Origin of the sequence: Kitasatospora sp. NPDC004745 (genome assembly GCF_042873275.1) — a bacterium.
Lineage (GTDB): Bacteria > Actinomycetota > Actinomycetes > Streptomycetales > Streptomycetaceae > Kitasatospora.
The window spans coordinates 138,003-193,830 of sequence record NZ_JBIALK010000009.1; the positions used below are offsets into that span (position 1 = coordinate 138,003).

Sequence of the window (55,828 nt, forward strand, 5' to 3'; positions counted from 1 at the left end):
GGCCAACACTTTTATCATCCCGGCCCCCCCACACAAATCCCGCAAGGGGAACCCTTTTTCCCCCCCCCGGGGGGATCACCCCCGGCCCCCCCCCCCCCGGGCCGGGGCGGGTCGGCGGGCCGGGCCCAGGGGGGTGCCGGTCAGGCCGGGTGGGCCTCGACGACCTGGACGTCTTCCTCCGTGATCTCGCCGTCCACGATGCGGAACGAGCGGAACTGGTAGGGGTCGTCCTCGCCGTTGCCCTCGGCGGTGGAGACCAGGACGTAGTGGGCGAACGGTTCGGAGGCGTAGCTCACGTCGGTGCGCGACGGGTAGGCCTCGGTGGCGGTGTGCGAGTGGTAGACGATCACCGGCTCCTCGTCGAGGTCGTCCATCTCGCGGTAGAGCTTGAGCAGGTCGCCCGAGTCGAACTCGTAGAAGGTGGGCGAGCGGGCGGCGTTGAGCATCGGGATGAAGCGCTCGGGGCGCCCGGTGCCGGCCGGCCCGGCGACCACGCCGCAGGCCTCGTCCGGGTGGTCGGCGCGGGCGTGGGCCACGATCCGGTCGCGGATTTCTCGGGTGATGGTCAGCATGCGGTCAGGATAGCCACGCCCCGGCCGGTGTCCGCCGGGATGTCCGGAGCGCGGGCACCGGGTGTCCGCCACCCGGTCGCGGGGCCCCGGAGGCGCCCCGCGACCGGGCCCCGGGACCGGGCCCGGGAGGGGCGTCAGCCGGCGTCGCGCGCGAGCTCCCGGTCCTCGGTGGCGCCCTGCGCGGCCTGCGGGTCGCGGCGCTTGAGCAGCTGGTAGCCGACCACCAGGACCAGGGCCCAGGCGGGGAAGACGTACAGCGAGATCCGGTTGTCCTCGTCGAGGCCGATCAGCACCACGACCAGGGCGAGGAAGCCGAGCGCGGCCCAGCTGATCCAGGCGCCGCCGGGCGCCTTGAAGGTGGGCGCCGGAAGGCGTCCGCCCTGCCAGGCCTTGCGGTAGCGGATCTGGGCGATGAGGATCATCGCCCAGGTCCACAGGCCGCAGACGGTGGCGACCGAGGTGATGTACTCGAACGCCCGCGCCGGGACGAGGTAGTTGAGCACCACGCCGGCGCCCATCAGCAGGGACGAGACGGTGATCGCGAAGGCCGGGGTGCGGCGGCTGTTGAGCTTGGTCAGCCGCCCGGGCGCCTGACCGCGCAGCGCGAGGTCGCGCAGCATCCGGCCGGTGGAGTACATGCCGGAGTTGCAGGAGGAGAGCGCGGCGGTGAGCACCACGAAGTTGATGATCCCGGCCGCGGCCGGGATGCCGATCTTGCCGAAGGCCGCGACGAACGGGCTGACGCCGGGCTGGAACTCGGTCCACGGCACCAGCGAGAGGATGACCACCAGGGCGCCGATGTAGAACAGCGCGATGCGCCAGGGCAGCGTGTTGATGGCGCGCGGCAGGGTCTTCTCGGGGTTCTCGCTCTCCCCGGCGGTCACGCCGACGAGTTCGACGCCCAGGTAGGCGAACATGACGATCTGCAGGGTCATCACGGTGGCGCCGATGCCCTTGGGGAAGAACCCGCCGTTCTGCCACAGGTGGGTGACCGACGCGGTGTCACCGGCCTTGCTGAAGCCGAGGGTGAGCACCCCGACGCCGATCAGGATCATGCCGATGATGGCGGTGACCTTGACCATGGAGAACCAGAACTCGATCTCGCCGAACAGCTTCACCGAGATCAGGTTGGCGGCGTAGAGGATCACCAGGAAGGTCAGCGCGCTGAGCCACTGCGGGAAGCCGGGCGCCCAGAACTTCACGTACACGGCGGCGGCGGTGGTCTCCGCCATGCCGGTGACCACCCAGAACAGCCAGTACGTCCAGCCGGTCACGTAGCCGGCGAAGGGGCCGAGGAACTCCCGCGCGTACTCGGCGAAGCTGCCGGAGACCGGGCGGTAGGTGAGGAGTTCGCCCAGGGCGCGCATGATCACGAAGATCACCAGGCCGGCGACGGCGTAGGAGAGGATCAGGCTGGGGCCGGACTTGGAGATCGCGGTGCCGGCGCCGAGGAACAGGCCCGTGCCGATCGCACCGCCGATCGCGATCATCTGGATCTGGCGGCTGCCGAGCCCCCGCTCGTAGCCCTCCTCGTCCGGTTTCGCGACGACCGCGTCGTCGTTCGGCTTCTCGGCCATGGTGCACCGTCCTGGTGGGTCTCGTGGGGTGGAGAAGTCGTACCACGCAGGGTTCGGTGAGCGGGCTCCATCTGAGCGTTATTTGAGCATGCCCTGGGAGGGTTTCGCCCGGTTCGGACGGAAATGCCCCGACCAATCGTCCACATACTGGACGAAGCGGTCGGGGCCTGCCCGGATCCGGGCACGATCAGTCCACGATCGCCTCCAGCAACGTCTCCTGGAGCGCGCCCAGCCACAGGTACGCCATCACCAGCGGCTTGCGGTCGTCCTCGTCCGGCAGCTCGTAGAGCTCGTCGTCGTCCTCGCCGACCTCCAGCTGGACACCGAGCGTCAGCCGCAGGTCGTTGAGGGCGCCCAGCCAGCGCTGACAGTCGGCCGGGTCCAGCTTGAGCACCCCGCCGCCGCTCAGGCGGTCCAGGGTCCGCACCACGTGCAGCGCGTCCTCGCGCTTGCGGGCCCGCAGGTCCAGCTCGGTGTAGCGGCGGAACTCGCCGGCGGCGGCCCGGCTCTCCTCGTCGGCCGGCTCGGCCGGATCCCCGTAGGCGTCCGGGAACAGCCGGGCGAGCACCGGGTTGGCCGGCGTCTCGCTCGGCCCCTCGGCGAACAGCGCGGCCAGCGGATCGCCGCCGTCCCCGCCCGGGCCGGGCCCGATCAGCTGCAGGATCCCCACCTCCAGGGAGCGGAGGATGGAGACCTCCAGCTCCTCCAGCGCGATCGCCGCACCGCCGCCGCCGGCACTCTCGAACAACCCAGCCATCTGTATCGGTCAGCCCGTCTTCGTCGTCTCGGGTGGGGTACTGGGGCCGCGGGCCCCGGTCAGTCGTGCTGGAGCGTCGCCCAGAGCCCGTAGCCGTGCATCGCCTGCACGTCGCGCTCCATCTCCTCGCGGGAGCCGCTGGAGACCACGGCCCGGCCCTTGGTGTGGACCTCCATCATCAGCTTCCTGGCCTTGTCCTTCGGGTACCCGAAGTAGGCCTGGAAGACGTACTGGACGTAGCTCATCAGATTGACGGGGTCGTTGTGGACGATCGTCACCCAGGGGGTGTCCGGTTCCGTCACCGGCAGTCCCTCGACCTCCGGGCGCTCGATCTCCACGGGCGCGACACTCACCTGCGGGTCCTCCTCGCTGCGCAGTCCGTCCACGCCTCTTCAGCCCCATGCTGCCATCCGGGGGACCCCCGGGCGATTCCGGCCCGGGTCGCGTCGCGAGAAATCGTCACTTTGACGCTAAGTGGTAGTAGCATCATCCGCATGGACGCCACTTCCGTGCGCGCGGCCGGCTCGACCGCGCTTCTCACCGACCGCTACGAGCTCACCATGCTGCAGGCCGCCCTGCGCAGCGGGGCCGCGCACCGCCACTCCGTCTTCGAGGTGTTCACCCGCCGCCTGCCCGGCGGCCGCCGCTACGGCGTCATGGCCGGCACCGGCCGGGTGCTCGACGCGGTCGAGGACTTCCGCTTCACCACCGCACAGCTCGACTGGCTCGCCGGCCAGGGCGTGGTCGACGAGGACACCCTGCGCTACCTCGCCGACTACCGCTTCAGCGGCGACATCCACGGCTACCCCGAGGGCGAGGTCTACTTCCCCGGATCGCCGCTGCTGACCGTCGAGGGCACCTTCGCCGAGGCGGTGATCCTGGAGACGGTGATCCTCTCGATCCTCAACCACGACTCCGCGATCGCGGCCGCCGCCTCCCGGATGACCGCCGCCGCCGGCGGCCGCCCCGTCATCGAGATGGGCGCCCGCCGCGCCCACGAGCGGGCCGCCGTCTCCGCCGCCCGCGCCGCGTACGTGGCCGGCTTCGCCGCCACCTCCGACCTGGAGGCCGGCTTCGCCCACGGCATCCCCACCACCGGCACCGCCGCCCACGCCTTCACCCTCGTCCACGACAGCGAGCGGGACGCCTTCCGCGCGCAGATCGCCAGCATGGGGCGGGGCACCACGCTGCTGGTCGACACCTTCGACCTGCGCGAGGCCGTCCGCACCGCGGTCGAGGTGGCCGGCCCCGAGCTGGGCGCCGTGCGCATCGACTCCGGCGACCTCACCCTGCTGGCCCACCGGGTCCGCCGCCAGCTGGACGAGCTCGGCGCCGAGAAGACCCGCATCATCGTCACCTCCGACCTCGACGAGTACGCGATCGCCGCGCTCGCCGCCGCCCCCGTCGACGGCTACGGCGTCGGCACCAGCCTGGTCACCGGCAGCGGCCACCCGACCTGCGCCATGGTCTACAAGCTGGTCGCCCGCGCCGAGACCGAGGGCGGACCGCTGATCCCGGTGGCCAAGCGCGCCGCCGGCGGCAAGACCAGCGTCGGCGGCCGCAAGTGGGCCGCCCGGCGGCCCGACGCGGACGGCGTGGCCGAGGCCGAGGTGGTCGGCACCGGGCCCGTCCCGGCCGAACTGGAGCCGCACCTGGTACAGGTGCCCCTGGTGCGGGGCGGCGAGACCGTCGGCCGCGAGCCGCTGACGGCCGCCCGCGAACGGCACGTCCGGGCCCGGGCCGCGCTGCCGCTGTCGGCCACCCAGCTCTCCAAGGGCGACCCGGTCCTGCCGACCGAACTGATCGTCTGACCGGCACCCGCCGCCCGCGCGGGGGCGGAGGCCTTCCGCCCCCGCGCGCCACTCCCTAGAGTCAGCCGTAGAGTTCCCCCGGAGCCCCCCGAGACCCCGAGCCCGCCACCGGGCCGAGCGCTCCCGCGGGCTCCCCCACCGGGACGCCGCCACCCCGCGGACGCCCCCCACACCCGAGGACGCGAACCATGCACCGGGCCCTGATCGTCGTCGACGTGCAGAACGACTTCTGCGAGGGCGGCAGCCTGGCCGTCGCCGGCGGCGCCGAGGTGGCCGCCGCCATCACCGACCTGATCGCCGAATCCGCCGCCGGCTACCAGCACATCCTCGCCACCCGCGACCACCACATCGACCCGGGCCCCCACTTCTCCGCCGAGCCCGACTACGTCGACAGCTGGCCGGTGCACTGCGTGGCCGGTACCGAGGGCGTCGGCTTCCACCCCAACTTCGCCCCCGCCGTGATCTCCGGCGCGGTCGAGGCGGTCTTCGACAAGGGCGCCTACGCGGCGGCGTACAGCGGCTTCGAGGGGTTGGACGAGAACGACCGCGGCCCGCTGGAGTGGCTGCGCGAACGGCAGGTCGACGAGATCGACGTGGTCGGCATCGCCACCGACCACTGCGTCCGGGCCACCGCCCTGGACGCCGCCCGGGCCGGCTTCACCACCCGCGTCCTGCTCGACCTCACCGCCGGGGTCGCACCGGAGACCACCACCGCCGCGCTCGCCGAACTGCGCGCCGCGGGCGTCGAGTTGGTCGGCACCCCGGTGGTGCAGGGCTAGGGTCCGCCCGGCCGCCCCGGCCGCCGGTCTCCGGCTCCCGGTCTCCGCGTTCCGGGGCCGGCTTCCGGCCGGGGCCTCGGCCGGGAGCCGGCCGCCGCTCCCGCCCCGGCTCCGACCGCTACTCCTGCCCCGGCTCCGGGACCGGCTCCGGGACGACCATGAGCTCGACCACGTCGGTGCCGCCCGCCCGGAACGCCTCCCGCAGTTCGGCACCCACCGCGTCCCGGTCCGCCGCGAGCCGGGCGCCGCAGACGTAGACCACCCGGATCCCCAGGTACTCCATCCGGTGCTGGCCGCCCCGCACCCAGGCGGCCTCGCCCTCGCTCACGCAGCGCAGGTCCGAGTCCACCTCGACCGCGACGCCGCGCTCCGGCCAGTAGAGGTCCGGGACGGCGATGAAGGTGCCGCCGCGCATCCGCAGCTCGGGGCCGACCAGCGGGACCGGCAGCAGCCCCTCGTCCACCAGTTCGCCGACCCGCTCCAGCACGAAGTCCCGCTCGGCGGCGAGCAGTTCGTCCAGCGCGGCACGCACCCGCGGCTCGGCGGTCAGCCCCGACTCGGTCAGCTCGGTCGCCAACTCCCGTACGGTGCAACGACTGTCGGGCCGGGAGACGGCCTCCCGCAGCACCTCGCGCACCGGCACCGGGGCGCCGGCGCCCGCCGCCGTCCACTCGCACAGCGCGTCCGCGACCGCCCGGGCGACCGGCGCACAGGCCAGGCCGTGCACCGAGCGGGCCACCAACTCCCTTTCGGTGCGCCGGATCCGCACGTCTCCGGCGTCCTTCAGCCGGCGCTGGCGGGGCACCAGGACGTCCACCCCAGTCACCGCCGGCAGCCGGGGCACCGCGGCGAAGCCGTACAGCGCGAGCGCGGCCGCACCCGTGATCACCGCCCCCTCGCGGCGGCCCTCCTCGCGGCCGTTCTGCGCGGCGTACAGCAGCGCGGCCCACATCCGCTGCTCCGGCGTCGGGCCGTCCGACTGCAGCAGGTAGACCCTGGGCAGCAGGCGCTGCCAGGGCCCGCCGCGCCGGCAGTGCTCGGTGATGAGGCGGGCCGGCACGCTCCGGGCGCGCAGCTGGCTCGCGGTGACGACGTTCTGCTGACGCTTCGCCAACTCCTCGAGGGACGGCGGCGGCGTGGGAATCCGGTAGCTCATACGAACACCATCCCCAACCGGTCCGACCCGGCACCGGCCGCCTGACGCACTGTTACGCAACCGTCGCGAAACCGGGATCAGCCCGCACTAAAGTCCCCATACCCTCACTCATTCGGAGTAATTGCTGGTCGCGAGGTTGTCAGATGCGATCGAAAGTGATCGCCGACCTGGTCGCCTGACCGACAGTGACCAAAGGCATACTCCAAGAGACCCTCCAGACGTCAATCCCACCCCGGGGATTGCCTAGGCTTACGTCATGTCACGTGACGAGACCGCCGGCCTCCGCGCGGCCCAGCTCCGCCTCGGCCGTCTGCCCGGATACGTCCGCCGCCCGGACCCGGCGCGCCGCAGCGGCGAACAGGGCCATACGTACAAGAAGGGCTGGGAGGTCCGCTTCACCGCCCGCAGCGAGGCCGAGATAGCCGAGATCCGCGACCTGGTGGTCGCCGCCGGGTTCGCCCCGGCCAGACCGTTCTTCAAGGGCCACCAGCTCATCCAGCCGGTCTACGGCATGGCCGCCGTCCAGGCCTACCTGGCCGCGAGACAGGCGGCCGAGGAACACGCCGCCCGCGCGGAACTCGGCCGACGACGACGCTCGACGGACGAGCACCAGCCGGCCGCCCACCCCACCGGCGGGCACACCGCCGCCGGACACGGCACCGGGCACGGCGCCGGACACGCCACGGCCGGACACGCCGCCGGGCACCCCTCCGCCGGGGTGGCGGCGCACCGGTGCGAGCGCGAGGAGGCCGCCGCCGGGGCAGCCGCGGCGGCTGCGGCCGCGGCTGCCGCAGCCGCCCAACTCGCCCGGCGCCGGGCCGTCGAGGCCTTCCCCACCCAGGCCGAACGGACCAGCGCCGTCGACGACCGGATCGCCCCGACGGAGGCCCGACCCACCTCCTGACCACCGGGTGCGCCGCCGGCCCGGCGGACGCGCCCCGCCACCACGTCCGTCCGGCGCGCAGCGTGTGCCAGCTCCACCGCATCCGCAGCGCGCCCACCCCGCGCACGCCGCCCACCCCGCGCGGCGCGCGCCGCCGGCACCCCGGGCGCGACCCGCCCGGACACGCCCCTCCGCGCGCACTCCCGCCGGGCGCCGTCCACCCGACCCGGAGCGCCGCACGAGCACGGGCACCGAGGATGCGCCAGGCGGCGCCGCGGGGCGGCCGCACCGGAACGACCCACCCACGGGACCCGAGGGGGGCGGCCACGGTGGCGGGCGCGGTTGCGCAGGCGGTTGTGCGGGCGCGGCTTCGCGCCGTGGGCGTGGACGTCAGCCGCCGAAAGCCCTACGGTGGCACATCAACCGCCGCGCGGCCACCGCCGCCCCACCCCCTCTGACCAGCCGCGACACGCTCGCACCTACGCCCCCCGCAGGACTGCGCACCACTCCCCCGCCGATCCACCGCCCGGCCGCCCCACCACCGCTCCGCACCGGTCGCCACCGGAACCGGCCGAGCGGCGACGGGTTCCGGGCATTCCATCAGATTGGTCACCCAGCGCACCTAGGGCCTACCGTAGAGTGAGCACAGATGATCGACCGTCAGAAATCCATCTCCCTTGCCGAGAAGACGAGATGACCAATCGTCACGCGAGCGCAGCCGAGCCGCCCCCGAGGCCCGGCGAACCGGAGGACGTACCACTGGAGTTCGCCGCCTTCTGCGAACTCCACCGCCCCCGGTACCTCAGCTACGCCCGGGTCTGGCTCACCGAACACAGCACCGCGGCCACCGCCGTCCAACAGGCCTTCGCCGAAATCGCCGTCCACTGGCGCGAACTGCTGGGCAGCTCCAACCCGACCGCACACGCCTGGCAGATCCTGCGCAGCACCGTCGCCGAACACACCCGGCACGTGCCCGCCACCCCGGACCGGCACCCCGCCGACGACGACCTCGCCATCCTGCACTACGTCGTCGGCCTCGCCGCCCCCGAGATCGCCGACGTCATCGGCACCGACACCGCCAGCGTGGCCGGCCGCCTCCGGCGCACCATGCTGCGCGAGGCCTCCGGCTGGTGAGCCCGCGCCCCCGCCCGCACCGCCGCCGGCGGCCGAGGCCGCACGCAGGGCTCAGACCCGCACACCCGTCACGTCGAACAGGTGGTGCACCGGGTCGTGGATCAGATAGCGGGCGAACGACTCCACGGTGAACCGCGCGCCGTCACTGCGGTCCCCGGTCCGCAGCCACTGCCCGCCCGCCACCCCCTCGAACGCCACCGCCAGCACCTCCGCGGCCTCCGCCAGCTCGCCGGTCACCACCTCCGGCCGCTGCTCCCCGTAGCGCTCCGCGACCGCCGTGGCGTCCTGGTCCCAGTTCGCGAACGACGGGCCGTCCTCGGCCAGCATCAGCCCCAGCCGCACGCGGAACAGCCGGAACACGTCCCGGACGTGGCACGCGTACTCCAGCGCCGACCACACCCCCGGAGCCGGCCGCCGCGCCACCTCACCCGCATCCCCCGACAGCACCGCCCGCCAGGCCGCCGCATTCGCCCGGACCATCCCCGCGACGTCCTCCCGCACCACCGCCGGAGTGTCCAACCCGCAGTCCGGACACGGGCGTTCCAACACCCACGTCCAGTCCTTGCCGTCCGGGACGATACCGCCCGGCACGACCCCGCCCGACACGATCCCGTCCGCCCCGCCCGCAGCGCGCTCAGAAGTGCTCATGCCCCCAGCATCGCCGCCCCGCCCCCCGCCCCACCAGCGGCAATGACGCCACCCACCACCAAGATGCTGCCAGCCCCCGCCTCGTCAGCCCAGGCCCCCGGCCCTCACCGCACCCCGGACGAACCCCCCGCCGACCGCCTCCGCCGCCGCGCCCGCACCACCAGCAGCACCACCGACACCACCCCGCCGAGCAACACCCCCCACAACGCCACCCCGACCGCCACGCCCGCCCCGAACCAGCCGCCACCCCCGCCACCGGCCTCCGCGGCCGGAACCACCGCCTCGTCACCCGACGGCCCCGCAGCCGCCTCCGGCGCAGCACCCTGCGACTCCCGCCGCCCCACCAGCGGATTCTCCCGCGCGCCCCCGTCGACCGCCGGATCCACCGCCAACGCCCTCGCCGGCGACACCACCCCGTACCCGTACCGGTCGTTCGGCACCGCCGACCCGTCCACCGGCGGCGAGGCGGACTTGATCATCCGATTGATCACCTGCCCGGCGGACAGGCCCGGGAACCTCGCCCGGATCAACGCGGCGGTGGCGGAGACGTAGGCGGTCGCGTCGGAGGTGCCGTTCCCGACCCCGTAGCTCGCGGTCGACTTGGCCGTGGCCTGGTAGATGTCCACGCCCGGCGCGGCGAGCGTGGTCTCGGAGCCCCGCGTCGAGCGGTCCCAGACGGCGCCCGCGGAGTCCACGGCCGCCACCGCCACCACTCCGGGGAAGGCGGCCGGGTACTGCACACCCTGCCGGTCGTCGCCGCTGTTCCCCGCGGCGGCGACCAGCACGACGTCCTTCGAGATCGCGTACTCGACGGCGGCGCGGCTCTGGGAGTCGAACCGTGACGCTCCCCCGACCGACATGTTGACGACCTTCGCGCCGTGGTCGACGGCGAACCGGATCCCCTGCGCAAGACCGTTCTGCTGAACATCGGACCGTCCGCTGCTGGTGTCCACCTTCACCGGAAGGATCTTCGCCTTCGGAGCCAGTCCCAGCACCCCGGCCTGCGCCCCGTGTCCGTGCCCGGCGATCAGGCTCGCCATGGCGGTGCCGTGGCCGTCACTGTCGACCCGGCCGTCCGTGTTCCCGCCGGAGAAGTCGACGCCCGGCAGCACCTGCCCGGTCAGGTCCTGGTGGTCCTGGTCGACACCGCTGTCGACCAGCCCGACCAGGACGCCCTCACCCTGGCTGATCGTCCAGACCTTCGCCTCGGCCTCGAAGGTCCTCAACGCCCACTGCTCGTCCCTGATCTGGTCCGCGGACGCCGCCGGCACTCCCCAGGTCAGCGCCCCAACAGCCAGGGCCGCAACAGCACGAGTCAACCGGCGGCTCGTCAAACCAGGTCACCCCACTCGGCAAGGCGTCCCGCGGATCACCGATCTGCGGGACGCTGTCAGATCACCCGCCCGTTCGGGCCGGACTCATTCCACCACGTTCGGGTTGGCGGGCCTTGCCGACGCCCACGTCTCCTCGTCCTCGACGAGGTAGACCGGCCGACGGCCGCGCTTCTCCCCGTCCTTGGTTCTCCGATGCGTGCCGGCGACCGGCACTCCGGGGGCCACGGCACCCGGGCCGCCAACACCGGTCACACCTCTCGGCCCGCTCCGGGCCCCCAGGCCGGAACCTCCTTCCGTGAACGCTCCCGTGCCGCGCCCGCCCTCGACCGGCCGCGTCGTCCCGCCGACGACCCCGCCGGACCGGGCCGAGGCCCCCTGCGGGGACCGTTCACCCGGAACGGCACGCCCTCCGGCCGCCGCGCCGGGAACGGCACCACTCCCGGCCGCCCAACCACCACGTGCCCCGAATCCGCCCACCGGCCCCACACCCTCCGGGAGCCCCTCGGCGACGGGGCCTCGCCCGCCCGGGCCGACGCCGGGACCGGAGGGGCCGCTTGCGGACGGACCAGCGGTACTGGTGCCCGCAAGGCCCGTGCCGCCCAGCGGAGTTCCTCCGTACCCGTTCCTGGGGACACCGGGCGGCACCGCCCCGGCATCCGTCCGGATCCCGGTGACGGCTGGAGCCGGCACACCCATGCCGGATCCGGTCGGCCCCTGCGGCCTCGCCTTACCTCCCTTGATCCCCGGGTCGGTGACGACCGGCGCACCGACCGGTGCGGGGCGTGCCACCCGCTGTGGTTCCGGTGACGCGGGCCCCTGCGGTACGGGACCGCTCGGCACACGGGCCGAGGTTCCCGCCATTCCGAGGGAGGTGCCCGACACCATCGCGCTCGCCATCGCCGCTACGCCGCTCGGATCGTCCTGCGGGACGACGTCGCGTGATTCGCCGAGACCCCCCAGTGCCGGAGGAAGGCTCTGCGGCGGCTTCAGGGCCGGGGTGGCGATGCGGTAGTGCATGGCGAGGGTCTGCATGACGGTGGCGGCTTCGGTCTTGCGGCGGTCGGCGAGGGGGAGGTGTTCGTCGTCGCCGCCGAAGACGGAGGAGATGCCGTCGCCGAGGGTGTCCTTGGCCTGTTCCCAGGTGCTGGGTTCCTCGGGCATGTCGCGTTTGGCCTTGGCGATGGCCTCGGACATGGCGTGCAGGGTGTTGGCGGCGTCGTTGGCGTAGGAGGCCGCGTTGTTGATGCCGTCGGCGAGGTGGAGCATGCGGGTGTGGAAGGCGTCGCTGGTGGCGCCCTCCCAGGTGACGGCGGCTTCGGTGCTGGCACGGGTGAGGGTGGCGCGGATGGCCTTGAGGGTGTCGGCGGCGCGGCGCCAGGGGTCTCCGGCGGCCATGACGGCGCCGGGGTCGAGGGCTTCGGCCATGGTGCGGAGCTGGGCGTGGCTGTACTTGGTGAAGTCGGTGTAGGCCATGGCCGGTTCGTCTCCGTCCGGTGGGCGCTAGCGGGCGGACTTGCCGCCGTCGCGGGTGGGCGGGGCGATGGTCTGTTCGTAGGCGGCCCGGCTGGTGGCGGAGGGGTTGGCGACGGACCAGCCGTCGTCGCCGAGCCTGAGCTTCCGGGCGGTGCTCCGGTCGCGTTCCTCGTAGCCGGTGGCGGTGAGTTCGGCGTTCTTCTGGGCGTCGTCGACGGCTTGTCGGAGTTGGTTGAGGATGTCGCGCAGGCCGTCGCGCATGGTGTCGTAGCGGCCGTGGAGTTCGGTGGCCTCGGCGAAGGTGCCGAAGGCGCCCTTGCCGAGGCCGCTGCGGCCGTGGGTGTCGGTGCCGTCGGCGTGGTGCTGGAACTCGGCGAGGAGGAGGCGGACCTGGGCGGCGAAGGCGCGGAGTTGTGCGATCTCGACGCGGTATCCCCGGCCGGCTCCGCCGGTGGTGCCGGTTCCTGTGGCCACTGCGGCGCTCCCCGTGCGTCCGTCGGTCGCTGCCGGGCCCGGGTCCCGGTGTGTCATGTCTAACACACCGGGGCCCTAATTCGGCCTGGGACATGGTCAGTTCGTCGGCGTCCGGGTGCGGAGGGCCTCGGCGAGGGCTCGGCGGCAGAGGGAGTCGGCGTGCCGGGTGGTCTCGGGGAGCCGGTACTGGCGGGCGAGGTCGAGGGTGGTGCGGACGGCGGTGTCGAGGCCGATGCGGTGGCCGACGGAGACGTAGACGGGTTTGACGCCGGGCCGGGTGCGCAGGGCGCGGCCGACCTCCTCACCGGTGGCCGGGTCGGTGAGGGGGGTGGTGGAGCCGCGGGGGGCGTCGGGTTGGCGGTGGTCGAAGGTGAAGGGGGTCTTGGCGACGCCGAGGGTCCGCAGGCCGGTGAGGACGCCGAGGTGGCTGGCGAGGCCGAGGCGGCGGGGGTGGGCGAGGCCGTAGCCGTCGCAGACGACGGTGTCGGGCGTGCGGGTGAGGGCGGCGAGGGCGTCGAGGACGGCGGGGAGTTCGCGGAAGGCGAGCAGTCCGGGGACGTAGGGGAAGGCGATCCGGCCGACGGCGGTGGCCTGTTCGACGACGGTGAGCGTGTCGCGGTCGAGGAGGACGGCCGCGGCGACGACGAGGTCGTGGTCGTCGTCGTAGGCGACGTCGACGCCGGCGACGAGGTGGCCGGCGGCGGGGTCGGTCGGGTCGTCCTGGGAGGTGCCGTCCCGGGAGAGATCGCCCCGGGAGGGCTCGTCCCGGGCGGGGTCGTCGTGGGCCTGGACGAGGGGCCGCAGTCGTTCCTGTTCGGCGAGCGCCTCGGCCTCGGTGGTGGGCCAGTCGGCGGGGATGGGCACGGGCGGTTCCCCCGGATCGGTGGTGCGGGCGTGGTCGGCTTCACCGTACCGAGGGGGCGCACGACCCTCGGGTGAGCCTGTGCGCCCCCCTGTGCCCCCCGGGTCGGCGGGTTAGCCTGGACTTACCGAACTCCCTTGCCGGGTAGGACTCCTGGAGCCGGCAGTGTTCCGCCCGTTCCCCCCGACGTGCGAAGGAGCCCCCGTCATGCCGCGTCCGTCCGCCGCCCAGTACTGCCTTGGTTCGTTCACCGTCGTCGCCGCCACGGTGGCGCTGCTGGCCGTCTCGGGCGCCACCGGCGCCCTGGAGGTCGCGGTGCTGGTGGGTTTCGCGCTGGCGCTCGGCACCGTGGTGACGGTGTTGGCGGTGGCCGTGTCCGGACGCTCCGACCGGTCTGCGGGGGCGGCGCACGCGGCGCCTCCGGCCGCTGCCGGGCGCGAGTACGCCCGGCAGCGCTGATCCGCCGCCGGGCGTCGCGGGTCGGGCCGGTCGGGCCGGTCGGGCCGGACCGGTCAGGGCCGGCCCGGGCCGGTCAGAGGGTGGTGACGACCACGGTCTTCGCGGCCTTGTCGTGGATGCACTGCCGGTAGGGCTTGTCGAAGACGCCGAACAGGCCGTCGATGACCCACCAGAGGGCGGCGCAGCAGAGCACGGCGGGGAGGATGAAGACCGCGGAGCGGGTCCAGGCGGCCGACTGGGTGGGGACGTTCCCGTCGATCAGCATGGCGACGCGGATGTGCATCGCCTTCTTCCCGAGGCTCTGGCCGTCGCGGCCGACCATCAGGGCGTCGTAGACCAGCCAGATGGCGCAGGCCAGCCAGAAGGAGCCCGCCGAGCCCGAGCGGTCACCGAGGCTGGCGAAGGGCGCGACGATGATCACGGCGACGGCCTGGACCAGCAGGTAGTCGATGAACCGGGCGAGGATCCGCTTGGGCCAGGTGCCGAGCGGCGGCATGCCGGGGACGGGTCCGGCGCCGGGGGTCCCGTAGCCGGCGGGGCCGTAGCCGGGCGGGGGCTGGTCGTAGGGCGACTGCGCGTAGGGGTTCTGGCCGTACGTCGGGCCGCCGTAGGTGCCGCCGTACGCGCCGGGGCCGTCGGCCGGGCCCCCGCCGGACGGGCCGCCGGCGGGGGGTGGGGCCGACGACGGGTCGGGGTCCGACGGGCGGCCTTCCGGCGTGCCGCCGCCCGGCTGCGGGGGCTGCTTGTCGGAGGAGGGCTGACCGCCCCCCTCCGGCTGGGGGCCTGAGGGGTCGTGGGTGCTCATCCCCCGAGTAGAACATCACGAATTCTCGCCCTTTGGCACATTCTGTCCGTTTTGTCGGCAGCGGCCGGAATGGGCCCACCCGGCCCGCCACCGGCGGCGCTCAGCCGCGGACCACCCGGGTACGGGCCGCGAGGTCCTGCCAGCCGCGCCGGGCCACACGGTCGAACACCGGCCAGACCAGCCCGAGCAGCAGCACGAGTCCGAGCAGCCGGACGGCCCACCGCAGCAGCGAGCGGCCGAGGCCGAGACCGGTCCGGCCACCGGTGGCGGCGGCGTCCACCACCCGGATCCCGGTCAGTCGCTTGCCGAAGGTCTGGCCGGTCCGCGCGGTCGGCAGCACCTCGTAGAGCAGGCCGACGAAGAGCAGGATGCCGAGCAGGACGGCGATCTTGCCCACCACCACGTCGTCCACCAGCCAGACCTGGACCTGGCGGCGGGTGAGGGCACTGGCCATCCGGGCCTGGTCGAGCTTCTGCCTGATGTGCTCGGAGACCGAACCGCCGAGCGGGATGCCGGCGGCGACGGCGACCACCAGCAGGACGGCGGTGTCCACCGCCCGCGCGGCCAGCCGGCGCCCGAGCCCGGCCGGGCCGGCCGGGGCCTGGCGGCGGCGGGCGGCGGCCGTCCTGGCCGGGCGCGCGGCGGACCGCGAGACGGCGGGGGTCGGCGCGACCGCGGCCTTCGGTACGGCGACGGACTTCGCGGCGGCCGCGGAATGCGCAGCGGCTGCCGACTTCGCGGCGGTGACGGACTTCGCGGCGGTGACGGACTTCGGGGCGGTCACGGGTTCGGCGACGGTGACGGCCACGGGCTCGGGCGCAGGCTCGGCCCGGGTGGCGCGCTCCGCGTCGCGGGCCGCGGGTACGGGCGGAACGACGGACCCGACGACGGCCGGTGGCGCCGACACCTCCACGGCCGGGCGGCGGCCGCCCGCCGGGACGGCAGCAACCGGAGCACGCTCACCCTCCGCGCGCCCCTCCTCCCCCTCGGACGCCCCCGGAAGCACCCCCCAGGAGACCCAGCGCGCCGACCCGCCGGTCTCCATCAGCCCGGGCTGCGCCCGCGGGTCGACCTGCCAGCCGGGCACCGCCGGCTCCGCCTCCGCCGACGCCCCCGCCGCCCGCAGCTCCGCCGGGAACGCCCCGACCGGCGGCACACCCGCCGACGGCACGCCCACCGAGAGACCTCCCCCCGAGGGACCTCCCACCGACGGCACGCCCCCAGGCACCGGCCCGGCCGGCGGCCCGGCCGCGACCGGCTGCTCGCCGGGCCCGGCCCCGCCCCCCGCCGGACCGACCGTGCGGAACACCGGCCCGCCGATCACCTCCGCCACCCTCGGCCCGAGGACGAACGACGCCCCGCCCGTGGTCTGGTCCAGGTAGACCGGCCCGGTGTCCTCGCCCTGGGCCCTGGCGGGCCCTCCGCCGGGCGGCTCCGGCGCGACCGCCGCCGGGACCACCGGAGGTGGCACCACCCGGGCCCCCGCGGGTGCGGCCCGCCGGGCCGCGTACCGGGGCGGTTCCAGCACCTCGCCCGGCGCCGGGGCGGGCCGGCTGGTGCCCGGCACCCACGCGGCACCGCCCCAGTAGCGGACGAAACCGGGGATGGAGGGGTCGGGGTAGTAGCCGGGCTCGGGTCCGACGGCCGGGTCGCCGGCGGCGGCGAAGGGGCGGTCCGTCATGGCGGGTCTTCTTTCCTGGCGGGTCCTGGCCGGCGCCGGCGGGTCCTGGCGGACGGCGGCTCGGCCCTGGTGGGTTCCTTGCGGGTTTCCTCGCGGGTCGTCTGGCGGGTTTCCTGGCGCTCTTCCGGTGGTTCCTGGTGGTCCCCAGTGGCTACTGGTGGTTCGTGCTGGGCCCGGGCGGCTCCGGGCGGCTCCTGGTGCCCTCCGGCCCGGCCGGCCTTCCGCGGGGCCGGGACGGCACGCCCGCCCGGCGCCCCGCCCGGTACGCCCGGGAGCCTCCCGGCGCGCGCGGGCACCACCGATGGGCGGACAGTCGCCGGGCAGTCACAAAGGGTAGTGCCTCGTCGGGGCGGCGACGGGAAGTTGGCGAATACCCGGACAGCGGTGGGCCGTCCGGGGTAAGGGCGGCCGTACGGTCCCGGCGCGCGAGGGTGGTCGTGCGCCGTGCGGTCGGCCGTTCACCACCTCGCGCTGAACTTTCCGGGGAAAACCCGGTAACCCGTGTAAGAACCGCGGCGGAGCGGCCTCTCCCAATCGGCGGGCCCGGAACCGGGCAGCCGACGACAGAGAGGAAGACGATCATGGAGCGCCCCACCGGCGTCGTCGAGCACGAGCTGGAACTCAACCTGGTGCTCTCCCCCGAGCACAGCGTCCCCGTCCCGGCCCGGCTGTCCTACGGCAGCCACGACCCGTACGCGGTGCACATCACCTTCCACCTGGACACCGGCTCGCCGGTGACCTGGGTGTTCGCCCGCGAGCTGCTGGTCGAGGGCACCTTCCGGCCCTGCGGCCAGGGCGACGTGCGGATCTGGCCCACCGCCCCGCAGCCCTCGGCCGGGGGCACTGCCAAGGGCCGGCGCAGCGTGCTCTGCCTGGCGCTGAGCTCCCCCGCCGGGGACGCGCTGCTGGAGGCGCCGCTGCCGGTCGTCGCGGCCTGGCTGGAGCGGGCGCACCGGCTGGTCCCGCCGGGCAGCGAGATGGCCGCGCTGGACATGGACGGCTCGCTCGCCGACCTGCTCGCCTGAGCGTGCGCGCACCGACCGCACCCGCGCCGGACGCAGTCAGGACGGCTGCAGCACGGACGAGTGCAACACGGACGGCCACGACCGAGCCGCGCGATCCGGACGACGGCACCCCGGACGACGACGGCCCCGGCCGCCCCGGCGGCCCGGACCGCGACGGCGGCGCGGACCACGACGGGAGCGGCGCCCCCGCCGGCTCAGCGGGCCGCGGGGGCCTGCTGACGGCCGCGGGCGGCGTCCGGTCCGCCACCGCCGCGCTGGCCGGGCAGCCGGACCAGCGGGGCACCGGCGGAGCGCCGCCGTGCCCTTATCCGGATGGCGGCGGCGAGCAGGAAGCAGAGCCCGACCCACGGGTAGACCGAGGTGGGCAGCTGGCGCAGCGGCCCCATGTGCAGCACGGCCACCCCGAACGGTTTGGCCGCCCACATGGCGAAGGAGAGGAAGGCGACCAGCGTCGCCCAGAAGGCGGCGCGCCAGCGCAGTCGGCGGACGGCGGCCGGACGGGCGTGCTCGACGGACGCCTCGGCGGCCAGCAGGACGAGCACCGGCACGCACCAGACCCAGTGGTGGGTCCAGCTGATCGGCGAGATCAGCACGGCGGTGACGGCGGCGCAGCAGACGCCCCAGGCCTCGGACCGGGGCAGCCAGCGGGCGCTGCGGGCGGCCCAGGCGGCGACGGCGAGGCCGGCCACCGCGACGAGCCCGCCGGCCAGGGTGGCCAGGGTGCCGGGCTCGGCGGCGTGCAGCAGTCGGGCCAGGGCGCCGCGCAGGGACTGGTTGTCGACGATGTACGTCTTGCCGACGCGGGACGAGTCGTAGAGGTACTCGGTCCAGAAGCCCCAGGTGGCGTCGGGGAGGACGAGGGCGCCGATCAGGAAGGTGCCGAGGAAGGTGAAGCCGGCCACGAAGGCCGCCCGGATCCGGCCGGTGACCAGCAGGTAGACGGCGAACAGTCCGGGAGTGAGCTTGATGCCGGCGGCGATGCCGATCGCCACGCCCTTGCTGCGGCGGCCGTCCGGGCGGGTGAGGTCCCAGAGGATCAGGCAGGCGAGCGCGAGGTTGATCTGGCCGTACCGGAGCGTGGTGAAGACGGGTTCGAGCCAGACTCCGCAGCCGGTCACCAGGATCACGCCGATCGGCCGCAGTTCGCGGCGCGGCCAGCCGACCAGCTTGAAGGACAGGTGGGTCAGCAGCGCCAACAGCCCGAGGTTGCCGAGAGTGATCGCGACCCGGAGGAACGGGACCGGGAACCAGGTGGTCGGCACGAACAGCATCGCCGCGAACGGCGGGTAGGTCGCGGGGAGGTTCCACTCGGTGACGCGCAGCGCGTACAGGTCGGTGCCGTTGGCGACGGCGGCGCCCTCGGCCCGGTAGACGATCATGTCCACCATCGAGGTGTGGACGAAGTGACGGACCACTGCGTACACGACCAGGGACAACAGGGCCAGGCCCGAGGCGGCCAGCAGCGGTCGGCGGGGGGCCTCGCGCAGGGCGCGGACGGGGGTGCCGAGCGCGTCTCGCAGACGGTCCGACAGGGGGGCGGGCGCGGAGTCGGGTGCGGTCCGCACCGGGCTGCGCTCGTCTTGTACCGCTGTCACCTGTCCACTCCGTCCACCGTCCGACCAACCGCCGACGATACCGGATGCGGGGCGGCCCGGCCTGGGCAGGATCGGTGACTCAGCGTGACGAAGCGACCCGGCCGGCCGCGCTCCGTTGCGGGCGGAGCACGGACGGCCGGGTCCGGGAGGGGAGGTCGGTCACGCCGGTCCGGGGCCCGGGCGGGGCCCCGGACGGCGCCGGGGGTGCGGTCAGCCCGTGTAGGCGCCCAGGGCCCGGGTGAAGTCCAGCGGCTGCTGGACGATGCTGCTGCAGGTGGCGTCGGCGTAGGCCTTGGCGCCGCCCTCGCAGGCCTTGTCCCGGGTGCCGGACCACATGGCCAGCCAGGCGAGGTGCTTGCTGCCGGCGAACTCGGCGAGCTGCTTGGCGTCGGCGACGGTGAAGACCTCGCTGGCGACGTCGTTGACGCCGATCATCGGGGTCACCGCGACCTTGCGCCAGGCGGCCGCGTCGTCCAGCCCGAGCACGCTCTTGACCTGGGCCTGGGTGGCGGTGGCCGCGGCGATCGCGTACTTGCCCATCTGGCCCTGCGGGTTCGGGGCGACGCCGTCGCCGAAGTCCATGGCCATGATGTTGACCGCGCCGACCGCGACACCGTTCTTCTTGGCGTCGGCGATCAGGTTGACGCCCTCCTGGGTCAGGCCGGAGGGCAGCGCGGGCAGGGTGAAGGAGACGTCGAGGGCCTTGCCCTTGGCGGCCGCGTTCTTCTGCAGCTGGGCGACGGCCTGGGCCCGGCGGGTGTTGGCGGCGGTGTCGGCGATCGCGCCGCCCTCGACGTCGAAGTCGACCTTGGTCAGGCCGTAGGCGTCGACGGTCTTCTGGTAGGCGGCGGTCAGGTCGGCGGTGGAGCCGCAGGCGAGGGCCAGCTCGCTGCCGTTGGCGCCGCCGAAGGAGACCCGGACGTCGCCGCCGATCGCCCGCAGCGCGCCGATCTGGGCGGCCACCGCGTCGGCGGACAGGTCGCTGACCCCGCCCCACTTGGGCACGCAGCCGCCGCCGGAGACCACGAAGGCCAGGTTGACGTTCCTGACGCCGGTCGCCTTGGCGGTGGCGACCAGGTCGTACGGCGGGTAGAGCGAGGTGTCGACGTACGGGGCGAAGCCGGCCCCGGCGGCCGGGGGTACGGGCACACCGGTCGCCGTGGGGGTGGCGGTCGGGGTGGGGGTCGGCGCCGGGGTGGTCGGCTTCGCCGTGGCGGTCGGGCTGGGCCTTCCGGTCGGGCCGGCCGTCGCCGTGGGGGTGGCGGTGGCCGTGCGGGTGGCGGTCGCGGTCGGCGCGGGGGTGGGCGTCGAGGTCGCGGTGGGACGGCCGGAGGGCGTGGGTGCCGGGCCGTCCCCGCCCTTGCAGGAGGTGTTGTTGATGAGGCAGTTCGCCGGCTCTGTCTGTGCGGCGCCGGCGCCCTGGGCGACGAAGCCGACCACCACGCTCCTGCCGGGCTCCAGCCGCTTGCTCCACGCCTCCGGCCTGACGGTGACGTGCTGGCCGGCGGCGGTGAAGGTGGCGTTCCAGAGCGAGTCGATCTTCGCGCCGGCCGGGAGGTCGAAGCTGAGCGTCCAGTCCTCGATCGGGTGGCTGTCCGGGTTGGTGACCAGGTACTGGCCGGTGTAGCCGGCGTCCCAGCTGCTGGTGCGGCTGTAGACGGCGCCGAGCGAGGCGGCGCTGGCCGAGGAGGCGAGGACCACCACGCCGCCGGCGACCAGTGCGGCGGCGACCGCCGAGGCCCCGATGATCGTGCCCTTGCGGCTGCGCCGGCGGCGGCCTCGGCGGCTGTCGGGCTGGGTCGTCATGGCGCGTTACCTCCGCGGGTGCCTTGCGGTCGGCCGCCGTCCGGACGCGGGTGCGTACGGACTTCCGGGCGGCCGGCCCGGCTCGGTCGGGCGACCGGCGGGACCGACGCTAGCGGCGGGCCGGGGCCCGAACCGGCGGGCTGAGCGAGGGGTAGTGCTCCCTTAGGGCGGGCTTAAGGAAGATCCGTCCGCGGGCCGCCCGCGCGGGCCGGTCCACACACCGCCCCCGCGGCGGGTGCGCAGCATCCCCACGGCAGCTCCCCGGCTGCCGCACCGTCACCGCTGGAACAGCGCCCCCCGGTTGCGCCGCCGGACGGGCCGCGCCTGCGCCGTGTGGTCCGGGCGGCTCAGCAGCCGCAGCCGGATCTCCGCGCCCCCGAGCACGGCCGAGCGGCCGAGCGCCAGGTCGCCGCCGGTGGACTCGGTGAGCTTGCGGACGATGTCCAGGCCGAGGCCGGTGGAGCCGTCGCCGCCGTGGCCCGCGCCGCGCTCGAGGGCGGCGGCCGGGTCACTGAACCCGGGGCCGGCGTCGCCGACCAGCACGATGACCGAGCTGTCGGTGGCGAGCACGTCGACGGAGAAGGCGGTGCCGACGGCGGTGTGCCGGAACACGTTGCCGAGCAGCGCGTCGACGGCGGCGGCGAGGTCGGCGCGCTGGATCGGGACGGGTGCCGCCCGGTCGGCGCCGGCGAGTTGCCAGCGGCGTCCCTCGTCCTCGGCCAGGGCGGACCAGAACCCGACCCGCTCGCGGATCACCTCGGCGACGTCGCAGCCGACGGCCACGGCGGGCGCGTCCTCGGGGGCGCGGCGGGCCGAGCGGATGATCTGGTCGACCTCGCGCTCCAGTTGGGAGACCGCGTGCCGGGTGGCGTCGGCGGCGTCGCCCTCGCCGAGGGAGGCGGCGTTGAGCCGCAGCACGGTCAGCGGGGTGCGCAGCCGGTGGGACAGGTCGGCGGCCAGTTCCCTTTCGGCGGCGAGGAGTTGGACGACCCGGTCGGCCATCGTGTTGAACGCGTGGGCGGCCTCGCGCAGTTCCTCGGGGCTGCCGGCCGCCTGCCGGCCGTCCACCGGGACGCGGACGGCGAGGTTGCCCGCGCCGAGCGAGCGGGCGGCGCCGGCCAGCCGGCGGGCGGAGGCGACGATCCGGGTGCCCATCCGGTCGGCGACCAGGACGGCGATGGCGACGAGGGCGAGCGCGACCCCGGAGAGCACCAGCCAGGCGGTGGAGACGCCCCGGGTGAGGTCGCCGTCGGCGACGAACACCTCGACCACGGCGGTGCGCCCGGTGTCCACCGCGACCGGCTGGAGCAGCGCGTACCCGCCGGGCACCTCGACGGTGAAGGAGCGGCCCTGCCCGCCGGCGGTGGACACGTCGCCGGCGGCGGCCCGGGCCTCGCCGATGGTGGGGCCGCCGGGGCCGCCCACCCCGGGCGGTGCGGCGGCGGCCGTCGGGGCGGGCAGGTGGACGGCCATCCGGCCCTGCCCGCCGGCGTCGGTGCTGGCCAGGGCGCGGTTGATGGCGTCCTGGTCGGTGGTGATGGCGAGGGCCGGGCCGAGTGCGGCGGCCTGCCGCTCGGCGGCGGTGAACGCCCGGTCCCGGGCGGTCTGCTGGACCATCAGGCCGAGCGGGATGAGGAAGGCCAGCGCGACCATGGTGGTCCCGGCGACGGCGGCCTTGATCAGGGCCCAGCGCAGCGAGCGTCCGAACCGCCTCATGTCCGGTGCTCCGCGGGGCCCCCGGAGGGCTCCAGCCGGACGCCGACGCCCCGGACGGTGTGCAGGTAGCGGGGGTTGGAGGCGGTCTCGCCGAGTTTGCGGCGCAGCCAGGAGAGGTGGACGTCGATGGTCTGGTCGCCGCCGTAGGTCTGCTGCCAGACCTCGGCGAGGATCTCCTTGCGCGGCACGACCACGCCGGGCCGCCCGGCGAGGAAGGCCAGCAGGTCGAACTCACGGCGGGTCAGGTCGAGCGCCCGCCCGTCCAGCGCGGCCTCCCGCCGCTGCAGGTCGATGGCGAGTCCGCCGACCCGCAGCACCTGGGCGGCGGGGGCGGCGCCGCCGCCGAGCCTGCGCAGCACGGCGGCCATCCGGGCGCTGAGGTGTTCTCCGGAGAAAGGTTTCACCAGGTAGTCGTCGGCGCCGTCGTTGAGCAGCCGGACGATCTCCGCCTCGTCGTCCCGGGCGGTGCAGATGATCACCGGCACGTTGGTCAGGCCCCGGATCATCTTGAGCGCCTCGCTGCCGTCCAGATCCGGCAGGCCCAGATCGAGGATCACCAGGTCGCAGCCGACCTGGGCGACCTCCCGCAGCGCCTCGAGTGCCGTGCCCACACTGCGGACCGCATGACCGGTGTCGGTCAGGTGCCGGATGAGGGCGGAACGTACGAAGGGGTCGTCCTCGACCACGAGCACTGTTGCCATGGCCCTGCACGGTACGCCATCGGCGGTCAGTGGTCTGTACCTCGGGGTGGCCCCGGACACCGGGCAACTCCCCCGGGGGACACCAGGGGTGCCCGCCCGCACCGGCCCGGAGTACGGCAGGATGAGCGGACGATGCGGAACGGACTGGTACAGCTCGGCGCCTGGGCGGCGGCCACCGGGGCGGCGGTGGCGCTGTCCTGGTTCGGCGTGCACGCGGTGCTGACCGGCGCCGCGTTCGAGCAGCCGACGGCGCTGCCGCTGCCCTCGCCGACAGCAGACGGCACGCCGTTCACCGCGACCGTCACCCCGGACCCGGGCCACCCGGGCACCCCGACCGGGACGCCCGCCCCGCCGGCCTCCCCGACCGCCGCCGGCACCGGCCCGACGCACGGCCCGGCCCCCGTCGCCACCACGGCGGCCACCCCCGCCGGGGCCCCGTCGGCCACCCGCCGGCCCACGCCCGCCACGACCCCCACGTCGTCGGTGAAGAGCTACCCGGTGCCGGGCGGCAAGGTCGCCCTGGACATCCGCCCGGACAAGGCCTCGCTGGTCTCCGCCACCCCGGATCCGGGCTGGCAGATGCAGGTCTGGAACGGCGACCAGTGGATGCGGATCGACTTCACCAAGGGCGAGCAGGCCAACTCGGTCTTCGTCTACTGGAACGGGCACCCGCCCGTGGTGGAGACGGCGGTCCGCTGAACCCGCCGCACCGGGCCCCGTCGGACCCGCCGGGCCCCGTCCGGGCTCACCGGGCCCTCACCAGGCCTCGAACGGAAGGTAACCGGGCAGGTACGGCCCGCCGTAGCGGGACCGGTCGACCAGCGTGTGCCTCGTCCCGCCGGGCACCCCGATGGTCGCCAGCACCACCGTGCCGAAGCGGTCCCGCGCCTCGTACGGCTCGGCGAGCGACAGCGCGCCCCGGTCCACCGCGTAGTCGTAGGCGTAGTACACGTCGGGCACGCTCACCGAGAGGTCCAGCACGCCGTCCCCGTGCCGGGCCAGGTACCCGGCCAGCTCCCGCCCGCGCGGGCCGATCACCTGGACCAGCGAGGTGAGCACGATCCGCGTCCCGGGTGCGCTCAGCACGTAGGAGACCGTCTCCGGCTCCCCGGTCTCCGGCCCGGCGTAGGCGGTACATCGCAGTCCGAGTGCGGCGGCGTAGCGGTGGGCGGCCCGCTCGGCGTCGCCGACCGCGAAGACCACCGCGTCGGCGCGGCCCGTCGGGAGGGGGTCGGTCTCCCCCGGGCCGGCGGTGAGCAGGACGGGTTCGGCGGCGGTCTCGGTCATGTCGGCCCTCCCGGTAGGCGTACGGGACCACGTGGACCACGTGGGGCCCGCGCGCCGGGGTGGGGCCCGGCGCACGGGGTCGTGGCTGGAGGGTGGCGCCGAGCCGACCTGCGCGCAACTGTTCCGTTTCCTCCTGGTCAAGCTGTGCGCCGGGGCGGGAGAATCGGCGGCGCCGCTGTACAGAATGCCCATCGGAGGACGGAGCCGCGATGCCCCCCGCCCACTCCCCGAGCTCCTCAGGCTCGCCCAACTCCCCCGCCCCGCAAGGCGCTTCGGCCGGCGCCGGCCCCGGAGCGGGGCCGGGTGGCGGGAACGACGCGATCGACGCGCTGGACGGCCGGCTGATCCGGCTGCTGGCGGAGGAGCCCCGGATCGGGGTGCTGGAGTGCTCTCGCCGGCTCCAGGTCGCCCGCGGCACCGTGCAGGCCAGGCTCGACCGGCTGCAGGCCAAGGGGGTGATCGGCGGGTTCGGCCCGGAGGTGGACCCGGCCGCCCTCGGCTACCCGGTGACGGCCTTCGCGACCCTGGAGATCTCGCAGGGCCAGGGCGCCGACGTGCGCGCCCACCTGGCGAGCGTGCCGGAGGTGCTGGAGCTGCACACGATCACCGGGGCCGGGGACATGATGGTGCGGATCGTGGCCCGCTCCAACGCCGACCTGCAGCGGGTGATCGACCGCGTGGTGGGCTTCGACGGGATCGTCCGCTCGTCCACCGCGATCGCCCTGGAGAACCCGGTGCCGTACCGCATCCTGCCGCTGGTGGACCAGGCCGCGGCCGAGTAGGCCGGCCCGGGGCGCCTCCGGAGCCCCGCCGCGTCAGCAGCCGGGGACGCTCCCCCCGCTCTTCAGCGCCTCCAGCGCCGAGACCGCCTCGCCGAGCGTGCCGACCGGCACCAGCCGCAGCCCCGCCGGGGTGTTCACCTTGGCGTCCGCGCACTCGTCCTTGGGCAGCAGGAACACGGTCGCGCCGTCCCGGGCGGCCGCCTGCGTCTTCAGCGGGACGCCGCCGACCGCGCCGACGACGCCCTGGTCGTCGATGGTCCCGGTGCCCGCGATCTTGAGCCCGCCGGTGAGGTCGCCGCCCTTGCCGTCGCCGGCGAGCTTGTCGACGATGCCCAGGGCCAGCATCTGGCCGGCGCTCGGGCCGCCCACGTCACCCAGGTCGATCTTGACCTTCACCTGGTCCGGCGAGAGGTGGAGGTAGTCCAGCGCCGCAGTGGTGGCGCTGTCCTGCGACTCGGCCATCTGCTGGGCGGTCACCTGCTCGGCCTTGGCCGGGTCGCCCTGCGGGTAGACGGTGTCGGTCGGGCGCACCGCCTCGTCCCGGTCGAACCAGGCCTGCAGGGCGCGCCGGAACGTCGTCTCCTCGCCCGGGTTGGTGGCCGAGATGGTGACCATCCGCAGCTCGCCCTCGGTGGTGCGCAGCGGCGCCCCGGTGATGGTGATGACGGGCTTGCCCTGGTAGGTGCCGAGGGTGTCCGCGGTCAGCCCGGGCCAGGTGAGCGTGTACGGCAGCGGGACGAAGGCCGCCACGCCGAACAGCGCGGTGACCAGCAGGCCGCAGAGCGCGAGCGCGCGGGTGCGCGGGGAGGTCAGGGCCTTGGGGAGCTTGGTGTCGGACACAAGGGGAATCCAAACACACCTCGGCCGCTACCTCAGCGCGTCGGCCACCTCGGTCGCGGCCTCGACGACCCGGGGGCCGACCCGTTCGGGCACCAGCCCGTTGAGCATCACCACGCCGACGCTGCCCTCGATCCCGCTCAGCCCGAGCAGCGCGGCGGCCGCGCCGCACGCCCCCGACTGCTCCTCCGCGCGGGTGATGACGAAGCCCTGCTCCGGCCGTCGCTGGCTGGGGAAGGTGCGCGCCTCCAGGATCGCCCGGCCGGCGGCGCTCTCGCCGAGCGGGTGGCGCAGCCCGGTGCGGTAGGCGACGTGGAAGTCCGTCCAGCTCGGTTCGACCACGGCCACGGCCAGCGCCTCACTGCCGTCCACCAGGGTCAGGTGGGCGGTGGCACCGAGGTCCTCGGCCAGGCTGCGCAGGGCCGGCAGCGCGGCCTCGCGCAGCAGCGGGTGCACCCGGTGGGCCAGCCGCAGCACCCCGAGGCCGACCCGGGCGCGGCCGCCGATGTCCCGGCGGACCAGGCCGTGCTGTTCCAGGGTGGCCAGCAGCCGGTAGACGACGGTGCGGTTGACGGCCAGCCGCGCCGCCAGCTCGGTGACGGTGAGGCCGCGCTCGGAGTCGGCGAGCAGTTTGAGGACCCGGACGCCACGGTCCAGGGTCTGGGAGGTCTCGGCAGTCACGACGGGCATCCTTTCCGCGACGCTCGCGGGGCGGGCGACGCCGGTACGGGTTCGGTGTCGCGCGCAGGTGGGGGTGGCCGCGCTGGGACCGTACGTCGTCGCCCTTGACGTGCGTACGGTCCTGCGGCGCCCGTCCCGTGGGGGGTTGCCCGGCGGTAGAGCGTGGGGGAAAGGTAGTGAAGGAAATGTCGCGGCGGAAGTGGTTGTCCAAAATTCGGGCGTGATCGACATCAACGGCGCCGCCAAATCAGGACAGAACCCACCATTTCGCAGCCCCCGTCAGGGCATGTGTTCGACCCCGGTCCGAAGTCCGGACAGTTCGGGACAGAGGGGACCGCGGGCCCGCCGCGGCGGCCCGCCCCCGGACGGCCGCCGCGGCACCGGCTGCGCGACGGCCGCCCGGCCGGCTACTTCGCCCACTCACGGATCTTGGCGATCCGCGCCTTCAGCTGGTTGGCGGTGGCCTGGGCGGTGAGCGGCCCGCCGCACTGGCGCCGCAGCTCGTTGTGGACGGTGCCGTGCGGCTGGCTGGTGCGGTGGTGCCAGGCGGCGACCAGCGCGTTCAGCTCCTTGCGCAGCTCCCGCAGCTCCTGGTGGGTGACCACCGGCCGCTGCTCGGCCGGCAGCTCCAGCAGGTCGGCCTCCTCGGCCGGCTTGCCCTTGCTGCGCTGGATCTGGCGGTGCTGGCGCTTCTGCAGCAGCATCTGCACCTGGTCCGGCTCCAGCAGGCCCGGGATGCCGAGGTAGTCGTCCTCCTCCTCGCTCCCCGGGTGGGCCTGCATGCCGAACTCCATGGCGTTGTACAGCACCCGGTCGAAGACCGCGTCGGAGCCGATCGCCTCGTAGGAGAACTCCTCGCCGCCCGCGCCGTCCGGCCCGTCGTTGGCCCGCTCGGCCTCGGCGAGCAGCCGGTCCTCCTCGTCGAAGAGGCCGTCGCCCTCCTTCTTCGGCCGGTCCAGGACGTGGTCGCGCTGCAGCTCCATCTCGTTGGCGAAGCCCAGCAGCATCGGGATCGTCGGCAGGAAGACCGAGGCCGTCTCGCCGCGCTTGCGGGCGCGCACGAAGCGGCCGACGGCCTGGGCGAAGAACAGCGGGGTGGAGATCGAGGTGGCGTACACCCCGACGCACAGCCGCGGCACGTCGACGCCCTCGGACACCATGCGGACCGCGACCATCCAGCGGGACGTCCCGGCCGAGTAGTCGGAGATCCGCTTGGACGCCTCGGCCTCGTCGGACAGGACCAGGGTGACCTTCTCGCCGCTGATCTCGCGCAGCAGCTTGGCGTACGCCCTGGCCACGGTCTGGTCGGTGGCGATCACCAGGCCGCCGGCGTCCGGGATCGCCTTGCGGACCTCGGTGAGGCGGCGGTCGGCGGCCTGCAGCACGCTCGGGATCCACTCGCCCTGCGGAGCCAGCGCGGTGCGCCAGGCCTGGGCGATCAGATCCTTGGTCATCGGCTCGCCGAGCCGGGCCTCCAGCTCGTCGCCCGACTTGGTGCGCCAGCGCATGTTGCCGCTGTAACTGAGGAAGATCACCGGCCGGACGACGTGGTCGGCGAGCGCGTGCCCGTAGCCGTAGGTGTAGTCGGCGACGGACTTGCGCAGGCCGTCGGCGCCCGCCTCGTACTGGACGAAGGGGATCGGGTTGGTGTCCGAGCGGAACGGCGTCCCGGTCAGCGCCAGCCGGCGGGTGGCCGGCTCGAAGGCCTCGAAGCAGGCCTCGCCCCAGGACTTGGAGTCACCGGCGTGGTGGATCTCGTCCATGATCACGAGGGTCTTGCGCGCCTCGGTCCGGTTGCGGTGCAGCATCGGGTTCACGCCGACGCCCGCGTACGTCACCACGATGCCCTGGTAGTCCCGGGAGAGCGGGCCGGAGGAGTAGGCCGGGTCGAGCCGGATGCCTATCCGTGCGGCGGCCTCGGCCCACTGCTTCTTGAGGTGCTCGGTCGGCGCGACGACCGTCACCTGCTGCACCAGGTGGTTGTGCAGGAGGTACGAGGCGAGGGTGAGCGCGAAGGTGGTCTTACCGGCGCCCGGGGTGGCGACCGCGAGGAAGTCGCGCGGCTGCGTCTCGATGTAGCGGTCCAGCGCGCCCTGCTGCCAGGCCCGCAGCTTGCCCGCGGTGCCCCAGGGGGCGCGGCCGGGGAAGGCCGGGGAGAGGTGGTGCGAGGCGGCGGTGGCGGCGTGGCCGCCGGTCCGGGCGGGGGCCTGCGGCTCCGGGGCGTCGGAGAACAGCGGCATCGAGGAGGCGGCGGCAGTACTCACGGTCTCCGAGGGGGATCATCGCAGGTCAGAGGCGGTTCTACGGCCCCGTCCCGCGGTCGGGCGGCGATCGGACAACCGGTCCAGCGTACCGGTTGGGCGCTGTTCGAGCGTTCAGCCGGGGCCTCGCGCCGGGCCCTGGCGGCCGGAAATCGACGTGACACGGATCACACCGTCGCGGCGCCCGAACCGGGTAATCACCGCCCGTCCCGGGACTCCCACCAGTGCGAGGCCGCCCCAACCCTCCCCGTGCCGACCGGCCTCGCACCGACCCGAAGGGACCTGCCGTGCACACCGCCGCCGAAGAGACCGTCCAAGCCCGTCTGATCCTCTCCGCCCACCGCTCGGTGCGGCTGCGGGTGGTCCTGACCTACCTGCCGGCGGACCCGTTCGCGGTCCGGATGGCCTTCCCCGCCGAGTTCTCCCTGGACGACCCGGCGGCCGACGGCGCCGGCCCGGGCGAACCCGGCGGGGAGGACGTCGTCTGGGTCTTCGCCCGGCAGCTGCTCTCGGCCGGCCTGGAGCTGCCGGCGGGCGTCGGCGACGTCCACGTCCGCCCCGCGTCCGGCCAGCGCACCATGGTCGAGCTGCGGGCGCCGGAGGGCACCGCGCTGATCCGCTTCGACACCGCCGACCTGCGGCGCTTCCTGTGGCACAGCCGGCTGCTCGTCCCCGAGGGCGAGGAGCACCTGCACCTGGACGCCGACCGCGCCCTCGCCGAGCTGCTCGGCTGAGCCCGGGCCCGCGCGGAGCCGACGGCCGGCTCCGCGGGCCCGGCCCGGCCGCCGGCTCAGCCCGACAGCCGCCGCATCAGCCGCACCCCCTGCGCCGGCGTCAGGTGCGGCAGGTACGCCTTGCCGATCGCCCGGGTGATGCCCGGCAGCGCGGCGGGGTCGGGGTACGCCATGTACATCGGCCGGTACTCCGGCTGGAACTTCGACTTGAACGCGAGCAGCGAGCGGAAGCCGTACACCGGCTCCAGCACCCGGCCCATCCAGTCCAGCATCCGCTGCAGACCGGTGGGTCCCTCGCCCTGCCCGGAGCGGGCCAGCGGCGCGCCGGACAGCGAGAGGAACCGCGCGCCCTCCTCCTTGAAGCCCAGCGCGGCCGAGGCGATCAGGAACTCGTTGACGCCGCGGAAGCCGTCCGAGCGGCGGCGCATGAAGTCCAGCGTCCAGCCGACCGGAACGCCGTTCTCGTACACCGGCATCCAGCTGGTCAGCCCGTGCACGACGCGCTGCTCGTCCACCGCGATCAGCACCCGCACGTCCGGGTCGTCCAGCTCCTCCAGCCCGCCCAGCGTGAAGCCCATCTCGGGCAGGCCCTTCTCGGAGACCCACTCCTCGGAGATCTCGCGGATCTGGTCCCGCAGCGCCCTCGGCGCCTCGTGGTAGGCCCACCACTCGGCGGTGATGCCCTGCTTGCCGGCCTTGTTCAGCGCCGTCCGGATGTCCTGCCACTTGCGGCCGGTGAAGGCCAGCTCGGGCAGCGCGACCACGGTGTCCTCGGCGACCTGCACCGAGCGCCAGCCGAGCTGTGCGGCGGCCGACCGGGTCTGCGGGGAGACGCTGTAGAAGCACGGGGTCCAGCCGCGGGCGTCGCAGAACCGGGCGAAGCCCGCCACCGCCCGCTCCCGGGCCTCCGGTTCGCCGAACGGGTCGCCGGTGGTCAGCGCCACGGTGCCGCGCACCCGGTAGGCGACCGCCGCCCGGCCGTCCTCGTCGAACCAGTAGTGGTTGCCGTCCCAGGTGGTGATGAAGGAGAGCGTCCCGCCGCCGTACGCGGTGAGCAGCGCCCGGGCCCGGGCGGACGCGTCCGCGTCGGTGTGCAGGACCGGCCGGCGGAAGGCCACCAGCAGCGCGCTCAGCGTGACCACCCAGAACGCCAGCCCGGAGTACGTCTCCAGCAGGAGCGCCACCCGGCCGACCGCTATCGGGTAGTCCGGCGTGAGGTCGTTGTACGCGGGCGGCAGGAACAGCGCCGGCAGCCCGTGCAGCAGGCGGCGCAGGTTCGCCCCCGGCTCGAACTGGTCGGCCACCAGCACCCCCACGCCCGCGTAGGCGGCGCAGGCGGCCAGCGCGGCGCCGCCGATCACCGACCCGAGCCGGCGCACCGCCCGGCCGGCCAGCCGCATCCGGAAGCGCTGGCGGGTGGCCAGCAGCAGTCCGAGGGTGAGCAGCGGCAGCAGCAGCGCCTCGACGAAGTACTGGACCACGTCGCCGCTGTCCGGCCCGGAGTCCAGGTACAGCCAGCCCAGCAGCCCGGCCCAGAGCAGCTCGGTGGCGACGGTGATCCGCCAGGCCAGCCGCAGCCCGCGGCGCAGCCCCTCGGCGAGCACCAGCAGCAGGGCCGGGAACAGGGCGGCCATCAGTCGGCCGGGGGTGTCGAAGATCCGCTCGACGGCGTGCGCGCGGGCGCAGTCGTGCGCCGACACCGCGCAGAAGTCGGCGACCTCCTCGGGGCTGAGGCGGTGCGACAGGTACAGCTCGGAGAAGGTGTTGAACGGCCCGGTGGCGTTGTCGTACAGCGAGGCGATCAGCGGCCCGAAGGCGGCGGCGACCAGGCAGAGCGCGATCAGCACCCGGGTCTCGGAGTGCGAGGAGCGGTGCGTGCGCAGGTGCTGCCGGCCCCGGTTGAGCAGGGCGCCCGCGCCGAGTCCGACGAGCGCGGCGGCGCACCGCTGGACGCTCTGCAGGTGGCCCACGTACAGCGTCATGACCAGCGGGACGAGCAGCACCAGCAGGTGCAGCCGGCGGCGCCAGAGCACGGTGAGCCGGTAGCCGAGCACCGCGGCGAGCGCGAACAGCCCGACGCCGGGGCCGACGGCGGTCTGGTCGGCCACCGAGGCGGTCCACTGCTCACCGGCCCGGGAGCCGACCGCGACCAGCCCGGCGCCCAGCAGGGTGCCCGCCAGCTGCCCGGCGACCAGCACCGCGAGTGTCCGGGCCCGGCCGAGCCGGTGCTCGGCCGCCGGGCCGACCAGGAGCAGCAGCAGGCTGGTGAACACGTAGGAGCCGGCGCCGGAGCACCAGAACAGCGAGCTGAAGGGGGTCCACCAGTGGCCCTCGGCGAGGGTGGGCAACCCCACCCCGACCCGGGCGAGCAGCCGCTCGGACGGCCCGTGCGCCAGGCTGCCGGTGGCCGCGCCGACGGCCCAGAGCCCGGCCAGCAGGGCCAGGGTCAGCGGTGCCGAGCGCAACCGGCCGCCGAAGGCCGCCGCGGCCCGGCGCAGCCGCTGCGGGCGCGGGTCGGGCGTGCCGGCGACGGGCGCGCGGTCCCGCGGCCACTCGCGCTCCTCGGCCGGCGCCGGGGCCGCCAGGAGCCGCATCACCGGATCAGCCCGGTCTGCTGGGAGAGCCAGGTCAGGTTCTGCTCGAAGGCCTGCCGGAAGACCACCCAGCTGTGCCAGCCGGGGATGGTCTGGTAGGCGACGTCCATGCCGGCGGCCTGGGCGGCCGCGAAGGCCTTCTCCTGCATCGGGCGGAAGTCCGGGTCGTTGGCGCCGACCACGAACCGGCCGGCGGTGTCGGGGAACTTCTTCCGCGCCATCAGGTGCAGCGGGTCGACGGCGTCGAAGGCGGCCTCGTCGCCGCCGAAGGCCTTGTCGACGGTCTCGCCGCGGCTGCCCAGGGTCGGCTCGTCCTGCCCGGAGATGTCCAGGAAGCTGCCGTAGACGTCGGGGGCGTTGACGGCGAGCTGGAGCGAGCAGGTGCCGCCGAGCGAGAGCCCGCCGATGGCGAAGGCGGTGCGGCCGGTGGCGGTCTGCAGGTTCCGGTGGATCCAGTCCGGGACGTCCTCGGCCAGGTAGGTGTGCGCCTTGGCGATCCGGGAGTCCATGCAGAGCGTGTTGGTGATGGGGCTGCCGGTGGGGTCGGCGACCACCACGATCGGGGCGAGGCCCTGGTGCGCGGCGGCGAAGGCGTCCAGGGTGTCCCGGATGGCGCCGGAGTTGACCCAGTCCTCCGGGGCACCGGGCTGGCCGGGCAGCAGCACCACGACGGGCAGCAGCGGGCGGGGGGTGGCCTGGTAGGCGGGCGGCAGGTAGACGTAGCCGCCGCGGGCCTTGAATCCGGACTTGGCGCCGGGGATGGTCACCCCGGAGAGGGTGCCCTTGGCGGGCAGGCCGGCGGGCGCGTGCCACTGCTCCTCGACGGGCCGGCCGGGCGAGGCGGCGACGGTGCTGGCCGTCCTCCCGGTGGTGAGCGCCTCGATCTCGGGCGCCAGCATGGCCCGGGCGGTGGGGTACTGGTCGAAGCCCCGGTTGACCTGGGAGGCGGCCATCAGCAGGACCAGCACGGCACCGCCGGCCGCCAGCAGCCGCCGGCGGGTGGCGAGCAGCGGGGCGCGGAGCAGGAGCAGGCACACCGCGAACAGCGCGACGGCTATCCAGCGCATCACGAAGTCCGGAGTGCCCTCCGGGAAGGGGTGCCACCAGCCGTCGACGGCGATCTTCACCAGGGCGGTGAGCGCGGCGGCCAGCAGCAGGGCGCCCAGCAGGCGCGGGGCCCGCCAGCGCTCGTGGCGGGAGAACGCGAGCAGGACCAGCGCGCCCCAGCCGGCGGAGAGCACGGCGTACGGGACGGGGCCGTGGGTGAGCGGCCAGTCGATCGGGTTCCAGCGGGTGGCGAGGGTCAGCGTGGTCATGCGGCTTTGCCCGGCCGGGTGGTGTCGGCCAGGAAGCCGTAGGCGACGACGTTGCCCTCGTAGCCGTGCTCCTCGCTGTACGCGCCGCCGCAGGTGATCACCCGCAGCTGTGCGTCGGCGGCCTGGCGGTACACCCGGTCGTCCGGGAAGTCCTTTCGGTCGTGCACTTCGATGGCGTAGAGCTGGTAGACGGCGGTGGCGCCGTCGGCGCGGGCGATCTCGATCCGGTCGCCGCGGTGGAGCGCCCCCAGGTGGTAGAAGACGGCCGGGCCGGCCTTGGTGTCGACGTGCCCGGCCAGGATGGCGGTGCCGCGCTGCCCGGGGCTGGCGCCGCCGCGGTACCAGCCCGCCAGGTTGCGGTCGGCCTCGGACGGGGCTTCGAGGTGCCCGTCGGGGCCGACGCCCAGCGCGGTGACGGGGGCGTCCAGCCGGACGGACGGGATGCGGATCCGGGTCGGGGCGGACGGGCCGAGCGGCGGTACGACGGAGACCGGGGCGAAGCCGGAGAGGGCCTGTCCGACGCCGGGTGCGGGCGGCAGGGCGCCCGGTCCGCCGTCGTGCAGCAGCCAGGCACCGAGCACCAGCGCGGCACCGGCCGCCAGGGTGCCCGGCCACGGGCTCCTGCTCTGCTGGACGCCCACGGGCGCTCCCCTCTGCCGACGGAATCCCGATTCCTGGGAGTTTCCTGGGAACAATTGAAGCGGATCGGACCCTAATGCACGTCCATACGATGGTCGTACCGACACCCGCCGATCGGCAGGGACGGCGGCCCGGCGCCTGCGCCGAGTGGACGCCGGATCACGGAGCGCGACAGCGGCGTCCCGCGCCGGGCACCCCGCCGCTCGCGCGTCAACGCGCCCGGCAAGAGCTTCGACGTGGACGGGACCGGACTGGTTGCGTCAATCGAGCGATCGATTGAGACCGTCCGTGGTGCCTCTCCGACCGATCACGCCCACATGCCATGCTGACCCGGTCACGGGTTGTATCACCCCACTTGTCCGACCGGACTTTCGCGCGCCTGAACGCCCGCCGAACGCCTCATGAACGGAGTGACCATGGAAGCCCTCTCCCGCCGCACCCTGCTGGCCGCCGGTGCGGCCACCGCCGCGGCCCTGGCCGCCGGCTGCGGCAGCAACGGCGCGGGCGGCGGCGAGCGGGCGACGGGACCGGCCGTACCCGCCCCCGGCGAGGCCGTCGAGCAGACCGCCACCCCCGCCCCGGCCCCCAAGCCGCAGGCCGCCCTGATCGGCGACGGATCCACCTCCGACACCGGCGCCCAGCCCCGCCAGCCGGTGCCCGAGCGGCTCCGGGCCGGCGAGCGCCCGCCGCAGTTCGTGGTCTTCTCCTGGGACGGCGCCGGCGAACTCGACAACGGGCTGTTCGCCCGCTTCCGCCGGCTGGCGCAGGAGCACAACGCGTCGATGACCTTCTTCCTCAGCGGCCTCTACCTGCTGCCCGAGTCCAAGAAGGACCTCTACCGCCCGCCGCAGCACAAGGTCGGCGCCTCCGACATCGGCTACCTCAGCGACCAGCACATCCACGACACCCTGGAGAACCTGCACGCGGCCTGGCTGGAGGGCCACGAGATCGGCACCCACTTCAACGGCCACTTCTGCGGCTCCACCGGCGTCGGCAAGTGGTCCCCCGAGGAGTGGGACAGCGAGATCCAGCAGGCGATGGACTTCGTCACCAACTGGCGCACCAACACCGGCTTCACCGACCTCCCGGCGCTGCCCTTCGACTACCGCAAGGAGCTGATCGGCAGCCGCACCCCCTGCCTGGAGGGCCAGCGCAACCTGCTGCCCACCGCCGTCAAGCGCGGCTGGCGCTACGACAGCAGCGGCAACGGCACCCAGGTCTGGCCGCAGCGGATCCAGGGCGGGGCCCTGTGGGACCTCCCGCTGCAGTCCATCCCCTTCCCCGGGCACACCTTCCAGGTGCTCTCGATGGACTACAACATCATGTACAACCAGTGCGGTCCCAACACCAAGGCCGACCCGGCGCTCTACCCGGGCTTCCAGGCCCAGGCCCGCGACGCCTACCTGATGGGCTTCGACCGCACCTACCGCAGCAACCGCGCGCCGTACATCATCGGCAACCACTTCGAGGAGTGGAACGGCGGCATCTACATGAACGCCGTCGAGGACGCCCTCAAGGTCATCGCGGGCAAGCCGGAGGTCCGGCTGGTGTCGTTCCGCCAACTGGTGGACTGGCTGGAGGCCCAGGACCCGGCGGTGCTGCGCAAGCTGCAGGGCCTCGCCCCCGGCCAGTCGCCGACCGGCGGGTGGGAGGCCTTCCTGGGCACCCCGGCGGCGCCGCCGGCGAGCTCCTCGGCGACCGCCACCGACAGCGCCACCGCCACCGCCACCGCCGGCTGACCGTCAGGCCCGGCGCACCCGGCCGGAGACCAGCGCACCCAGCAGGGCCACCCCGGCCATGGTCAGGAAGATCACCGTGAAGGCGCCGGCCGAGCCGGTGGACCCGGCCCCCTCGTGGGCGGCGGCCAGCGAGCCGCCGCCCAGGGCCGCGAACAGCACCCCGGCCAGACCCACCAGCAGCACGTTGCCCAGCGCGTCGCTCATCTGCAGCGAGGCCGAGTTGGCCCCCGCGTCCTCCGGCGCGGACAGCTTCATCATCAGCACGCTCACGCTGGCGACCGTCAGGCCCATCCCGATCCCGCCGACGCCCCAGGCGACCGCCGCCACCCAGGCCGGCACCGCCGGGACCAGCACCAGCGCCGCGCCCGCGATCGCCACCGCGGTCAGCACGAACCCGCCCCGGATCATCGCCTCGCGGTAGCGCTCCGCCCCCGGCCGCCCCTGCAGCCACGAGCCCAGCGCCCAGGAGAGCCCGCCGCTGGTCAGCGTGAGCCCGGCCAGCGTCGGGGACAGCCCGCGCTGGGTGACCATCATCAGCGGGATGAACGCCTCGGCCGCGAAGAACGCCCCCGCGGCCACCCCGCGCAGCAGGATCACCGTCGGCAGGCCGCGCCCGGCCCGCAGCGTCCCGGTGGGCAGCAGGCCCAGCACGGCGGGCAGCAGCAGCGCCGCACCGGCCGCCGCCGGGAGCAGCCCCAGCAGGTCGAGCCGCTGGCCGGCGTACTGCAGCAGGCCCGCCCCGACCGCCGCCATCGCGGCCAGTACGGTGCGCCGGCGGTCGAAGTCCGCGCCCTTCGCCACCGGGTGCTCCCGCTCGGAGCGGGCCAGCGCCGGGCCCATCACGGCCAGCGGCAGCAGGATCAGCACGGGCACCGCCAGGAACACCCAGCGCCAGCCCAGGTGCTGGGTGACCGCCCCGGAGACCACCGGGCCGACGATCGAGGGCAGCACCCAGGCCGAGGAGAAGGCCGCGAACACGGACGGCCGCAGCCGCTCCGGGTAGGCCCGGCCGACCACCACGTACAGGGCGACGATCACCAGGCCGCCGCCCAGCCCCTGGACCGCCCGCCCGGCCACGAACAGCCACATCCCCGGCGCCGCGCCGGCCACCACCAGTCCGGCGCCGAACACCGCGATGCCGGCGAACAGCGGCTGCAGCGGGCCGCGCCGGTCGCACCACTGGCCCGAGACGACCAGGGCGAACAGCGTGGTGGTGAAGTAGCCGGAGAAGGCGAAGGCGTAGAGCCCGAGGCCGTCGAGCTGGCGGGCCGCCACCGGCATCGCGGTGTTGACGGCCGTCGCCTCGAAGGCGAGCAGCAGGACCACCGAGACGATCCCCAGCGTCAGCGCCCGGTAGCGGCCGCTGAGGACCCCGCCGCCGGGGTCGTCGTCGAGGGGTACGGGCGCGGGGTCGACCGAGGTGGGGGAGGCAGTGGTCATACGTAACATCGTAAGGGCCGTCCGGCTGGGTGACCCCTGACTCCGGTCGCTGACCGGATCCGCCGCAGGACCTAGGACCCGCCGCCCGGCACGGCCCGGGACCACCGCGTCAGTGCAGCGCCTTGAGGCCCACCACGCCGGAGACGATCAGCAGCAGGCAGCCGATCCGGGCCGCGGTCACCGCGTCCCCCAGGACGGCCATGCCGTAGAGCGCGGTGCCGACCGCGCCGATGCCGACCCACACCGCGTACCCGGTGCCGATCGGGATGGTGCGCATCGCGTACGCCAGCCCGCCCATGCTCAGCAGCAGGGCGACGCCGAAGACGAGGCTGGGGACGAGCCGGGAGAAGCCCTTGGACGATTCCAGGGCGACCGCCCACACGGTCTCCAGGACACCCGAGACGATCAGAACGAGCCAAGCCATGACGGCCGTACCTCCGCAGTCCACAGCGGCCGGATTGCCGCTGAACTGCGCCGTCTTGTCGTCACCGGGTACGACGCGCTCGTCCGGGGTGGCCGGAGTCCGACCACCTGTCTCCGACCGTAGCACGGGCCGCCGCCGGAGTTGCCATGCAGAATTTACATTCGGCCGTTGACGGTCCGTCGCGGAATCCGCCACCATGAATTCACTGGCCGTGTGCCCGAGTGGCTTAGGGAACCGTCTGCAAAGCGGTACACGCGGGTTCGATTCCCGCCATGGCCTCGAAAAGGAATTGCCGGTCGGCTTTCGCGCCGACCGGCAATTCCCGTTTCCGGGAATTCCCGGTCAGCCCGCGATCGCGTCCTCGGGGCGGATCGGCAGCCGGCCGACCGGCAGGCCGGTGGCGGCGCGGACGGCCGCCGCGACGGCCGCCGGGGCCACCACCGCGGGCACCGCGCTGACCGCCTTCGCGCCGAAGGTCGCCACCACGTCCCGCTCCTCCAGCAGGGCGGCGATCCGCACCTCCGGGGTGTCCAGGGCGGTGGGCAGCCGGTAGCCGGTGAGCGAGGGGTTCTGCAGCACCCCGCCCTCGGTGCGCAGGTCCTCCAGCAGCGCCAGGCCGACGCCCTGTGCCACCCCGGCCTCGATCCGGTCCTCGATCTGCCGCGGGTTCAGCGCCCGGCCGACGTCCTGCGCGACCGTCATCTCGACCACCCGGACGGCGCCCAGCTCGATGTCCACGTCCACCACCGCGCGCATCGCGCAGAAGGCGATGGAGACGAAGGCGTCGCCCTGCCCGTTCTCGTCCAGCGGCTCGGTCGGGTGCGGGCGGCACTGCGCGGTGGCCCACAGCTCCTTGCCCTCCAGCGCCTCGGCGACCGGCATGCCGAGCACCCCGTCGTACGAGGTGATCTTGCCGTCGGCGATCTGCAGCAGCTCCGCGGACATCCCGAAGTTGGCGGCGATCGGCTGCAGCAGCTGGTGGCGGACCATCAGCGCGGCGCGCTCCACCGCGCCGCCGGAGACCCAGGTGTGCCGGCCCCGGGCGGACGGCCCTGCGATCGACTGGTCGCTGTCGGCCGGCGCGATGTAGACCTCGCTGACGCCCAGCACGCTCTGCACGATCTGCCGCGCCAGGGTGGCGAAGCCCTGCCCGGAGTCGACGGCCGCGCAGATCACCGTGGCGTGGTCACCGCTGACCCGCACCGTGGCGGTGGAGACCTCGTCCTCGCCCTCGGCCCCGAGCATGTGCACCATGCCGACCGCGTAGCCGATCCCGCGCCGCACCGCGGCCGGGTCGCCGGCGCCGCCGGGCCCGCCCGGCAGCAGCCACTCGGCGTCCGGGTCGTCCACCGGCAGGGCCGGCAGCGGCTCGGCCGCGACGGCCTCCAGCAACGCGCCCACCGGCGCGGGGCAGGTGACGGCCTGCCCGGTGGGCATCGGGTCCCCGGTGGACATCGCGTTGCGGCGGCGGATCTCCACCGGGTCCACGCCGATCCGGGCGGCCAGCTGGTCCAGCTGCGACTCGTGGGCGAAGCAGGCCTGCAGCGCGCCCTCGCCGCGCATCCGCCCGGCCGGCGGGTTGTTGGTGCGCACCGCCCAGGCGTCCACGAAGACGTTCGGGCAGACGTACGGGCCGACCGAGAAGGCCGTGGCGGCCGCCAGCGCCTCGGCGGAGACGTCCGCGTACGCGCCGCCGTCCAGCAGGATCTGCGCCTCGACCTTGACCAGCCGGCCCTCGGCGTCGGCGTGGTGGCGGTAGCGCAGCAGCGCGGGGTGGCGCGAGGTGTGGGTGTGGAAGGACTCCTCGCGGGTGAGGGTCATCTTCACCGGGCGGCCGGTGCGCAGCGCCAGCAGCGCCAGGGTGACCTGGAACGAGAGGTCCTCGCGGTCGGTGGTGGCGCCGGGCACCCCGGTGACCACCAGCCGGACCCGGTCGGGCTCCAGGCCCAGGCAGGCCGCGGTGCGGTCGCGGTCGCCGTGCGGGTCGGTGGAGGACAGGTGCAGCTCGACGCCGCCGTCCGGGCGCGGCACGGCGAGCCCGGCCTCGGCGCCGAGCGGCGCCGGGTCCTGCCGGCCGACCTGGTAGAGGCCCTCGACGATGACCTCGCCGGCCGCCTCCGGGTCCCCGGTGCGCAGCGGCAGGTGGCGGAACAGGTTGCCGTCCGGGTGCAGCGGCGGGGCGGTGAAGGCCTGCTCGGGGTCGGTGACGGCCTCCAGCGGCTCGTAGTCGACCGTGATCAGACCGACCGCGAGCCGGGCGGTGTCCGGGTGGTCGGCCGCCACCGCGGCGATCGGCTCGCCGTGGTGGCGCACCACGCCCGCGGCCAGCACCGGCCGGTCGGCGAGGATCGGGCCGGCCGGGGCGCCGTCCGGGGTGCCGTCCGGGCCGGGCGGCAGGTCGGCGGCGGTGACCACGGCGTGCACGCCGGGCAGCGCCAGCGCGGCCGAGGTGTCGATGCCGCGGATCCTGGCGTGCGGGTGCGGCGAGCGCAGCACGGCGCCCCAGAGCAGCCCCTCGGCCCAGAGGTCGGCCGCGTACGGGAAGATGCCGAGCGCCTTGGGCAGCGCGTCGCTGCGCAGCGGTGAGCTGCCCAGGCCGAACGGCTCCGGTGCGCCGCCCTCGCCGCCGTCCTGCTGGAGTGCTGCGCCGATGTCGGTAGGCGACGTCATGATGCGTGGTCGTCCTCGGGGAGCCGGATGCCGTGGGCGGGGGTGGCGCCGTACGGGACGCCGGCCTGGGCGCCGTCGTCGGCCGGGGCGCCGTGCGGGGGCGCGGGGACGTACGGGGTGCCGTGCGGCGGCGTGCCGTCGAAGGCGGCGCCGGGCAGCGGCGTGCCGTGCGCGGGGGTGGGCTGGTAGACCGGGGCGTCGTACCCGGTGTCGTAGCCGTTCTGCTGCGGGTAGCCGTCCGCGGGGTAGCCGCCGTCCGGGTAGACGCCGTGGACGGGCGTCCCGTGCGCGGGGGTGGTCTGGTACGGCTGCTCGGGGTAGCCCTGCTGCGGGTAGTACACCTGGTCGTCGGCGGCCTGGGAGGGGATGCCCTGGACCGGCGTCAGGACGGCGGTGTCGTACACGCCGGTGTCGTAGCCGCCCTGGCCGTCGCCGTACGGCCCGCCCCCGGCCGGGGCCTCCTCGACGGGCGGCTGCGGGACGTGCTCGATCCACGCGTCGGCGTCGGTGTAGACCGGCGGGTCGGCGACCGGCTCGGGTTCGGCGACCGGCGCCGGGGCGGCCGTCCCGTCGGCGGGCTGGTCGGCGAGCGCCGCCTCCTCCGCCTCCTCGGCCTCCAGGGCGCGCGCGTCGGCGATGCTCTGGACGGCGGCCAGCACGCCCCGGTAGCCGGTGCAGCGGCAGAGGTTGCCGCAGAGCGCCTGCCGGGCCTCGACCTCGGTGGGCCGGTGGTTGCGCTGGAGCAGGTCGTGGACCGCCATCGCCATGCCCGGGGTGCAGTAGCCGCACTGCACCGCGCCGGACTCGGCCAGCGCCTGCTGGACGTCGCTGGCGCCGCCGGCGGCCGACAGGCCCTCGACGGTGTTGATCTCGCTGTCCGCGGCCAGTGCGGCGGGCACCAGGCAGCCGGCCACCAGCTGGCCGTCCACCTGCACCGAGCAGGCCCCGCACTCGCCCTGTTCGCAGCCGTCCTTGGCGCCGGCCAGGCCGAGCCGCTCGCGCAGCACGTAGAGCAGGCTCTCACCGATCCAGGCGTCGGTGACGGGCCGTTCGAAACCGTTGACCCGCAACGTGTAGGAGGCGCACGGGCGCAGCTCGCGGCTGACCTGCGGGGTGAGGCCGAGCGGGTCGGCGTCGAGGGTCTCGATGGGGTCTGTGCTCACTTCAGCGCCCTTCCCAGTGCCCGTCGGGCCAGCACCGATACGGTACGCCGTAGCCGAACGGCGGCCGCGCTCGGCCCCTCGGTCACGGCCTCCCAGGCGCCCTCGGCGCCGTAGGTGTCGGGGACGCAGGCGGCGGCCACGTACTCGCCGAAGGCGGCGGTGGCGGCCGGGTCGATCTCCCGGCTGCCGTCCCAGTCGATGCAGCCGGCGACCCAGGCCTCGGCCTCCAGCGGGCGCAGCGGCACCGGGGCGACGGCGCCGACCGCGCAGCGCACGGCGCGCCGGGCCGGGTCGAGCACGAGGGCGACGGAGGCGGTGGCGCGGGCCGGGCCGCTGCGGCCGGTGGCCTTGAGGAAGACCTGCGGCGCGTGCAGCAGCGGGACCCGCACCCAGGTGAGCAGTTCGCCGGGGCGCACCGGGTCGAGCCCGGTGAGCAGGTGGCTGACCGGCACCTCGCGGCTGCCGCCGGCCCGGGCCAGGGTGACGCTGGCCTCCAGGGCGGCGAGCACCGGGAGGGTGTCGCCGGCCGGGGCGGCGGTGACGATGTTGCCGCCGAGGGTGCCGACGTTGCGGACCTGCGGCGGGCCGGCGGTGCGGGCGGCGTCGGCGAGCGCGGGGATGAGCGCGGCGAAGTCGGGGCGGTCCATCCGGGCGTGGGTGAGTCCGGCGCCGAGGACCGCGGTGCCGCCGTCCTCGTAGCGCCAGCCGCGCAGTTCGGTGATCCGGCCGAGCCCGACCAGGGCGGCGGGGCGCAGCCGTCCGGCGTTGACGGCCTCCATCAGGTCGGTGGCTCCGGCCACCGGTACCGCGGCCGGGGCGGCGGCCAGCGCGTCGACGGCCTCGTCGAGGGAGGCCGGCAGCATGATCGTCCGGTTCACCTGGGTCCCACCGTGCTCCACTTGCTCATCGATCGCCTGCCGCCCGCGGCCTTCGGCCGTGGTGTCCGCGTCAGCAGCCCGGCCTGGCCCGTAGGGTACGGGCGATCGGGCCGGGTTGGGCAACTCTGGCACACAATGCTCGATGATCATTTCGGGACGGGTGAACGGGACTGCCCGATTGGGACGGATACCGGGCGGTATCTGCCCCGGCCCGGATCGAGCCAGGGCAGATGTTCATCTTTTCTTGACGTCAGATGACCACTCAGAAGTTCCCGAAGCGGCACCGCGGGATCCCCGGACCCCGACGTCGGCGGGATCACCGCACCGGCGGCGGGCCCTCGATCGGGCGGCCGGCCACCCCGGGCCGGCGCTGCCAGGGGTGCGGGCCCTCGACCGGGCGGTACTCCACGCCGAGCGCGTCCAGCACCCGCAGGTGCCCCCGCAGGCGGCGCTCGAAGCCCGCGTAGTCGCGCTCCGCGGGCACCGCCGGCAGGTCCGACCAGGCGACCTCGGCGAAGGCCACCAGCCGGGGGAAGGCCCGGTAGTCGACGTCCCGGGCGCTGTCCGCGAACTCGCTCCACAGGTTGGCCTGGGTGCCGATCACCCGCCGGGCGGCGGTCTCGTCCAGCTGCTCCGGCACCGGCTCGAAGCGGTAGACGTCCTCCAGCGTCCGCACGAAGCCCACCGGGATCGGCTCGTCCGGCCCGTCCGCCTGCCGGTGGTCGAGGTAGACGTGCTGCTCGGGGCACATCACCACGTCGTGCCCGGCCCGCGCGGCGGCGATCCCCCCGCCGAAGCCGCGCCAGGAGGAGACGGCGGTGCCCGGCGCCAGACCGCCCTCCAGGATCTCGTCCCAGCCGATCAGCCGGCGCCCGCGCTCCGCCAGCCAGCGGTCGAAGTGCCGGATCACGTGGCTCTGCAGCTCGTCCTCGTTGGCCAGGCCGAGCTCGCGGATCCGGGCCTGGGCGGCGGCGCTGTCCTTCCACTGCTCCTTGGGGCACTCGTCGCCGCCGAGGTGGACGAACTCGGACGGGAAGAGCTCCAGGACCTCCTCCAGCACCCCCTCGAAGAAGCGCAGGGTCGCCTCGGAGGCGTTGAGCACGTTGTGGCTGACGCCCCAGTCCGTCCAAACGCCGAGCGCGGCGGTGTCCACCACGTCGGTGTTGCCCAGCTCGGGGTAGGCGGCGACGGCGGCCTGGGTGTGGCCGGGCAGGTCGATCTCCGGGACGACGGTGACCCCGCGCGCGGCCGCGTAGGCGACGATCTCGCGCAGGTCGTCCTGGGTGTAGTAGCCGCCGTGCGGGCGGTCGTCGCGCCGACCGGCGGAGCGGTAGCCGACCATCGAGCGCTCCCGCCAGGCTCCGCGCGCGGTCAGCGCCGGGTAGCGCTTGATCTCGACCCGCCAGCCCTGGTCGTCGGTCAGGTGCAGGTGCAGCACGTTGAGCTTGTGCGCGGCCAGCAGGTCGACGAAGCGCAGCACGTCCGCCTTGGGGAGGAAGTGCCGGGCGACGTCGAGCAGCGCGCCGCGCCAGCCGAACCGCGGGGCGTCCGCGATGTCCGCGCCGGGCAGCACCCAGCCGCTGCGGCGCAGCGGGGAGCGGCGGTACGCGTCCGGGCCGAGCAGCTGGCGCAGCGTCTGCGCGCCCCACAGCGCGCCGGCCGGCCCGCCCGCGGCGACCAGGGCGTGGCCGGGGCGCACCGCGATCCGGTACGCCTCCGGGCCCAGCGCGTCGTCCTGGACCAGCTCGATCCCCGCACCCGGACGGCCGGGGCCGAGCGGCAGCCCGGTGGCGGCGCCCAGCGCGCCGCGCAGCCAGCGCTCGGCGTCGGCCAGGACGGGCGGCGCGGTCAGCGTGGTGGCGTCGTCGAGGGGGAAGTCCCCGTCCGGGCGGCGGACGGCACTCGAGGGTGCGGGGATGAGGTCCATCCCGACATCCTGCCCCCGCCCCGGACGACTGGCATAGACCAATCCGGAAACGCGGCACCATGCAAAACGGCACCGTGCAGAACGACGCCGTGCGGAACGGCCGCGCACGACGGCGCGGACCGGGTACCGCGCGCGGCACCCCCGCGGACGGTCCGCACGCCGCGGCGTCACCCGGGGCGACGCCGCGCGGACCGGCCGGTCCTACTTGTCGTCGTCGCCGCCCTGCGGCTTGCCGATGCCGTCGTAGATCTCCTTGCACATCGGGCAGACCGGGTACTTCTTCGGGTCGCGCCCGGGCACCCACACCTTGCCGCACAGCGCCACCACGGGCGACCCGGAGAGCGCGCTCTCCATGATCTTGTCCTTCTGGACGTAGTGGGCGAAGCGCTCGTGGTCGCCGTCCCCGTTGGACACCTGCGGGACGGGCTCGACCAGGGTTCCGGTGCCGAGGCCGCGCTCGGGCTCAAGAGTGCTCATAGGTGCCAAGTCTATGGGCGGCCCGGGAAACCGGGCCAGTGTCGTGCCGCCGGGGCCCCCGGTTCAGTTCAGCGTCGGGTCGTCCGGGTACGTCGCGAGCAGTGCGAGCGGCCCGCGTTGGCGGCGCAGCACCGAGCGCCAGAGCCGCTCCGGCTCGGGGCTGGAGACGTCCCCCGGCTCGCAGTCCACCAGGTACCAGGCGCCGCTCTCCAGCTCCGCCTCCAGCTGGCCGGGCGACCAGCCGGCGTACCCGGCGAAGATCCGCAGGCTGCCCAGCTCCCCGGCCAGCACCTCGGGCGGCGCCTCCAGGTCCACCAGGCCGATCGCCCCGTGCACCCGCCGCCAGCCGAGCGGCTCGCCGGTGCCCGGGTCGCCCGGCGCCACCGCGAGGCCGAGCGCCGAGTCCAGCGCCACCGGGCCGCCCTGGAAGACCACGGCGGGCCGGCCGACCAGCCGCCCCCAGCCGTCCAGCACGCTGCCGACCTCGACCGGCGTCGGCCGGTTGAGGACCACGCCGAGCGCCCCCTCGGCGTCGTGGTCGAGGAGCAGCACCACCGCCCGGGCGAAGTTCGGGTCGGTGAGCACGGGCGTCGCGACGAGCAGACGGCCGGTGTGGGACCGGCCTGCGTGCGAATGGGCCGCCGTCATGCCACACATGATCCCGCAGAACGGCGCCGTCGGGGCACCGCAACGCTCGAAACCCCGACACGCCGGACGAACACCCGTACGGACGCACCGGCGGGCGGCCCGGCACCCGGAGAGAGCACCATCACGGGAGAGGCTCACGGGAACCATCGGGACGCCCACTACCATCTACGGATGGTGGACGCCCTTACACGGTGCCGACTCGGTTTCGCCGGGGGCCCGAGCGCGCCCGTACCATCCGGTCCACCGACGGCTCCCACCGGAGCCTTCCCCACTCCTCTGGCACCCCGGATTGCGAGAACGATGACCGACGACGTCCTGCTGGTCCACGGCGGAAACCCGCTCGAAGGCGAGATCCGCGTCCGCGGCGCGAAGAACCTGGTCCCCAAGGCCATGGTCGCCGCCCTGCTCGGCCAGGGCCCCAGCAGACTGCGGAACGTCCCGGACATCCGCGACGTCAAGGTGGTCCGCGGCCTGCTCCAGCTGCACGGGGTCACCGTGCGGACCGGCGACGAGGACGGCGAGCTGATCCTCGACCCCTCCCACGTCGAGAGTGCGAACGTCGCCGACATCGACGCGCACGCCGGCTCCTCGCGGATCCCGATCCTGTTCTGCGGCCCGCTCCTGCACCGCCTGGGCCACGCCTTCATCCCGGGCCTCGGCGGCTGCGACATCGGCGGCCGCCCGGTCGACTTCCACTTCGAGGTGCTGCGCCAGTTCGGCGCCACCATCGAGAAGCACCCGCAGGGCACCTACCTGGTCGCCCCGCAGCGGCTGCGCGGCACCAAGATCGAGCTGCCCTACCCCTCGGTCGGCGCGACCGAGCAGGTGCTGCTCACCGCCGTCCTCGCCGAGGGCGTCACCGAGCTGCGCAACGCGGCCATCGAGCCGGAGATCGTCGACCTGATCTGCGTCCTGCAGAAGATGGGCTCGATCATCACGCTGGGCACCGACCGGACGATCCTGATCACCGGTGTGGACGAGCTGAACGGCTACAACCACCGCGCGCTGCCGGACCGCCTGGAGGCCGCCTCCTGGGCCTGCGCGGCGCTCGCCACCAAGGGCGACATCTACGTCCGCGGCGCCCGCCAGCTGGAGATGATGACCTTCCTCAACACCTTCCGGAAGGTCGGCGGCGCCTTCGAGGTGGACGACGAGGGCATCCGCTTCTGGCACCCGGGCGGCGAACTCAAGGCGATCGCCCTGGAGACCGACGTGCACCCGGGCTTCCAGACCGACTGGCAGCAGCCGCTGGTGGTCGCGCTGACCCAGGCCACCGGCCTGTCCATCGTCCACGAGACGGTCTACGAGTCCCGGCTGGGCTTCACCGGCGCGCTGAACCAGATGGGCGCGCACATCCAGCTGTACCGCGAGTGCCTGGGCGGCACCCCGTGCCGCTTCGGCGCGCGCAACTTCCTGCACTCGGCGGTCGTCTCCGGCCCGTCCAAGCTGATGGGCTCCGAGCTGGTCATCCCCGACCTGCGCGGCGGCTTCTCGTACCTGATCGCGGCGCTGGCGGCCGAGGGCACCTCGACCGTGCACGGCATCGACCTGATCAACCGCGGCTACGAGAACTTCATGGACAAGCTGCGGGACCTGGGCGCCCACGTCGAGCTGCCGGCCGAGCAGCTGGTCGACGCCTGACCGGTCCGGTGGAACGGCGAGAGGCCGGGCTCCCCGCGGGGAGCCCGGCCTCTCGGGCGTTCAAGGGGTGGTTCAGGCGCCCTTGGCGGCTTCCTTCAGCTTGGAGCCGGCGCTCACCTTGGCGCTGTAGCCGGCCGCGATCTGGATCGGCTCGCCGGTCTGCGGGTTGCGGGCGGTGCGGGCAGCGCGGTGGGTGCGCTCGAAGGTCAGGAAACCGGGAATGGTGACCTTCTCGTCGCCCTTGGCGACGACCTCGCCGACGATCTCGGCGAAGGCGGCCAGAACGGCGTCGGCGTCCTTGCGGGTCACCTCGGCGCGCTCGGACAGCGCGGCCACCAGCTCACTGCGGTTCATGTGTACTCCTGTGGTCTGTTCGCTTGCGGTGTGCGGGGGCCCATCGGTGCTCCCACCGGGGGGCACCCGGATGGGCCGCAGGTCCGCACACTGTGCTCATGCAGGCAATGCGTGGTCGCAGGCCGGGTCCGTACCCGATGCCGCGCGTCGGTGCCGTAGAAGGCCCGTCCGCCTGCCTGGATACGAATCCTGCCCCGACCGGCCCCGAGAAAGCCAATCGGGCCCCGGCCGAGCCACCCGAACAACGCCCGCCCGTTGGAGGTGTGACGCTCCGTCGGCTCCGGCGGACCGGGCGCGGGCGGCGGTCGGGACGACACGCCGGAAGACCAGGGGGACGTTCCGTACTTGTCGGACACGCCTGCCCCGTGCAGGGCTACCGTACGCCCTGGGACTGACAAGCCCAAACACGCCCCTCGCCCTTGTGTCGCAAGGGTTCGGGGCGGGCTTGGGCGGGTATGGCCGCGATTCGGACATTTGACCGATCCGCGACACGTCGGCGGACTCGCCGGTCAGAGCTTGACGGTGGGGAAGGAGGAGGTGTCGAGGGTGCCGACGATGCCGGGGGTCGGACGGGACTCCTCCGGGCGCTCCTGGGCGCCCGCCAGCGCCGCCTCGCGCACCGCCGAGGCCACCGTCTTGGCGACGTCCTTGTGGAACACGCTGGGGATGATGTAGTTGGCGTTCAGCTCGTCGTCGGCCACGGTGGTGGCCAGCGCCCGGGCGGCGGCGATCATCATCTCGGTGTTGACGGTGCGGCTCTGGGCGTCCAGCAGGCCGCGGAAGACACCCGGGAAGACCAGCACGTTGTTGATCTGGTTCGGGAAGTCGCTGCGGCCGGTGGCGACCACGGCGGCGGTCTGCCGGGCGATCGCCGGGTCGACCTCCGGGTCGGGGTTGGCCAGCGCGAAGACGATCGCGTCCTCGGCCATGGTGGCCAGGTCGTCGCCGTCCAGGACGTTCGGGGCCGAGACGCCGATGAAGACGTCCGCGCCCGCCACGGCCTCCTTGAGGCTGCCGGTGCGGCCCGAGCGGTTGGTGTGCTCGGCGATCCAGCGCAGGCTCTCGTTGAGGTCCTCCCGGCCCTGGTGGACCACGCCGCGGACGTCCGCCACGGTGGCGTGCTCGACGCCGGCGGCCAGCAGCAGCTTGAGGATCGCCGTCCCGGCGGCGCCGGCGCCCGACATCACCACCCGGATGTCGGCGATGTCCTTGCCGACCACCTTCAGGGCGTTGGTGAGGGCCGCGAGCACCACGATCGCGGTGCCGTGCTGGTCGTCGTGGAAGACCGGGATGTCGAGGGCCTCGCGCAGCCGGGCCTCGATCTCGAAGCAGCGCGGCGCGGAGATGTCCTCCAGGTTGATGCCCGCGAAGCCCGGGGCGATCGCCTTGACGATGGCGACGATCTCGTCGGTGTCCTGGGTGTCCAGGCAGATCGGCCAGGCGTCGATGCCGGCGAAGCGCTTGAACAGGGCCGCCTTGCCCTCCATGACCGGCAGCGCGGCGGCCGGGCCGATGTTGCCCAGGCCCAGCACCGCGGAGCCGTCGGTGACCACGGCGACGCTGTTGCGCTTGATGGTGAGGCGGCGGGCGTCCTCGGGGTTCTCGGCGATCGCCATGCAGACCCGGGCCACGCCCGGGGTGTAGATCATGCTGAGGTCGTCACGGTTGCGGATGGGCAGCTTGGACGACATCTCGATCTTGCCGCCGAGGTGCATCAGGAAGGTCCGGTCCGAGACCTTGCCGATCGACACGCCGTCGATGGCCCGGAGCTTCTCGACGATCTCCTCGCCGTGCGCGACGGACGAGGCCGCCACGGTGACGTCGATCCGCAGCGCCTCCAGGCCGGAGGCCGTCACGTCGAGGCCGGTCACCGAACCGCCGGAGGACTCCACGGCGGTGGTGATCGCGCTCACGGCGTTGCCCCGCGCCGGGACCTCCAGCCGCACCGTGATCGAGTTCGAGACACTGGGCACCGTCGCCATCGACGCTTCCTTCTTCCGTCCGTCGGCAGGTTCAACATTTTGTTGAAGGCATCGCCTGCCGCATGCTAGACCTCGATCGTCGCACCTTCCAAGGGGTAGCCAGAAATAACGTTCATTGAGTGTGCGGATCCGACAAGGGGGCGACGACTCCTTGCCTCTCCGGGCCGATGCGTTACATTGGACGGGACACCGGCTCGATCCAAGCCCCCGGGCCCAACCTTCGTCCCTTCGAGGGACCACTTGCCGCGAGGCGAGCATGGCGGGTCGGTGTCACTAGCGTCTGAAGGCCCCTCACCCGCGGGTGAGGGGCCTTCTGCGTGCCCGGACGCGCCCGGACCTGTCCGGCCGTCAGTCGTGCAGCAGCGCCGGCACGCCGGCCGCGTCCGGCAGGTCGTCCGGGCCGGACAGCACGGTCAGCCGCTGGGTCGCCCTGGTCAGCGCGACGTACAGCACCCGCAGGCCGGCCTCCGACTCGCCGGCGATGCCGGTCGGGTCGGCCACCACCGTGGCGTCGTACTCCAGGCCCTTCGCCTCCAGGCTGCCCAGCGCCACCACCCGCTCGCCCAGGCCCTCGGCCCAGCCGGCCGCCTCGGCCCGCCGGTCCATCGGCACCACGATCGCCACGGTGCCGTCCACCTCGGTCAGCAGCCGTTCCAGCTCGGCCCGGGCCCCCGCCCCGAAGGCCTCCGCCCCGGGGGCGGTGACGGCCGCGAAGCGCGGCTCCACGCCGACCCGGCGCACCGCGCTCGGCGACGGGGTGCCCGGCGCGGCCAGCGCCAGCACCTTGGCCGCGACCTCGGCGATCTCGGCCGGGTTGCGGTAGTTGACGGTCAGCGTGAAGCGCCGGCGCGGCTTCCCGGACAGCACCTCGTCCATCGCGGCCTGGGCCTCCTGCGGGAACGGCCAGGAGGACTGCGCCGGGTCCCCGACGATCGTCCAGGTCGCCATCCGGGACCGGCGGCCGATCATCCGCCACTGCATCGGGGTGAGGTCCTGCGCCTCGTCCACGATCACGTGCGCGTACTCGGTCCGCTCCACCGGCCCCTTCGCCCGCTGGCGGGAGCTGCGGTCCGCGAAGGTGGTGACCTCGTCCAGACCGCTCAGCAGGTCGACCGCGTCCACCTCGCGCACCTTCGGCCGGGCCGGCTCGCCGAGCAGCACCTGCAGCTCGTCGACCAGCGCGACGTCGTGGGCGGACAGCGCGCCCTCGCCCTTCGGCGACAGGTGGCGCCAGGAACCGGCCAGCAGCCGCGCCTCGTCCGGCGTGACGGCCCGACGGGCGATCCGGTTGGTGTGCCGGTGGTGTTTGAGCGTGCCGAGCACCCGGCGCGGGCTCAGGGCCGGCCACCAGGCGTCCAGGAAGTCCAGGAAGGACGCCTCGTCCGAGACGTACTCGTCGAAGGACTCCTTCTCCTCCTGGCGCTGCTCGCGGGCGTAGTGGTCGGCGGGCCTGGGCAGGTGCCGGGTGGCCTCCTGCCACAGGGCGTCCAGCAGCAGCCGGCGGGCGCGCGGGCGCAGCAGGTTCAGCGGGGTGCCGCCGGAGCCGATCACGTTGCCCCGCACGGCCTTGAGGCGGCCCGCGTCCAGCCTGAGCACCTCGCCCCGGGCGACCACCTTCAGCTCCTGCGGCGCGCCCAGCTCCAGCGCCGCCCTGGCGGCCCGGCGCAGCAGCTGCACCATCCGGGCCGAGCCCTTGACCCGGGCCGTCTCGGGGCTGTCGTAGGTGCCCGCCTCGATGCCGTCCACCAGCGAGCCGACCGCCCGGATGGCGACCTGGCCCTCCTCGCCGAGCGAGGGCAGTACGCCCTCGGTGTAGGAGACCAGCAGCGGGGTCGGCGAGACCACCAGGATGCCCCCGGCGTAGCGGCGGCGGTCCTGGTACAGCAGGTAGGCGGCCCGGTGCAGGGCCACCGCGGTCTTGCCGGTGCCGGGGCCGCCGGTGACGAGGGTGGCGCCGGCCGCGGCGGCGCGGATCACCTCGTCCTGCTCCTTCTGGATGGAGGAGACGATGTCGCGCATCGAGTGGCTGCGGGCGCGGCCGAGCGAGGCCATCAGGGCGCCGTCGCCGACCACGGCCAGCTCCTCACCGTCCAGGGTGGGCGTGAGGTCGGGGCGCAGCAGGTCGTCCTCGACGCCGATCACCCGGCGGCCCTTGGAGCGGATCACCCGGCGGCGGATCACCCGGCCGGGCTCGACCGGGGTGGCCCGGTAGAAGGGCGCGGCGGCGGGGGCCCGCCAGTCGATCACCAGCGGGCCGTACTCGGCGTCGAGGACGCCGAGGCGGCCGATGTGGAGGGTCTCGGCGACGGCCGGATCGGCCGGGTCGAGCGGGGTGTTCGACGGGATGCCGTGCTCCTCCGGGGCGTCCGCCCGCTGGAGGTCGATCCGGCCGAACAGGAAGTCCTCGAACTCGTTGTTGAGCCGTTGGAGGTGGGCACCGGCCCGGTAGACCTGGGCGTCGCGCTCGGCCAGCGCACCGGGGGTGCCGACCTGCACCCGCTTGGCGGCGTCCTCCAGGATGTACTCGGCCTCGGCGAGCTTCTCCTCCAGCCGGTGGTAGACGGTGTCCAGGTGCTGCTGCTCGCCGGCGATCTCGCGTTCGCGCACGGTCTCGTGGTCGGCGGCGGGGGTGGTGTCCGTGTTGCTCTGCATGGCCTCGGTGGTTGCGGCGGATATCCGGCTCCGGAAAACGAGCGGACGGATGATCCTACGCCCCGGCCGGTGCGGCGCGCCGCACCGGGACGGCGTCGGAGGCGCATCGGTTCGGACACGGCGGCCGGTGCGCGGACAGCGCGAAGGCCGCCCCCCGCTGAGCGGTGGACGGCCTTCACTGTGAACATGGGGTGGTGGAGATGCCGGGAATCGAACCCGGGTCCAGTGGAGTTAATTCAGGGCTTCTCCGAGCGCAGTCCGCTGTGCTTTTCTCGGCCCTGGCGGTCACACGGACGAGCCGCCAACAGGCCCAGCTGCTGTTTGATTTCCCATCCACCCCCGCAGCCCGGGCGGACGGTTGAGTTCCCTAGATTATGCCAGGGTCCGGGTCGGGAACCCCCCGGTCTGACACCCAAGCGCTATCGTTGCTTAATTAGGCAGCGAGAGCGAACTGCTGGGAATCGCGCTTAGAGTTGGCGATTATTTTTTTGCGACACGTGGTTAACGAGATCATTGCCGCGTTCCTCGGCTCGCTTCCCCTGTTTCAACATCCCCTGTCGAAACCGATCATCCCCATGTTTTGTTGAGAAACAGCCGGACGGTGACCGTCCGTGTTGCTGGCGCCATAGTACGCGAGGCGACGGGCGAGGGTCCAGCGGATTAACCCTGGCGGCGCCGGGCGGCCGCCACGGCACGCGCCGTCTCGCGGGTGTCCTGCTTCTCGCGCAGCGTCTGCCGCTTGTCGTACAGCTTCTTGCCGACCGCGAGCGCGAGTTCGAGCTTCACCCGGCCGTCCTTGAAGTACAGCGAGAGCGGGACCAGCGTGTGGCCCGCGTCGCGGACCTTGGTCTCGATCTTGCGGATCTCCAGCTTGTGCAGCAGCAGCTTGCGCTTGCGCCGGGCCGCGTGGTTGGTCCACGTCCCCTGGGTGTACTCGGGGATGAAGACGTTGTCGATCCAGGCCTCGTGGTTCTGGATGTACGCGTAGCCGTCGACCAGGTTGGCCCTCCCCTCGCGCAGTGACTTCACCTCGGTGCCGGTGAGCACGAGGCCGCACTCGTAGGTGTCGAGGATCGTGTACTCGTGTCGCGCCTTCTTGTTCTGCGCGATCAGCTTCTGTCCGGTTTCCTTTGCCATAGCGCGGCCATTCTCGCACTTCGGGCCGGGCGGGGCAGCCCCTTTAGCCGCGGGTCCCGGCCCTCAGGCGCGGGTTCCGAGCCCGGCCAGCACCCGCAGGGCGAGCGCGTCGGCGTCCTCGCCGGCGGTCGCCGGGACGTCCGGGGCGAGGCCGGTGCCCTCCGGGGAGCGGCCGGCCGGGGTGTAGTAGCGGCCCACGGTCAGCTCCAGGACGGCGCCGTCGGCGAGCCGGCTGGGCTGCTGGACGGTGCCCTTGCCGAAGGTCCGGGAGCCCACCACCACGGCGCGGCTGCGGTCCTGGAGGGCGCCGGTGAGCAGCTCGGCGGCGCTCATCGTGCCGCCGTCGACCAGCACCACCAGCGGGGTGCGCTGGTCGCCGCCGGGCGGGGCGGTCAACTCCCTCGTCCCGCCGCGCTCCTGGTACGAGCCGACCGGGCCGCCGTCCAGGAAGATCCCGGCGGTGCCGGCGGCCTCCTCGACCAACCCGCCCGAGTTGCCGCGCAGATCGAGCACCACGCCGGTGTGCGGGACGCGCAGGGCGGCGCGCACCTGGTCCGTCACTCCGCTGGTGAAGGCCCGGACGGCGATCCGCAGCACGCCCTTGTCCAGGTGCTCGGCGGTGACCTGCCGGCTGTCCAGCAGGGCCCTGCGCAGCTGCAGTTCGCGGATCTCGCCGGTGCCGCGCTGCACGGCGAGGGTGACCTCGCTGCCGGCCTTGCGCTCGCCGTCCCGGCCGCGCAGCCGGGCCACCACCTCGGTGACCGGCAGCCGGTCGGCCTGGTCCTGGTCGATCCGCAGCAGCCGGTCCCCGGCGGCGATCCCGGCGGTGGCGGCGGGCCCCCCGGGGGCGACCTGGGAGACGGCGGTGACGCCGTCCTCACCGCGGCCCACGGAGAGGCCGACGCCGAGGTAGCGGCCGTCCAGGCCCTGGGTGAACTCGGCGTACTCCTGGGCGCTGTAGTAGGCGCCCCAGCGGTCGCCGTTGGCCCCGAGCAGGTGCTCGGCCTGCTGCTCGGACAGTGCGGACCCGGCCGGGTCCGCGGGCGGGCCCGCGGCGGCGGCCGCCACCGGGGCGGTGTCGGCGGACGAGCGGCGCACCGGGTCGGCGGGGTCGCCCCAGGCGCCGGAGGCGGCCCCGGCCAGCAGCACGACGCCGAACACCAGGCTGAGGGTGGCCACCTGACGTGCCCTGCGCGGAGTTTCCAGCATGGCACCGGAGTGTAGACACGCGTCGGCCGCGCCGGGCCGGAACGACCGACGGCGGAACGGCGGCGGCCCCGGACGGCGCAGTGCCGTCCGGGGCCGCCGGGGCCCTCGGGGTCAGACCTTGAGGTACTTGCGGAGCGTGAAGAACGCCGCCACACCGGCCATGCCCATACCGACCACGACCAGCAGCGGTATCACCGCGAGCACCGAGCCGAGGCCGATGAAGTGGATGAACTGCACCCGGTCGGCCAGCCAGCCCTGGACGAAGAAGTGCCCGCCGACCAGCAGTCCGGAGGCCATCACCGCGCCGAGCAGCGCGGAGAACGCGGCCTCGGCGATGAACGGCATCTGGACGTAGAAGTTCGAGGCACCGACCAGGCGCATGATGCCGGTCTCGCGCCGCCTGCTGTACGCCGAGACCCGGACGGTGTTCACGATCAGCAGCAGGGCGACGAACAGCATCAGCACCATGATCACGAAGGCCGCCGTCTGCAGGCCGTTGAGCAGGCCGAACAGGTTCTCCAGGATCTTCCGCTGGTCCTCGACCGACTTGACGCCGGGCTTGCCCGCGAAGGCGCTCTGGATGACGTCGTACTTGGTCGGGTCGTTGAGCTTGACCCGCCAGGACTGCGGCATGGCGTCCGGGCCCAGGACGGAGATGAGCGGGTTGTCCGGGTTCATCTCCTTCCAGTGCTTGTACGCCTCGGCCGAGCTCTCGAACGTCGAGGACTGGACGACCGAGTCCATCTTGTCCAGCTGGGCCTTGATGTCCTGCACCTGCTGGTCGGTCGCCGCACCCTTGTCGCACTGGGGCGAGTTGCGGGCGTCCGACTTGGTGCAGAAGTAGATGCTCACCTCGACCTTGTCGTACCAGTACCCCTTCATGGAGTTCACCTGGTCGCGGACCAGGAGCGAGGAACCGGCGAGGGCGAGGGAGAGCGCGACGCTGACCACGACCGCGATGGTCATCGTCAGGTTGCGGCGGAGACCCACACCGATCTCCGACAGGACGAACTGGGCACGCATGCGGGAAACACTCCAGGGTCGGTACTGCTGGTCTGGCGACGCGGGCGGACGGGCCCACGGGTTCAGCGCCGGTCGGTCAGTGCTG

49 protein-coding genes, 1 tRNA gene, 1 other RNA gene and 1 riboswitch (1 of these 52 running past the window's edge) are annotated in these 55,828 nt (G+C 74.1%); of the genes, 12 read left to right on the plus strand and 39 right to left on the minus strand.

The window, feature by feature from the left end:
- Nucleotides 1-140: 140 nt before the first annotated feature.
- The 4 genes from ACFYUY_RS17855 to clpS all read right to left on the minus strand — a co-directional run bounded on the left by ACFYUY_RS17855 (nt 141) and on the right by clpS (nt 3,259).
- Nucleotides 141-572, minus strand: coding sequence for a M67 family metallopeptidase (locus ACFYUY_RS17855; RefSeq protein WP_360218143.1), 432 nt, complete (start codon nt 570-572; stop codon nt 141-143).
- A gap of 134 nt (nt 573-706) precedes the next feature.
- Nucleotides 707-2,149, minus strand: a complete 1,443-nt coding sequence (locus tag ACFYUY_RS17860) for an amino acid permease (RefSeq protein WP_360218146.1) — start codon at nt 2,147-2,149, stop codon at nt 707-709.
- 187 nt (nt 2,150-2,336) lie between these two features.
- A complete protein-coding gene (locus ACFYUY_RS17865) occupies nt 2,337-2,906 on the minus strand; it encodes a DUF2017 domain-containing protein (RefSeq protein ID WP_387901493.1) in 570 nt (189 codons plus the stop codon).
- Nucleotides 2,907-2,965: 59 nt separating this feature from the next.
- The gene (clpS, locus tag ACFYUY_RS17870) at nt 2,966-3,259 is read right to left on the minus strand and encodes an ATP-dependent Clp protease adapter ClpS (protein WP_360218152.1); all 294 of its coding nucleotides are present in this window, start codon (nt 3,257-3,259) and stop codon (nt 2,966-2,968) included.
- Nucleotides 3,260-3,400: 141 nt separating this feature from the next.
- Here clpS and ACFYUY_RS17875 point away from each other — a divergent pair, with 141 nt between their 5' ends.
- Nucleotides 3,401-4,717 carry a nicotinate phosphoribosyltransferase gene (locus tag ACFYUY_RS17875; RefSeq protein ID WP_360218155.1) on the plus strand — a complete coding sequence of 439 codons (1,317 nt, stop codon included), beginning with the start codon at nt 3,401-3,403 and terminating at the stop codon, nt 4,715-4,717.
- A 188-nt stretch (nt 4,718-4,905) separates the two neighbouring features.
- On the plus strand, nt 4,906-5,496 hold the full coding sequence (locus ACFYUY_RS17880; protein ID WP_360218158.1) for an isochorismatase family protein: 591 nt from the start codon (nt 4,906-4,908) through the stop codon (nt 5,494-5,496).
- A gap of 118 nt (nt 5,497-5,614) precedes the next feature.
- On the opposite strand, the gene ACFYUY_RS17885 is transcribed toward ACFYUY_RS17880, so the two are convergent.
- Entirely contained in the window at nt 5,615-6,652 is a 1,038-nt protein-coding gene (locus ACFYUY_RS17885) for a hypothetical protein (protein WP_387901497.1), read from the minus strand.
- 256 nt (nt 6,653-6,908) lie between these two features.
- Here ACFYUY_RS17885 and ACFYUY_RS17890 point away from each other — a divergent pair, with 256 nt between their 5' ends.
- Together ACFYUY_RS17890 and ACFYUY_RS17895 are read left to right on the plus strand one after the other, a co-directional pair.
- On the plus strand, nt 6,909-7,556 hold the full coding sequence (locus tag ACFYUY_RS17890; protein ID WP_387901499.1) for a hypothetical protein: 648 nt from the start codon (nt 6,909-6,911) through the stop codon (nt 7,554-7,556).
- Between the two features lie 672 nt (nt 7,557-8,228).
- The gene (locus ACFYUY_RS17895) at nt 8,229-8,669 is read left to right on the plus strand and encodes a hypothetical protein (protein WP_360218167.1); all 441 of its coding nucleotides are present in this window, start codon (nt 8,229-8,231) and stop codon (nt 8,667-8,669) included.
- Nucleotides 8,670-8,720: 51 nt separating this feature from the next.
- Here the strand turns inward: ACFYUY_RS17895 and ACFYUY_RS17900 are convergent, their stop codons facing one another.
- From ACFYUY_RS17900 to ACFYUY_RS17920, 5 genes are all read right to left on the minus strand, one after another.
- Entirely contained in the window at nt 8,721-9,317 is a 597-nt protein-coding gene (locus tag ACFYUY_RS17900) for a DinB family protein (RefSeq protein WP_387901501.1), read from the minus strand.
- 104 nt (nt 9,318-9,421) lie between these two features.
- Nucleotides 9,422-10,636, minus strand: a complete 1,215-nt coding sequence (mycP, locus tag ACFYUY_RS17905) for a type VII secretion-associated serine protease mycosin (protein ID WP_387901504.1) — start codon at nt 10,634-10,636, stop codon at nt 9,422-9,424.
- Nucleotides 10,637-10,735: 99 nt separating this feature from the next.
- Complete coding sequence (locus ACFYUY_RS17910; RefSeq protein ID WP_387901506.1) at nt 10,736-12,124, minus strand: hypothetical protein; 1,389 nt, start codon at nt 12,122-12,124, stop codon at nt 10,736-10,738.
- A 27-nt stretch (nt 12,125-12,151) separates the two neighbouring features.
- Nucleotides 12,152-12,598 (minus strand): DUF2563 family protein, encoded by a 447-nt coding sequence (locus ACFYUY_RS17915; protein ID WP_360218179.1) that lies wholly within the window; start codon nt 12,596-12,598, stop codon nt 12,152-12,154.
- A gap of 96 nt (nt 12,599-12,694) precedes the next feature.
- Nucleotides 12,695-13,462 (minus strand): endonuclease V, encoded by a 768-nt coding sequence (locus tag ACFYUY_RS17920; protein WP_387901509.1) that lies wholly within the window; start codon nt 13,460-13,462, stop codon nt 12,695-12,697.
- 205 nt (nt 13,463-13,667) lie between these two features.
- Here ACFYUY_RS17920 and ACFYUY_RS17925 point away from each other — a divergent pair, with 205 nt between their 5' ends.
- Nucleotides 13,668-13,919, plus strand: a complete 252-nt coding sequence (locus ACFYUY_RS17925) for a hypothetical protein (RefSeq protein WP_360218184.1) — start codon at nt 13,668-13,670, stop codon at nt 13,917-13,919.
- 73 nt (nt 13,920-13,992) lie between these two features.
- Here the strand turns inward: ACFYUY_RS17925 and ACFYUY_RS17930 are convergent, their stop codons facing one another.
- Together ACFYUY_RS17930 and ACFYUY_RS17935 are read right to left on the minus strand one after the other, a co-directional pair.
- Nucleotides 13,993-14,724 carry an RDD family protein gene (locus tag ACFYUY_RS17930; RefSeq protein WP_387901511.1) on the minus strand — a complete coding sequence of 244 codons (732 nt, stop codon included), beginning with the start codon at nt 14,722-14,724 and terminating at the stop codon, nt 13,993-13,995.
- Nucleotides 14,725-14,824: 100 nt separating this feature from the next.
- Nucleotides 14,825-16,405 (minus strand): RDD family protein, encoded by a 1,581-nt coding sequence (locus tag ACFYUY_RS17935; RefSeq protein ID WP_387901514.1) that lies wholly within the window; start codon nt 16,403-16,405, stop codon nt 14,825-14,827.
- Nucleotides 16,406-16,986: 581 nt separating this feature from the next.
- Between ACFYUY_RS17935 and ACFYUY_RS17940 the strand changes: the two genes are divergently transcribed.
- Nucleotides 16,987-17,430, plus strand: coding sequence for an SsgA family sporulation/cell division regulator (locus ACFYUY_RS17940; protein ID WP_387901516.1), 444 nt, complete (start codon nt 16,987-16,989; stop codon nt 17,428-17,430).
- 194 nt (nt 17,431-17,624) lie between these two features.
- Here ACFYUY_RS17940 and ACFYUY_RS17945 read toward each other — a convergent pair whose 3' ends face one another.
- The 4 genes from ACFYUY_RS17945 to ACFYUY_RS17960 all read right to left on the minus strand — a co-directional run bounded on the left by ACFYUY_RS17945 (nt 17,625) and on the right by ACFYUY_RS17960 (nt 23,248).
- Nucleotides 17,625-19,025 (minus strand): glycosyltransferase 87 family protein, encoded by a 1,401-nt coding sequence (locus ACFYUY_RS17945; RefSeq protein WP_387901519.1) that lies wholly within the window; start codon nt 19,023-19,025, stop codon nt 17,625-17,627.
- A gap of 210 nt (nt 19,026-19,235) precedes the next feature.
- Nucleotides 19,236-20,831, minus strand: a complete 1,596-nt coding sequence (locus tag ACFYUY_RS17950; RefSeq protein WP_387901522.1) for a cellulose binding domain-containing protein — start codon at nt 20,829-20,831, stop codon at nt 19,236-19,238.
- A gap of 276 nt (nt 20,832-21,107) precedes the next feature.
- Complete coding sequence (locus tag ACFYUY_RS17955) at nt 21,108-22,526, minus strand: sensor histidine kinase (RefSeq protein ID WP_387901602.1); 1,419 nt, start codon at nt 22,524-22,526, stop codon at nt 21,108-21,110.
- Nucleotides 22,527-22,543: 17 nt separating this feature from the next.
- Nucleotides 22,544-23,248 (minus strand): response regulator transcription factor, encoded by a 705-nt coding sequence (locus tag ACFYUY_RS17960; RefSeq protein WP_360218202.1) that lies wholly within the window; start codon nt 23,246-23,248, stop codon nt 22,544-22,546.
- 132 nt (nt 23,249-23,380) lie between these two features.
- Here ACFYUY_RS17960 and ACFYUY_RS17965 point away from each other — a divergent pair, with 132 nt between their 5' ends.
- Nucleotides 23,381-23,947, plus strand: a complete 567-nt coding sequence (locus ACFYUY_RS17965; protein ID WP_360218205.1) for a hypothetical protein — start codon at nt 23,381-23,383, stop codon at nt 23,945-23,947.
- A gap of 57 nt (nt 23,948-24,004) precedes the next feature.
- On the opposite strand, the gene ACFYUY_RS17970 is transcribed toward ACFYUY_RS17965, so the two are convergent.
- Nucleotides 24,005-24,535, minus strand: coding sequence for a VOC family protein (locus ACFYUY_RS17970; RefSeq protein WP_360218208.1), 531 nt, complete (start codon nt 24,533-24,535; stop codon nt 24,005-24,007).
- A gap of 209 nt (nt 24,536-24,744) precedes the next feature.
- On the opposite strand from ACFYUY_RS17970, the gene ACFYUY_RS17975 reads away from it, so the two are divergent.
- Complete coding sequence (locus ACFYUY_RS17975) at nt 24,745-25,317, plus strand: Lrp/AsnC family transcriptional regulator (RefSeq protein WP_360218211.1); 573 nt, start codon at nt 24,745-24,747, stop codon at nt 25,315-25,317.
- Nucleotides 25,318-25,350: 33 nt separating this feature from the next.
- On the opposite strand, the gene ACFYUY_RS17980 is transcribed toward ACFYUY_RS17975, so the two are convergent.
- The 3 genes from ACFYUY_RS17980 to ACFYUY_RS17990 all read right to left on the minus strand — a co-directional run bounded on the left by ACFYUY_RS17980 (nt 25,351) and on the right by ACFYUY_RS17990 (nt 29,075).
- Nucleotides 25,351-26,157, minus strand: a complete 807-nt coding sequence (locus ACFYUY_RS17980) for a S16 family serine protease (protein ID WP_387901525.1) — start codon at nt 26,155-26,157, stop codon at nt 25,351-25,353.
- Between the two features lie 27 nt (nt 26,158-26,184).
- A complete protein-coding gene (locus ACFYUY_RS17985) occupies nt 26,185-26,835 on the minus strand; it encodes a helix-turn-helix domain-containing protein (RefSeq protein WP_360218217.1) in 651 nt (216 codons plus the stop codon).
- 407 nt (nt 26,836-27,242) lie between these two features.
- Nucleotides 27,243-29,075 carry a DEAD/DEAH box helicase gene (locus ACFYUY_RS17990; protein ID WP_360218256.1) on the minus strand — a complete coding sequence of 611 codons (1,833 nt, stop codon included), beginning with the start codon at nt 29,073-29,075 and terminating at the stop codon, nt 27,243-27,245.
- Nucleotides 29,076-29,383: 308 nt separating this feature from the next.
- Between ACFYUY_RS17990 and ACFYUY_RS17995 the strand changes: the two genes are divergently transcribed.
- Nucleotides 29,384-29,830 carry an SsgA family sporulation/cell division regulator gene (locus ACFYUY_RS17995; RefSeq protein WP_387901528.1) on the plus strand — a complete coding sequence of 149 codons (447 nt, stop codon included), beginning with the start codon at nt 29,384-29,386 and terminating at the stop codon, nt 29,828-29,830.
- A 56-nt stretch (nt 29,831-29,886) separates the two neighbouring features.
- On the opposite strand, the gene ACFYUY_RS18000 is transcribed toward ACFYUY_RS17995, so the two are convergent.
- The 3 genes from ACFYUY_RS18000 to ACFYUY_RS18010 are packed head-to-tail and all read right to left on the minus strand — an operon-like array spanning nt 29,887 to nt 34,381.
- Nucleotides 29,887-32,424 (minus strand): rhomboid family intramembrane serine protease, encoded by a 2,538-nt coding sequence (locus tag ACFYUY_RS18000; protein ID WP_387901530.1) that lies wholly within the window; start codon nt 32,422-32,424, stop codon nt 29,887-29,889.
- Nucleotides 32,424-33,740 (minus strand): alpha/beta hydrolase-fold protein, encoded by a 1,317-nt coding sequence (locus tag ACFYUY_RS18005; RefSeq protein WP_360218226.1) that lies wholly within the window; start codon nt 33,738-33,740, stop codon nt 32,424-32,426. Before ACFYUY_RS18005 ends, ACFYUY_RS18000 begins: the two co-directional genes overlap by 1 nt.
- Nucleotides 33,737-34,381 (minus strand): class F sortase, encoded by a 645-nt coding sequence (locus ACFYUY_RS18010; protein ID WP_360218229.1) that lies wholly within the window; start codon nt 34,379-34,381, stop codon nt 33,737-33,739. The genes ACFYUY_RS18005 and ACFYUY_RS18010 overlap by 4 nt, the downstream gene beginning before the upstream one ends.
- Before the next feature lie 414 nt (nt 34,382-34,795).
- On the opposite strand from ACFYUY_RS18010, the gene ACFYUY_RS18015 reads away from it, so the two are divergent.
- Nucleotides 34,796-36,118 (plus strand): hypothetical protein, encoded by a 1,323-nt coding sequence (locus ACFYUY_RS18015; RefSeq protein WP_360218232.1) that lies wholly within the window; start codon nt 34,796-34,798, stop codon nt 36,116-36,118.
- A 3-nt stretch (nt 36,119-36,121) separates the two neighbouring features.
- Here the strand turns inward: ACFYUY_RS18015 and ACFYUY_RS18020 are convergent, their stop codons facing one another.
- Nucleotides 36,122-37,558 (minus strand): MFS transporter, encoded by a 1,437-nt coding sequence (locus tag ACFYUY_RS18020; protein ID WP_387901535.1) that lies wholly within the window; start codon nt 37,556-37,558, stop codon nt 36,122-36,124.
- Nucleotides 37,559-37,667: 109 nt separating this feature from the next.
- Complete coding sequence (locus tag ACFYUY_RS18025) at nt 37,668-37,982, minus strand: SMR family transporter (RefSeq protein ID WP_360218238.1); 315 nt, start codon at nt 37,980-37,982, stop codon at nt 37,668-37,670.
- A 44-nt stretch (nt 37,983-38,026) separates the two neighbouring features.
- Nucleotides 38,027-38,092, minus strand: a riboswitch (guanidine-III (ykkC-III) riboswitch).
- 97 nt (nt 38,093-38,189) lie between these two features.
- Here ACFYUY_RS18025 and ACFYUY_RS18030 point away from each other — a divergent pair.
- Nucleotides 38,190-38,261 (plus strand) — tRNA-Cys (locus ACFYUY_RS18030).
- Between the two features lie 63 nt (nt 38,262-38,324).
- Here the strand turns inward: ACFYUY_RS18030 and ACFYUY_RS18035 are convergent.
- The 6 genes from ACFYUY_RS18035 to ACFYUY_RS18060 form a co-directional block, all read right to left on the minus strand.
- Nucleotides 38,325-40,652 carry a xanthine dehydrogenase family protein molybdopterin-binding subunit gene (locus ACFYUY_RS18035; RefSeq protein ID WP_360218241.1) on the minus strand — a complete coding sequence of 776 codons (2,328 nt, stop codon included), beginning with the start codon at nt 40,650-40,652 and terminating at the stop codon, nt 38,325-38,327.
- A complete protein-coding gene (locus ACFYUY_RS18040; protein ID WP_387901537.1) occupies nt 40,649-41,815 on the minus strand; it encodes a 2Fe-2S iron-sulfur cluster-binding protein in 1,167 nt (388 codons plus the stop codon). The genes ACFYUY_RS18035 and ACFYUY_RS18040 overlap by 4 nt, the downstream gene beginning before the upstream one ends.
- On the minus strand, nt 41,812-42,678 hold the full coding sequence (locus ACFYUY_RS18045) for an FAD binding domain-containing protein (RefSeq protein WP_360218259.1): 867 nt from the start codon (nt 42,676-42,678) through the stop codon (nt 41,812-41,814). Before ACFYUY_RS18045 ends, ACFYUY_RS18040 begins: the two co-directional genes overlap by 4 nt.
- Nucleotides 42,679-43,009: 331 nt before the next feature.
- Complete coding sequence (locus tag ACFYUY_RS18050; RefSeq protein ID WP_387901540.1) at nt 43,010-44,620, minus strand: beta-N-acetylhexosaminidase; 1,611 nt, start codon at nt 44,618-44,620, stop codon at nt 43,010-43,012.
- 201 nt (nt 44,621-44,821) lie between these two features.
- Nucleotides 44,822-45,097 carry a DUF3039 domain-containing protein gene (locus ACFYUY_RS18055; protein WP_329929182.1) on the minus strand — a complete coding sequence of 92 codons (276 nt, stop codon included), beginning with the start codon at nt 45,095-45,097 and terminating at the stop codon, nt 44,822-44,824.
- A gap of 63 nt (nt 45,098-45,160) precedes the next feature.
- The gene (locus ACFYUY_RS18060) at nt 45,161-45,754 is read right to left on the minus strand and encodes a YqgE/AlgH family protein (protein WP_387901541.1); all 594 of its coding nucleotides are present in this window, start codon (nt 45,752-45,754) and stop codon (nt 45,161-45,163) included.
- Between the two features lie 291 nt (nt 45,755-46,045).
- On the opposite strand from ACFYUY_RS18060, the gene murA reads away from it, so the two are divergent.
- Nucleotides 46,046-47,386: a UDP-N-acetylglucosamine 1-carboxyvinyltransferase gene (gene murA / locus ACFYUY_RS18065; RefSeq protein WP_360218250.1), complete on the plus strand. Its 1,341-nt coding sequence runs from the start codon at nt 46,046-46,048 to the stop codon at nt 47,384-47,386.
- A 72-nt stretch (nt 47,387-47,458) separates the two neighbouring features.
- On the opposite strand, the gene ACFYUY_RS18070 is transcribed toward murA, so the two are convergent.
- The 8 genes from ACFYUY_RS18070 to ftsE form a co-directional block, all read right to left on the minus strand.
- Complete coding sequence (locus ACFYUY_RS18070) at nt 47,459-47,740, minus strand: HU family DNA-binding protein (protein ID WP_030059737.1); 282 nt, start codon at nt 47,738-47,740, stop codon at nt 47,459-47,461.
- 509 nt (nt 47,741-48,249) lie between these two features.
- Complete coding sequence (locus tag ACFYUY_RS18075) at nt 48,250-49,722, minus strand: NAD-dependent malic enzyme (protein WP_360218055.1); 1,473 nt, start codon at nt 49,720-49,722, stop codon at nt 48,250-48,252.
- 348 nt (nt 49,723-50,070) lie between these two features.
- Nucleotides 50,071-52,374 carry a HelD family protein gene (locus ACFYUY_RS18080; RefSeq protein ID WP_387901545.1) on the minus strand — a complete coding sequence of 768 codons (2,304 nt, stop codon included), beginning with the start codon at nt 52,372-52,374 and terminating at the stop codon, nt 50,071-50,073.
- Nucleotides 52,375-52,566: 192 nt separating this feature from the next.
- Nucleotides 52,567-52,949: a transfer-messenger RNA gene (ssrA, locus tag ACFYUY_RS18085) on the minus strand.
- Between the two features lie 85 nt (nt 52,950-53,034).
- The gene (smpB, locus tag ACFYUY_RS18090) at nt 53,035-53,511 is read right to left on the minus strand and encodes an SsrA-binding protein SmpB (RefSeq protein WP_045695776.1); all 477 of its coding nucleotides are present in this window, start codon (nt 53,509-53,511) and stop codon (nt 53,035-53,037) included.
- A gap of 63 nt (nt 53,512-53,574) precedes the next feature.
- Nucleotides 53,575-54,720 (minus strand): S41 family peptidase, encoded by a 1,146-nt coding sequence (locus ACFYUY_RS18095; RefSeq protein ID WP_387901548.1) that lies wholly within the window; start codon nt 54,718-54,720, stop codon nt 53,575-53,577.
- Nucleotides 54,721-54,831: 111 nt separating this feature from the next.
- Nucleotides 54,832-55,743: a permease-like cell division protein FtsX gene (gene ftsX / locus ACFYUY_RS18100; RefSeq protein WP_360218064.1), complete on the minus strand. Its 912-nt coding sequence runs from the start codon at nt 55,741-55,743 to the stop codon at nt 54,832-54,834.
- Nucleotides 55,744-55,819: 76 nt separating this feature from the next.
- Nucleotides 55,820-55,828: the 3' end of a cell division ATP-binding protein FtsE gene (ftsE, locus tag ACFYUY_RS18105; RefSeq protein ID WP_063349173.1), read on the minus strand. It continues 681 nt past the right edge of the window; 9 of the gene's 690 nt are visible here — the last part of the coding sequence; the start codon falls outside the window, past its right edge; its stop codon occupies nt 55,820-55,822.

Bases quoted from the DNA above. Each gene is read 5' to 3' on its own strand.
- ACFYUY_RS18005 (WP_360218226.1), bottom strand. From the start codon at position 33,740: ATGACCACGCTGACCCTCGCCACCCGCTGGAACCCGATCGACTGGCCG.
- ACFYUY_RS17885 (WP_387901497.1), bottom strand. From the start codon at position 6,652: ATGAGCTACCGGATTCCCACGCCGCCGCCGTCCCTCGAGGAGTTGGCG.
- ACFYUY_RS18035 (WP_360218241.1), bottom strand. From the start codon at position 40,652: ATGACGTCGCCTACCGACATCGGCGCAGCACTCCAGCAGGACGGCGGC.
- ACFYUY_RS17865 (WP_387901493.1), bottom strand. From the start codon at position 2,906: ATGGCTGGGTTGTTCGAGAGTGCCGGCGGCGGCGGTGCGGCGATCGCG.
- ACFYUY_RS18015 (WP_360218232.1), top strand. From the start codon at position 34,796: ATGGAAGCCCTCTCCCGCCGCACCCTGCTGGCCGCCGGTGCGGCCACC.
- ACFYUY_RS18095 (WP_387901548.1), bottom strand. From the start codon at position 54,720: ATGCTGGAAACTCCGCGCAGGGCACGTCAGGTGGCCACCCTCAGCCTG.
- ACFYUY_RS18055 (WP_329929182.1), bottom strand. From the start codon at position 45,097: ATGAGCACTCTTGAGCCCGAGCGCGGCCTCGGCACCGGAACCCTGGTC.
- ACFYUY_RS17965 (WP_360218205.1), top strand. From the start codon at position 23,381: ATGCGGAACGGACTGGTACAGCTCGGCGCCTGGGCGGCGGCCACCGGG.
- ACFYUY_RS17975 (WP_360218211.1), top strand. From the start codon at position 24,745: ATGCCCCCCGCCCACTCCCCGAGCTCCTCAGGCTCGCCCAACTCCCCC.
- ACFYUY_RS17875 (WP_360218155.1), top strand. From the start codon at position 3,401: ATGGACGCCACTTCCGTGCGCGCGGCCGGCTCGACCGCGCTTCTCACC.
- ACFYUY_RS17935 (WP_387901514.1), bottom strand. From the start codon at position 16,405: ATGACGGACCGCCCCTTCGCCGCCGCCGGCGACCCGGCCGTCGGACCC.
- ACFYUY_RS17990 (WP_360218256.1), bottom strand. From the start codon at position 29,075: ATGCCGCTGTTCTCCGACGCCCCGGAGCCGCAGGCCCCCGCCCGGACC.
- ACFYUY_RS17895 (WP_360218167.1), top strand. From the start codon at position 8,229: ATGACCAATCGTCACGCGAGCGCAGCCGAGCCGCCCCCGAGGCCCGGC.
- ACFYUY_RS18000 (WP_387901530.1), bottom strand. From the start codon at position 32,424: ATGCGGCTCCTGGCGGCCCCGGCGCCGGCCGAGGAGCGCGAGTGGCCG.
- ftsX (WP_360218064.1), bottom strand. From the start codon at position 55,743: ATGCGTGCCCAGTTCGTCCTGTCGGAGATCGGTGTGGGTCTCCGCCGC.
- ACFYUY_RS18070 (WP_030059737.1), bottom strand. From the start codon at position 47,740: ATGAACCGCAGTGAGCTGGTGGCCGCGCTGTCCGAGCGCGCCGAGGTG.
- ACFYUY_RS17860 (WP_360218146.1), bottom strand. From the start codon at position 2,149: ATGGCCGAGAAGCCGAACGACGACGCGGTCGTCGCGAAACCGGACGAG.
- ACFYUY_RS17910 (WP_387901506.1), bottom strand. From the start codon at position 12,124: ATGGCCTACACCGACTTCACCAAGTACAGCCACGCCCAGCTCCGCACC.
- ACFYUY_RS17960 (WP_360218202.1), bottom strand. From the start codon at position 23,248: ATGGCAACAGTGCTCGTGGTCGAGGACGACCCCTTCGTACGTTCCGCC.
- ACFYUY_RS17925 (WP_360218184.1), top strand. From the start codon at position 13,668: ATGCCGCGTCCGTCCGCCGCCCAGTACTGCCTTGGTTCGTTCACCGTC.
- murA (WP_360218250.1), top strand. From the start codon at position 46,046: ATGACCGACGACGTCCTGCTGGTCCACGGCGGAAACCCGCTCGAAGGC.
- ACFYUY_RS17950 (WP_387901522.1), bottom strand. From the start codon at position 20,831: ATGACGACCCAGCCCGACAGCCGCCGAGGCCGCCGCCGGCGCAGCCGC.
- ACFYUY_RS18060 (WP_387901541.1), bottom strand. From the start codon at position 45,754: ATGTGTGGCATGACGGCGGCCCATTCGCACGCAGGCCGGTCCCACACC.
- ACFYUY_RS17855 (WP_360218143.1), bottom strand. From the start codon at position 572: ATGCTGACCATCACCCGAGAAATCCGCGACCGGATCGTGGCCCACGCC.
- ACFYUY_RS17880 (WP_360218158.1), top strand. From the start codon at position 4,906: ATGCACCGGGCCCTGATCGTCGTCGACGTGCAGAACGACTTCTGCGAG.
- ACFYUY_RS17930 (WP_387901511.1), bottom strand. From the start codon at position 14,724: ATGAGCACCCACGACCCCTCAGGCCCCCAGCCGGAGGGGGGCGGTCAG.
- ACFYUY_RS18025 (WP_360218238.1), bottom strand. From the start codon at position 37,982: ATGGCTTGGCTCGTTCTGATCGTCTCGGGTGTCCTGGAGACCGTGTGG.
- ACFYUY_RS18075 (WP_360218055.1), bottom strand. From the start codon at position 49,722: ATGGCGACGGTGCCCAGTGTCTCGAACTCGATCACGGTGCGGCTGGAG.
- ACFYUY_RS17970 (WP_360218208.1), bottom strand. From the start codon at position 24,535: ATGACCGAGACCGCCGCCGAACCCGTCCTGCTCACCGCCGGCCCGGGG.
- ACFYUY_RS18020 (WP_387901535.1), bottom strand. From the start codon at position 37,558: ATGACCACTGCCTCCCCCACCTCGGTCGACCCCGCGCCCGTACCCCTC.
- ACFYUY_RS18045 (WP_360218259.1), bottom strand. From the start codon at position 42,678: ATGCTGCCGGCCTCCCTCGACGAGGCCGTCGACGCGCTGGCCGCCGCC.
- ACFYUY_RS18050 (WP_387901540.1), bottom strand. From the start codon at position 44,620: ATGGACCTCATCCCCGCACCCTCGAGTGCCGTCCGCCGCCCGGACGGG.
- ACFYUY_RS17890 (WP_387901499.1), top strand. From the start codon at position 6,909: ATGTCACGTGACGAGACCGCCGGCCTCCGCGCGGCCCAGCTCCGCCTC.
- smpB (WP_045695776.1), bottom strand. From the start codon at position 53,511: ATGGCAAAGGAAACCGGACAGAAGCTGATCGCGCAGAACAAGAAGGCG.
- ACFYUY_RS18080 (WP_387901545.1), bottom strand. From the start codon at position 52,374: ATGCAGAGCAACACGGACACCACCCCCGCCGCCGACCACGAGACCGTG.
- ACFYUY_RS17900 (WP_387901501.1), bottom strand. From the start codon at position 9,317: ATGAGCACTTCTGAGCGCGCTGCGGGCGGGGCGGACGGGATCGTGTCG.
- ACFYUY_RS17940 (WP_387901516.1), top strand. From the start codon at position 16,987: ATGGAGCGCCCCACCGGCGTCGTCGAGCACGAGCTGGAACTCAACCTG.